Source organism: Marinobacter denitrificans (assembly GCF_008795955.1).
Lineage (GTDB): Bacteria > Pseudomonadota > Gammaproteobacteria > Pseudomonadales > Oleiphilaceae > Marinobacter > Marinobacter denitrificans.
In genome coordinates this window covers 1-57,525 of sequence record NZ_VMHN01000013.1, presented here as the reverse complement: position 1 = coordinate 57,525, position 57,525 = coordinate 1, and the positions used below count along the sequence as shown (strand labels likewise).

At 54.9% G+C, this 57,525-nt stretch carries 53 protein-coding genes and 5 pseudogenes (1 of these 58 only partly in view); 33 read left to right on the top strand and 25 right to left on the bottom strand.

What is annotated here, in order from left to right; all coding sequences use genetic code 11:
* The 6 genes from FO268_RS21665 to FO268_RS21640 all read left to right on the top strand — a co-directional run.
* Window positions 1–110, top strand: partial view of an isochorismatase family protein gene (locus FO268_RS21665; protein ID WP_150995290.1) — the 3' end only. The gene continues 592 nt to the left of window position 1, outside the view; 110 of the gene's 702 nt are visible here — the last part of the coding sequence; its start codon lies beyond the left edge, outside the window; its stop codon occupies window positions 108–110.
* A gap of 64 nt (window positions 111–174) precedes the next feature.
* The gene (locus FO268_RS21660) at window positions 175–930 is read left to right on the top strand and encodes an ABC transporter permease (protein ID WP_150995289.1); all 756 of its coding nucleotides are present in this window, start codon (window positions 175–177) and stop codon (window positions 928–930) included.
* Window positions 927–1,700, top strand: a complete 774-nt coding sequence (locus tag FO268_RS21655; protein ID WP_150995288.1) for an ABC transporter ATP-binding protein — start codon at window positions 927–929, stop codon at window positions 1,698–1,700. Before FO268_RS21660 ends, FO268_RS21655 begins: the two co-directional genes overlap by 4 nt.
* On the top strand, window positions 1,697–2,452 hold the full coding sequence (locus FO268_RS21650; RefSeq protein WP_150995287.1) for an ABC transporter permease: 756 nt from the start codon (window positions 1,697–1,699) through the stop codon (window positions 2,450–2,452). Before FO268_RS21655 ends, FO268_RS21650 begins: the two co-directional genes overlap by 4 nt.
* Window positions 2,449–4,518, top strand: coding sequence for a hydantoinase/oxoprolinase family protein (locus FO268_RS21645; protein WP_191967024.1), 2,070 nt, complete (start codon window positions 2,449–2,451; stop codon window positions 4,516–4,518). Before FO268_RS21650 ends, FO268_RS21645 begins: the two co-directional genes overlap by 4 nt.
* Window positions 4,515–6,179 (top strand): hydantoinase B/oxoprolinase family protein, encoded by a 1,665-nt coding sequence (locus FO268_RS21640; protein ID WP_150995285.1) that lies wholly within the window; start codon window positions 4,515–4,517, stop codon window positions 6,177–6,179. Before FO268_RS21645 ends, FO268_RS21640 begins: the two co-directional genes overlap by 4 nt.
* 58 nt (window positions 6,180–6,237) lie before the next feature.
* Here the strand turns inward: FO268_RS21640 and FO268_RS21635 are convergent, their stop codons facing one another.
* Window positions 6,238–7,362, bottom strand: coding sequence for an ornithine cyclodeaminase family protein (locus FO268_RS21635; protein ID WP_150995284.1), 1,125 nt, complete (start codon window positions 7,360–7,362; stop codon window positions 6,238–6,240).
* Window positions 7,363–7,510: 148 nt separating this feature from the next.
* Here FO268_RS21635 and FO268_RS21630 point away from each other — a divergent pair, with 148 nt between their 5' ends.
* Both FO268_RS21630 and FO268_RS21625 read left to right on the top strand, forming a co-directional pair.
* On the top strand, window positions 7,511–8,272 hold the full coding sequence (locus FO268_RS21630) for a sulfite exporter TauE/SafE family protein (protein ID WP_150995283.1): 762 nt from the start codon (window positions 7,511–7,513) through the stop codon (window positions 8,270–8,272).
* 258 nt (window positions 8,273–8,530) lie between these two features.
* On the top strand, window positions 8,531–9,412 hold the full coding sequence (locus FO268_RS21625) for a LysR substrate-binding domain-containing protein (RefSeq protein ID WP_150995282.1): 882 nt from the start codon (window positions 8,531–8,533) through the stop codon (window positions 9,410–9,412).
* A 194-nt stretch (window positions 9,413–9,606) separates the two neighbouring features.
* Here FO268_RS21625 and FO268_RS21620 read toward each other — a convergent pair whose 3' ends face one another.
* The 7 genes from FO268_RS21620 to FO268_RS21590 all read right to left on the bottom strand — a co-directional run bounded on the left by FO268_RS21620 (window position 9,607) and on the right by FO268_RS21590 (window position 17,076).
* The gene (locus FO268_RS21620) at window positions 9,607–10,560 is read right to left on the bottom strand and encodes a catechol 2,3-dioxygenase (protein ID WP_150995281.1); all 954 of its coding nucleotides are present in this window, start codon (window positions 10,558–10,560) and stop codon (window positions 9,607–9,609) included.
* A 44-nt stretch (window positions 10,561–10,604) separates the two neighbouring features.
* A complete protein-coding gene (locus FO268_RS21615; RefSeq protein WP_150995280.1) occupies window positions 10,605–10,943 on the bottom strand; it encodes a 2Fe-2S iron-sulfur cluster binding domain-containing protein in 339 nt (112 codons plus the stop codon).
* Window positions 10,940–11,977 (bottom strand): YeiH family protein, encoded by a 1,038-nt coding sequence (locus FO268_RS21610; protein ID WP_150995279.1) that lies wholly within the window; start codon window positions 11,975–11,977, stop codon window positions 10,940–10,942. The genes FO268_RS21615 and FO268_RS21610 overlap by 4 nt, the downstream gene beginning before the upstream one ends.
* Before the next feature lie 166 nt (window positions 11,978–12,143).
* On the bottom strand, window positions 12,144–12,665 hold the full coding sequence (locus FO268_RS21605; RefSeq protein WP_150995278.1) for an aromatic-ring-hydroxylating dioxygenase subunit beta: 522 nt from the start codon (window positions 12,663–12,665) through the stop codon (window positions 12,144–12,146).
* Window positions 12,655–13,968: an aromatic ring-hydroxylating oxygenase subunit alpha gene (locus tag FO268_RS21600; RefSeq protein ID WP_150995277.1), complete on the bottom strand. Its 1,314-nt coding sequence runs from the start codon at window positions 13,966–13,968 to the stop codon at window positions 12,655–12,657. The genes FO268_RS21605 and FO268_RS21600 overlap by 11 nt, the downstream gene beginning before the upstream one ends.
* A gap of 24 nt (window positions 13,969–13,992) precedes the next feature.
* On the bottom strand, window positions 13,993–15,954 hold the full coding sequence (locus tag FO268_RS21595; protein ID WP_150995276.1) for a TRAP transporter permease: 1,962 nt from the start codon (window positions 15,952–15,954) through the stop codon (window positions 13,993–13,995).
* Between the two features lie 72 nt (window positions 15,955–16,026).
* On the bottom strand, window positions 16,027–17,076 hold the full coding sequence (locus FO268_RS21590) for a TAXI family TRAP transporter solute-binding subunit (RefSeq protein WP_150995275.1): 1,050 nt from the start codon (window positions 17,074–17,076) through the stop codon (window positions 16,027–16,029).
* Between the two features lie 317 nt (window positions 17,077–17,393).
* On the opposite strand from FO268_RS21590, the gene FO268_RS21585 reads away from it, so the two are divergent.
* The gene (locus FO268_RS21585) at window positions 17,394–18,371 is read left to right on the top strand and encodes a substrate-binding domain-containing protein (RefSeq protein ID WP_150995274.1); all 978 of its coding nucleotides are present in this window, start codon (window positions 17,394–17,396) and stop codon (window positions 18,369–18,371) included.
* Between the two features lie 151 nt (window positions 18,372–18,522).
* Entirely contained in the window at window positions 18,523–19,503 is a 981-nt protein-coding gene (locus FO268_RS21580; RefSeq protein ID WP_191967023.1) for an NAD-dependent epimerase/dehydratase family protein, read from the top strand.
* A gap of 39 nt (window positions 19,504–19,542) precedes the next feature.
* On the opposite strand, the gene FO268_RS21575 is transcribed toward FO268_RS21580, so the two are convergent.
* The 9 genes from FO268_RS21575 to FO268_RS21535 are packed head-to-tail and all read right to left on the bottom strand — an operon-like array spanning window position 19,543 to window position 29,271.
* Complete coding sequence (locus tag FO268_RS21575; RefSeq protein WP_150995272.1) at window positions 19,543–20,925, bottom strand: MFS transporter; 1,383 nt, start codon at window positions 20,923–20,925, stop codon at window positions 19,543–19,545.
* Window positions 20,926–20,964: 39 nt separating this feature from the next.
* The gene (locus FO268_RS21570; RefSeq protein ID WP_150995271.1) at window positions 20,965–21,927 is read right to left on the bottom strand and encodes a ketopantoate reductase family protein; all 963 of its coding nucleotides are present in this window, start codon (window positions 21,925–21,927) and stop codon (window positions 20,965–20,967) included.
* Window positions 21,928–21,962: 35 nt separating this feature from the next.
* Window positions 21,963–22,586, bottom strand: a complete 624-nt coding sequence (locus FO268_RS21565; protein ID WP_150995270.1) for an isochorismatase family protein — start codon at window positions 22,584–22,586, stop codon at window positions 21,963–21,965.
* Window positions 22,587–22,618: 32 nt separating this feature from the next.
* Complete coding sequence (locus tag FO268_RS21560) at window positions 22,619–23,389, bottom strand: ABC transporter permease (RefSeq protein WP_150995269.1); 771 nt, start codon at window positions 23,387–23,389, stop codon at window positions 22,619–22,621.
* Window positions 23,371–24,156: an ABC transporter permease gene (locus tag FO268_RS21555; RefSeq protein ID WP_191967022.1), complete on the bottom strand. Its 786-nt coding sequence runs from the start codon at window positions 24,154–24,156 to the stop codon at window positions 23,371–23,373. The genes FO268_RS21560 and FO268_RS21555 overlap by 19 nt, the downstream gene beginning before the upstream one ends.
* Window positions 24,143–25,174 carry an ABC transporter substrate-binding protein gene (locus FO268_RS21550; protein WP_150995267.1) on the bottom strand — a complete coding sequence of 344 codons (1,032 nt, stop codon included), beginning with the start codon at window positions 25,172–25,174 and terminating at the stop codon, window positions 24,143–24,145. The genes FO268_RS21555 and FO268_RS21550 overlap by 14 nt, the downstream gene beginning before the upstream one ends.
* Window positions 25,164–25,958: an ABC transporter ATP-binding protein gene (locus tag FO268_RS21545; protein WP_199447422.1), complete on the bottom strand. Its 795-nt coding sequence runs from the start codon at window positions 25,956–25,958 to the stop codon at window positions 25,164–25,166. Before FO268_RS21545 ends, FO268_RS21550 begins: the two co-directional genes overlap by 11 nt.
* A 1-nt stretch (window position 25,959) precedes the next feature.
* Window positions 25,960–27,444, bottom strand: coding sequence for an aldehyde dehydrogenase family protein (locus FO268_RS21540; protein WP_150995265.1), 1,485 nt, complete (start codon window positions 27,442–27,444; stop codon window positions 25,960–25,962).
* 33 nt (window positions 27,445–27,477) lie between these two features.
* A complete protein-coding gene (locus FO268_RS21535) occupies window positions 27,478–29,271 on the bottom strand; it encodes a thiamine pyrophosphate-binding protein (protein ID WP_150995264.1) in 1,794 nt (597 codons plus the stop codon).
* Window positions 29,272–29,795: 524 nt separating this feature from the next.
* Between FO268_RS21535 and FO268_RS21530 the strand changes: the two genes are divergently transcribed.
* The 13 genes from FO268_RS21530 to FO268_RS21470 all read left to right on the top strand — a co-directional run bounded on the left by FO268_RS21530 (window position 29,796) and on the right by FO268_RS21470 (window position 45,064).
* Entirely contained in the window at window positions 29,796–30,572 is a 777-nt protein-coding gene (locus FO268_RS21530) for an SDR family NAD(P)-dependent oxidoreductase (RefSeq protein WP_150995263.1), read from the top strand.
* Window positions 30,573–30,603: 31 nt separating this feature from the next.
* On the top strand, window positions 30,604–32,055 hold the full coding sequence (locus FO268_RS21525; RefSeq protein WP_150995262.1) for an aldehyde dehydrogenase family protein: 1,452 nt from the start codon (window positions 30,604–30,606) through the stop codon (window positions 32,053–32,055).
* A 20-nt stretch (window positions 32,056–32,075) separates the two neighbouring features.
* A complete protein-coding gene (locus FO268_RS21520) occupies window positions 32,076–32,906 on the top strand; it encodes a TauD/TfdA dioxygenase family protein (protein ID WP_150995261.1) in 831 nt (276 codons plus the stop codon).
* A gap of 84 nt (window positions 32,907–32,990) precedes the next feature.
* A complete protein-coding gene (locus FO268_RS21515) occupies window positions 32,991–34,037 on the top strand; it encodes a TAXI family TRAP transporter solute-binding subunit (protein ID WP_150995260.1) in 1,047 nt (348 codons plus the stop codon).
* 128 nt (window positions 34,038–34,165) lie between these two features.
* Entirely contained in the window at window positions 34,166–36,166 is a 2,001-nt protein-coding gene (locus tag FO268_RS21510; RefSeq protein ID WP_150995259.1) for a TRAP transporter permease, read from the top strand.
* Window positions 36,159–37,688: a tripartite tricarboxylate transporter permease gene (locus FO268_RS21505; RefSeq protein WP_150995258.1), complete on the top strand. Its 1,530-nt coding sequence runs from the start codon at window positions 36,159–36,161 to the stop codon at window positions 37,686–37,688. The genes FO268_RS21510 and FO268_RS21505 overlap by 8 nt, the downstream gene beginning before the upstream one ends.
* The gene (locus FO268_RS21500; protein WP_150995257.1) at window positions 37,688–38,152 is read left to right on the top strand and encodes a tripartite tricarboxylate transporter TctB family protein; all 465 of its coding nucleotides are present in this window, start codon (window positions 37,688–37,690) and stop codon (window positions 38,150–38,152) included. The genes FO268_RS21505 and FO268_RS21500 overlap by 1 nt, the downstream gene beginning before the upstream one ends.
* Window positions 38,153–38,200: 48 nt before the next feature.
* Window positions 38,201–39,712 carry an ethanolamine ammonia-lyase reactivating factor EutA gene (locus FO268_RS21495; RefSeq protein ID WP_150995256.1) on the top strand — a complete coding sequence of 504 codons (1,512 nt, stop codon included), beginning with the start codon at window positions 38,201–38,203 and terminating at the stop codon, window positions 39,710–39,712.
* Between the two features lie 82 nt (window positions 39,713–39,794).
* Window positions 39,795–40,913: a cupin domain-containing protein gene (locus FO268_RS21490; RefSeq protein ID WP_150995255.1), complete on the top strand. Its 1,119-nt coding sequence runs from the start codon at window positions 39,795–39,797 to the stop codon at window positions 40,911–40,913.
* Between the two features lie 103 nt (window positions 40,914–41,016).
* The gene (locus tag FO268_RS21485; protein WP_191967020.1) at window positions 41,017–42,087 is read left to right on the top strand and encodes a Bug family tripartite tricarboxylate transporter substrate binding protein; all 1,071 of its coding nucleotides are present in this window, start codon (window positions 41,017–41,019) and stop codon (window positions 42,085–42,087) included.
* A 195-nt stretch (window positions 42,088–42,282) separates the two neighbouring features.
* The gene (locus FO268_RS21480; protein ID WP_150995253.1) at window positions 42,283–43,506 is read left to right on the top strand and encodes an MFS transporter; all 1,224 of its coding nucleotides are present in this window, start codon (window positions 42,283–42,285) and stop codon (window positions 43,504–43,506) included.
* Window positions 43,507–43,533: 27 nt separating this feature from the next.
* Window positions 43,534–44,238: an HAD family hydrolase gene (locus tag FO268_RS21475; protein WP_150995252.1), complete on the top strand. Its 705-nt coding sequence runs from the start codon at window positions 43,534–43,536 to the stop codon at window positions 44,236–44,238.
* A gap of 43 nt (window positions 44,239–44,281) precedes the next feature.
* Window positions 44,282–45,064 (top strand): IclR family transcriptional regulator, encoded by a 783-nt coding sequence (locus FO268_RS21470; protein ID WP_150995251.1) that lies wholly within the window; start codon window positions 44,282–44,284, stop codon window positions 45,062–45,064.
* 2 nt (window positions 45,065–45,066) lie between these two features.
* Here FO268_RS21470 and FO268_RS21465 read toward each other — a convergent pair whose 3' ends face one another.
* The 4 genes and pseudogenes from FO268_RS21465 to FO268_RS23135 form a co-directional block, all read right to left on the bottom strand.
* Window positions 45,067–45,636 (bottom strand): NUDIX hydrolase, encoded by a 570-nt coding sequence (locus FO268_RS21465; protein ID WP_150995250.1) that lies wholly within the window; start codon window positions 45,634–45,636, stop codon window positions 45,067–45,069.
* 259 nt (window positions 45,637–45,895) lie between these two features.
* Window positions 45,896–46,093: pseudogene (locus FO268_RS21460) on the bottom strand (type II toxin-antitoxin system RelE/ParE family toxin); the annotation flags it as partial.
* On the bottom strand, window positions 46,038–46,178 hold the full coding sequence (locus FO268_RS21455; protein WP_150995308.1) for a ribbon-helix-helix domain-containing protein: 141 nt from the start codon (window positions 46,176–46,178) through the stop codon (window positions 46,038–46,040). The gene FO268_RS21455 and the pseudogene FO268_RS21460, both read right to left, overlap by 56 nt.
* Window positions 46,179–46,324: 146 nt before the next feature.
* Entirely contained in the window at window positions 46,325–46,474 is a 150-nt protein-coding gene (locus FO268_RS23135; protein WP_202336735.1) for a hypothetical protein, read from the bottom strand.
* Window positions 46,475–46,572: 98 nt separating this feature from the next.
* Here FO268_RS23135 and FO268_RS23390 point away from each other — a divergent pair.
* From FO268_RS23390 to FO268_RS21435, 5 genes and pseudogenes are all read left to right on the top strand, one after another.
* Window positions 46,573–46,692, top strand: a pseudogene (locus tag FO268_RS23390) (hypothetical protein); the annotation flags it as partial.
* Window positions 46,693–46,813: 121 nt separating this feature from the next.
* A pseudogene (locus tag FO268_RS23385) lies at window positions 46,814–46,963 on the top strand (hypothetical protein); the annotation flags it as partial.
* 455 nt (window positions 46,964–47,418) lie between these two features.
* The gene (locus FO268_RS21445; RefSeq protein WP_023011591.1) at window positions 47,419–48,477 is read left to right on the top strand and encodes an HlyD family secretion protein; all 1,059 of its coding nucleotides are present in this window, start codon (window positions 47,419–47,421) and stop codon (window positions 48,475–48,477) included.
* Window positions 48,474–51,257, top strand: coding sequence for a ribosome-associated ATPase/putative transporter RbbA (gene rbbA, locus FO268_RS21440; protein WP_150995248.1), 2,784 nt, complete (start codon window positions 48,474–48,476; stop codon window positions 51,255–51,257). The genes FO268_RS21445 and rbbA overlap by 4 nt, the downstream gene beginning before the upstream one ends.
* A 3-nt stretch (window positions 51,258–51,260) precedes the next feature.
* On the top strand, window positions 51,261–52,382 hold the full coding sequence (locus tag FO268_RS21435; protein ID WP_150995247.1) for an ABC transporter permease: 1,122 nt from the start codon (window positions 51,261–51,263) through the stop codon (window positions 52,380–52,382).
* A 46-nt stretch (window positions 52,383–52,428) separates the two neighbouring features.
* Here the strand turns inward: FO268_RS21435 and FO268_RS21430 are convergent, their stop codons facing one another.
* The 3 genes and pseudogenes from FO268_RS21430 to FO268_RS23380 all read right to left on the bottom strand — a co-directional run.
* On the bottom strand, window positions 52,429–53,499 hold the full coding sequence (locus FO268_RS21430) for a phospholipase A (RefSeq protein WP_404802938.1): 1,071 nt from the start codon (window positions 53,497–53,499) through the stop codon (window positions 52,429–52,431).
* Window positions 53,500–53,730: 231 nt separating this feature from the next.
* Window positions 53,731–54,095 (bottom strand): annotated as a pseudogene (locus tag FO268_RS21425) (transposase); the annotation flags it as partial.
* A gap of 65 nt (window positions 54,096–54,160) precedes the next feature.
* Window positions 54,161–54,232, bottom strand: a pseudogene (locus FO268_RS23380) (hypothetical protein); the annotation flags it as partial.
* On the opposite strand from FO268_RS23380, the gene FO268_RS21415 reads away from it, so the two are divergent.
* The 3 genes from FO268_RS21415 (at window position 54,223) to FO268_RS21405 (ending at window position 55,220) form a co-directional block, all read left to right on the top strand.
* Window positions 54,223–54,567 carry a recombinase family protein gene (locus FO268_RS21415; RefSeq protein WP_449806600.1) on the top strand — a complete coding sequence of 115 codons (345 nt, stop codon included), beginning with the start codon at window positions 54,223–54,225 and terminating at the stop codon, window positions 54,565–54,567. The pseudogene FO268_RS23380 and the gene FO268_RS21415 sit on opposite strands and share 10 nt — an antisense overlap.
* An 82-nt stretch (window positions 54,568–54,649) precedes the next feature.
* Entirely contained in the window at window positions 54,650–54,943 is a 294-nt protein-coding gene (locus FO268_RS21410) for a type II toxin-antitoxin system RelB/DinJ family antitoxin (RefSeq protein ID WP_011784162.1), read from the top strand.
* On the top strand, window positions 54,936–55,220 hold the full coding sequence (locus tag FO268_RS21405) for a type II toxin-antitoxin system RelE/ParE family toxin (protein WP_064228030.1): 285 nt from the start codon (window positions 54,936–54,938) through the stop codon (window positions 55,218–55,220). Before FO268_RS21410 ends, FO268_RS21405 begins: the two co-directional genes overlap by 8 nt.
* 77 nt (window positions 55,221–55,297) lie before the next feature.
* Here the strand turns inward: FO268_RS21405 and FO268_RS21400 are convergent, their stop codons facing one another.
* Window positions 55,298–55,732, bottom strand: a complete 435-nt coding sequence (locus tag FO268_RS21400) for a universal stress protein (RefSeq protein WP_085595623.1) — start codon at window positions 55,730–55,732, stop codon at window positions 55,298–55,300.
* Window positions 55,733–55,881: 149 nt separating this feature from the next.
* On the opposite strand from FO268_RS21400, the gene slyA reads away from it, so the two are divergent.
* Window positions 55,882–56,355 (top strand): transcriptional regulator SlyA, encoded by a 474-nt coding sequence (gene slyA, locus FO268_RS21395; RefSeq protein WP_150995245.1) that lies wholly within the window; start codon window positions 55,882–55,884, stop codon window positions 56,353–56,355.
* Between the two features lie 10 nt (window positions 56,356–56,365).
* Window positions 56,366–57,525 (top strand): HlyD family secretion protein (locus FO268_RS21390; protein ID WP_225316956.1); only part of this gene is annotated, 1,160 nt, incomplete at its 3' end.

The following is a 57,525-nucleotide window of genomic DNA, read 5'->3' as shown; positions in this document are numbered from 1 at the left end:
ACAAAGTGAATCTTTTCGATTTGCATCATAAATATGCGGATGTGATGCATTTGGAGGAGGTGGTTGCTCATTTTCAGTCAAAAGAGGGTTGGTCCTGTGTTGAGATCTGATCCGGTTTATTAACGCCTGATGGAACCCGAGTCATATCAACAAGAATAAAACCAAGGTGCGTAAATGCGATTGTCCGTGTTACTTGGAGCCCAGACAGGCTTCTTCCTCCTGCTTGCCATAGTATGGGAGTCGATCAGTCGTCTGGAGCTTGCTGATCCACGACTGTTGCCCTCATTCCTGACTGTTCTGGGGGTGCTCGGCGACTTGCTTACGCAGCGCGATTTCCTGATGGATCTGGGTATTACAGGGCTTGAAGTGGGAGTGGCGTTTATTATTGCCGCCCCGCTGGGAGTTTCCATTGGATTTCTACTCGGTGAGAAACTCTTCCTGGGGCAGATTCTGAGCCCGATGTTCCACTTCATGCTGTCTGTTCCGCAATCCATTTTTCTTCCTATTTTTATGCTCTTACTTGGGATTGGCTTTCTGGAGAAAGTCGTTTTCGGAGTTACCCACGCCATTTTCGTCATTATTGTAACGACGACCGCTGCGGTTCGTACTGTGCCGCGGGATTACGTAACCGTTGCCCGCACGTTTGGCGCCACGCCCCGACAGATCTATTTGCGAGTTTACCTGCCAGCTATGTTACCGGTGGTGATGACAGGACTTCGGCTGGGAATGATCTTTAATATCATCGGTGTTCTGCTGGCGGAAATGGATGCAAGCCGAGCGGGTATTGGACGACGACTGTTTTCATGGGGCGAGGGGTTTCAATTGGATTTGTTATTGGCCGGCATTCTGCTGGTCTCCGCGCTCACCATAATAATCAATGAGGTTATGCGTTACTGCGAACATCGCGCCGCCAGAGGTCACGTAGCATGAGTAGTGAAGTCATCAGAGTCGAAAACCTGAGCAAAGTGTATTCCACTCGCGAGGGCGATTTCCATGCCCTGGATAAACTCAGCTTTGCTATCGAAGAAGGTGGCTTTGTCAGTATTGTTGGGCCAAGTGGTTGCGGGAAGTCCACCCTGCTTCAACTGCTGACCGGCCTGCTTGAACCGACGTCTGGACAGGTTTTGATCGACGGGATTGAGGTGCGCAAGCCGCTCCCGGAAAAAACCGGCGTCATGTTTCAGGATGCCACGTTATTGCCCTGGCTTACTGCTGAAGAAAACGTTGCTTTTCCTCTCTCTCTTTGTGGCACGGACAAGAAGGAGAGTCAGCGTAGGGCTCGTGACCTTCTGAAGCTTGTGGGCCTGGGAGATTTTATCAACCATCGACCAGCAGAGCTCTCGGGCGGTATGCGCCAGCGTGTTGCCATTGCCCGAGGGCTGGTTCGTGACCCCCGCATACTGCTGATGGATGAGCCATTTGCAGCGCTCGATGAGCAGACGCGCTTCAAAATGGGGGAAGAGCTGCTGTGGATTTGGCAGGAGACCCGCAAAACTATCCTGTTTATTACTCATGGCTTGACAGAGGCAATTTATCTTTCGGATACGGTATTGGTAATGGGAACAAAGCCGGGTCGTATTATTGAAGTGATACCAGTGGACCTGCCACGGCCACGGACATTTGAAATGATTAGCAGTGAGTTTTTCGGTAAGGCGCGCAACCGAATCTGGAAGCTGATTCAGGAGGAGGCCGAAGCGTGAGCAAACCATCACTCATACGTTATGCAATTCTGTTGGCGTTGATTGCGTTATGGTTTCTCGTCACTGCCATGGAGTGGGTTAAACCTATTCAACTGCCTCCCCCAGCGGGTTTATGGGCAGCCTGGCAAGCCGATGGTTCGCGGTTCCTGGATGCGTTTGCCCTGACCGCCGCTGAGATTGCGGTTGCCATCCTGATCGCATGGCCACTGGGGATTGGGGTTGGCGCTGTGTTTGGCAGCCTCAGGGCAGTATCCGCTGTCGCTTCAGCAATATTGGGATCTCTGTTTGCCGTGCCTGCCATCATCCTTTACCCACTTTTTATCGCATGGGTCGGTATGGGGCCTGAGTCCAAGGTTTTGTTCGGGGTTATTGCCGGCTTTTTTCCGATCGCACTTAATACACTATCCGGAGTGCGTCAGGTAGACGAGAGTTACGTCACCATGGCAAGGGCCATGGGCGCGAGCAGATTGCAGGTTTTTTATCGCGTGGTTTTACGTCTGGCCTTGCCATCGGTTATTTCTGGTCTGCGCATTGGTACAGCGTTGATCATGATCAGCGTGGTGGTAAGCGAGATGCTTGCCTCGTTTGGAGGGCTCGGTTACATGATTGCATACCATCGCACGATGTTTGATACGGGCCATGTCTATCTTGGCATTCTAATGGCGCTGTTGACGGTTTTGACCGTTAACTGGCTTCTGTCGATGCTGGAATCACACTTCAGTAAGTGGCAAGAAAGGGGGGCGGATCTGTGAAACGGTGGCTGGTGGGAATCGATACGGGGGGAACCTTTACGGATCTGGTAGCGTTCAGTCCCGATGAGCCAGCGTTGCGATTGGCGAAAGTGCCTTCGGTGCCGGAGGATCCCTCAACGGCAGTAATGGCAGCACTGGAAGACTTGTTCAGTCAGGGCGTGGAACCTGAGGCGATACAGGTACTGGTGCATGGCACGACAGTCGCTACCAACGCTTTGCTGGAAAACAAGGGAGTTCCCACGGGACTCCTGATTACCAAAGGATTCAGGGCCATCTATGAGGCTAGGGGCTGGACACGTCCGGATCCGGTAAGCCTGATTGATCCGTTCTATTCGAAAGCGCCATTACTGGCACCACAGCGACTCACGGCTGAAGTGGATGAGCGTATGGATTTTGACGGGAGCGTATACAAGCCCCTGGACGAGTCGCAGCTTCGCGAATCTGTAAGACACCTGAGGGATCAGGGTGTTGAAGCGATTGCTGTTTGCTACCTGTTCAGCTTCCTGAATCCCGAGAACGAGCTGCGTACCGCTGAAATCATTGCGGAAGAGGCACCTGGGGTGCGGGTTTCACTGTCCTCGGCCATATTACCCCTGATACGGGAGTACCCCCGTTTATCCACAACCGTGGTCGATGCCTACATTGGCCCGGTTGTTGAGCATTACCTGTTGAGTCTTGCCGGGCGTCTGAAAGAGCGGGGGGTGAAAACGCCCCAGGTTTACCTCATGCAATCCAATGGCGGTTTAATGAGGATTACCGTCGGAGCCCGATTCCCCAACCAGACGCTTCTCTCAGGACCAGCTGGTGGTGTAGTGGCGGGGTTGAGGCTGGCCGAGCGCGCAGGTACCGGCAACCTGGTGACTTTCGACGTGGGTGGAACCAGCACTGATATCTGTGTGATAGCAGGAGGATTGGCACAGCAAACCAGTGAAGGTGTGTTGGGTGGTCAGCATGTGGGCACGCCAATGTTGCAGGTACGCACGCTGGGCGCGGGGGGCGGAACACTGGCTTATGTCGGCAAGGATGGACTGCTGAAGGTGGGGCCGGCCAGTGCGGGTGCCGTCCCTGGCCCGGCGTGTTATGGCCGAGGCGGAGAACGGCCCACCATTACCGACGCGAATCTCGTGGTTGGTATATTGGGAGCAGGAAGCCTTCTGGATGGTCGTATGCAACTGGATCTCGGGGCGGCTACCCGGTCAATGGAGGAGATTGCCCAGTCACTGGATCTGACGCCTCAGGATACCGCGGCCGGTATTCTGCGTATCGTGAACAACCACATGGCCATCGATTTACGACTCGCATTGCAGGAGCGTGGCCAGGACCCCCGTCGGTTTTCATTGGTGCCGTTTGGTGGGGCGGGCCCTATGCATGCATGCTGGCTGGCCCGTGCAGTGGGTATTCCGCGGGTTATTGTTCCAGGTCACCCGGGCCTTAACAGCGCTTTGGGCCTGCTTCAGACCGAAGTCAAGCATACCTATGTAAGGTCTGCGCCGGGCATACTGGACGAGTTCGACGTCGGTAAAATGAACTCCCTGATGGAAGAGCTGGGTAAACAGGCCTACGCCGATGCCCGTGAAGAAGGTTTTCAGTCAGAAGAGGTGGAGCTGCGTTATCAACTGGATATTCGCTATCTGCATCAGGGCTACGAGCTGATCGTTGATTGCCCAAATGTGCCGGTTCGTCAGGAGCACAAAGCCGGGATAAAACAGGATTTCGATACCTTGCACGCCACTCTGTATGGACAGAGTGCGCCTGATGAACCGGCCGAAATAGTGACCTTCCGCTTGCAGGCCAGCATCAAAGTTCCACAACTAACGGAACAGGATATTGATAGGGGAGGTGACATTAAGCGAGCTTTTAAAGGGGAGCGGAAGGTGTTTGATATCGACAGCGGTGAGAATGTGACCGTCGCTGTTTATGATCGCAGTCTACTCGGTGCGGGGGACTCGATCGCGGGCCCCTGTGTCATCGAGCAATTTGATTCCACCACCTGGGTTCTGGAGGGGCAGAAACTGACTGTCGATGCCTCTGGAGCGCTGGTCATTGATACGGAGGTGATAAAATGAGCGCCGATCCGATTACAACCGAAGTGGTCATCAATCGCCTGCGGGAGACCGCAGCGACGATGGAACACGCGCTTTATCACAGTGGCTATTCGACCATTTTGCGTGAATCCCAGGACGGTACTGCAGGTATTACTGATGCTAATGGCCGGGTGATTGTTGTCAGTGGTGGACTGCAATATCACTCGCTCCCATACACAACCGCAGTAAAGAGTGTTCTGACACGATTCGGTGACAAGATTCGGCAAGGGGACTGCTACGTCCTGAATGATCCGTACCTGGCCGGTAACCCGCATGTTCCGGATATGATGGTTATCACGCCGGTGTTTGTTGACAGTGAGCTGATTGCGTTTGCGGTGAGTCTGGCTCACAAGGCGGATCTTGGTGGGCTGGTACCCGGTTCCTCAGGAGCGGCAGCCCGGGAAATCTATCACGATGGCCTGTTGCTGCCTCCGGTTCTCTATTCCAGTGAAGAGGGAGTGAACGAGGCAGTAGAGGACATTATACGCAATAACAGTCGAGTGCCAGAGGCTGTTGTCGGGGATCTGCGTGGTCAGGTCGGGTGTACCCGGCTGGGTGCAAAGCGTTTGGTGGATCTGTGTGGGGAATACGGTACGGCCACGCTTACCTGGGTTATGGCGACTCTGCTGGAAACCACGGCAGCGCGGCTGGCTACCGAGCTGAACGACTGGCCGGATGGCTCTGCAGAGGTCGAGGGGCTGCTGGATCATGACGGGGCAGATATCGATACACCCGTCCGTATTCATGTGAAAGCGACAAAAACCGGCGACCGGCTTACTCTCGATTTCAGTGGCTGCAGCCCGCAGACCCTGGGGCCGGTGAACTGCTGCACGCCAACCGCTCAGGCGGTTTGCCTGCTGGCAGCCATTGCGGTGAGTGATCCGACCATCCCCATTAACTCGGGGCTTGTGGATCAGGTTGATTTCATCATCCCGCCCGGCCTGGTGGTAAGCCCACAGCATCCGGCGACAGTGAATCATTATTTTCCCACGTCGCACCTTATCTACAGCGTCGTACTGGCCGCTCTCGGCCAGCTTAATCCTACCCGTGCTGTTGCACCTTCAGGCTTGGGAACCGGCGCTCTTGCCGTGGGCTACCCTTACTCGCGAATGGGTAAACGTGCAGTGCAATATGAGTTACTGGTGACGTCTCTTGGCGGTACCAGTCTTGAGGATGGTGCATCGGTGGTGCTACCTATCAATCACTTTACGCCCAGTACGCCGGTCGAGGTTCTGGAGACCGAGTATCCAGTGCGGGTATCCTGCTTTGATATCTGGTGTGACTCTGCCGGAGCGGGAGAGCAGCGTGGTGGTATCGGATTTATTCGGGAGTATGAGTTTCTCAGCGACTGTGCGGTAACCGTGCGGACGTCAAACCATACCTATGGTGCCTGGGGCTTGAAAGGGGGAAAACCACCCCTGCATTCGAGGGCTATTCTGGACCCGGGAACGCCCGGCGAAGAAGAGCTGGGCCCGCTGGTCACCTGCCATTTAATGGCGGGCCAGGTGTTGCGACTGCAACAGAGTGGCGGCGCGGGTTACGGTGACCCATGCCTGCGAGCGCCGGAGAAAGTGGCGCAGGACGTGGCTGACGGTTATGTTTCATCACGTGCGGCGCACGAGGAATATGGAAAGACATTGTAAGTCAGGAGTAGCAGGAAACCATTCATACAACTGAACGGTTTCCTGTGCCGCTTCGAATTCAGTCGCGAATGTCCTGCACGAACCATTCACTGGGTAACTCGCGCCCCAGCGATTTTTGTCGTGCTGCCTCATACACCAGGCCTCCTACGCTGGCAAACTGCAGTCCCTGATTACCTCCGTTGATGTAGAGAGTAATATCCTCAGGGGATTGTCGCCCGGCGCTTTTACCGCTAACAAGATCAGAGAAGTCGGGGCAGTCCCGGCGGAAAAGGGTATTCCGGGGACGGGCTTCCGGTAACCGGCGAAGTTCTTCTTCAGTGCCGGCAATGTAGGCAACCGGGCTATGGCCAACACCCGATCGTACTCGTACCGGATCTTCGCCTGCGGTGGGGGCGCCACCGGCAATGCCCTGGCGAATAACCACGTCTGCGTGAAGAAGCAGCTCTTCCGACAGCTCAAAAGGCCCGAGGTTGGTGACGTGCATGCCCGGCTCCAGCCACTCGGGTTCGATGGTCGGTACCATGCTGCTGGTACATGATGACACAATATCTACCCCCCGAACCGCTTCTCTTGCACTGTCTACAGGAATAACCTCAAGTTGCAGTTCCTGCTCCATCTCTCTGGCGTAAAGCTCACGGTTCTCCCTGCTGGGGCTATAGACTTTGACCCTGGTGATGGGGCGTACCGAGCAGAACGCCTGCAGGTAGGTGCGCGCCATACCACCGGAGCCCAGCATGCCAACGGTGGTGGAGTCTTCGCGGGAAAGGTGCTTGACTCCGATGCCGGCTCCGCCTCCCACGCGCATATGTTGCAGATGGCCGTCATTCATCATGGCCAGAGGTTCGCCGTTTCGGGTAGAGAACAGCATGATGAGCCCGCAGTAGGTGCCGGGTTCCACGCAGTATTTATCCTCGCGGGGCAGACCACTGCGCTTATCCTCGGTCCACTGAATGACATCCGACTTCATCCGAATCGCGAAATAGGGTCCGGGGGCATGAGTGGCGCCTTCCATCGTGCCCCAGCGCCAGTATCCGTCGTCTCGCTCACAAGGCACGTACATGTCAATCCTGGGGCGATGTATGGAGTGGCCTTTTGAAAGACCCTTGAACGCCTCCTCCTGAATGTTTATGCAATCCCTCATGTTCAACAAGTCATGAATATCATCGTTGTTCAGAAATAGCATGCTACTTCCCCTTTCGTTGCTGTTGGTTTTGTAATTGGTGGATTCGCAACAAACAATTGTGGCGGCCACACGGGAATCGTATAATCGCCAAAATCTTAATAAACAAGATAAGATATTAATATACGAGAATAAGTCTAATGGGGCAACAATGGAACTAGTCTTGATACCTGATTCTCTGACAACAGGCATTGTTGCATTTCTTTTCATCTGTTCAATCGTGACATCTATGGTCACCGCAAGTTTCGGGGTCGGGGGAGGGCTGTTGCTGCTTGTCCTGATGGCAATGTGGGTGCCACCGGCGGCGATTATTCCGGTCCATGGCATCATCCAGTTTGCTTCGAATGGAGGCAGGGTGGTGTTGACCTGGAGAAACATCAACTGGAAGGTCCTTGTGGCCTTTATACCAGGGGTTGTTGCCGGGTCATTGCTGGGTACCCTGTTGCTGGTGCAACTGCCCGCCTATATCTGGCAATTGACCATCGCGCTGTTTGTCCTTTATCTGTGCTGGGGCCCCGGCCTGCCGAAGGCTGTACTTGGCAGTGCTGGTGTCTTTATTGCCGGCACCGCAACCACCTTTATCGGCCTGTTTGTTGGCGCTACAGGGCCATTGGTGGCTGCGTTTATCAAGCAGATAAAAATGGATCGTTTCGGTATCGTCGCTACCCAGGCAGCCGCGATGGCTCTTCAGCACGCTCCGAAAGCCGTTGTGTTTGGTTTTGCCGGTTTCGTTTTTCAAGAGTGGCTGCTGTTCATAGCGGGTATGGCACTTTTTGGATTCGTCGGAACATGGCTAGGGCTGCACGTGCTCCGAACTATCTCCAATAAATATTTTCACCGCTTGTTCAATGTCGTACTGACGCTTCTGTCGGTGCGCCTGCTTTGGCAGGCGGGTTCATCAATGTTGAATTGAGCCGGGCTCCGGCGTAGACGTAATGTCTTGAACGTACCCAGAGGGCGTTGCTGGGGAGCAGCTATGTTGACAGGCTCGAGGATTGTCGTAATTGGTGGTTTCAATAAATAAAACCTACAATCAAATATTAAGAAATTCTTCAAGCTACAGGAAAAAGCTGGGAATTAAGGGGTAGATGTAAACTACTTCCCAGTCTGTGCCAGTCCTGCGCTAGCGAAGGTTTAAATGAGCTCGCTGGAGTAAGAGAAAGGTCAAAGCATGAACTGCGCTATTACACTCAAGCAACTGCATGTGTTCGTCGAGGTTGCACGGCATGGCAACATTACCGTAGCAGCAAAGGCGCTATCGCTAACCCAACCTGCGGTAAGTATGGCCTTAAGCCAATTGGAAGCCTTGCTGAACCATCAGTTATTCGAACGCGCTCGGAACCGGCTCACTCTTAATGAGAAGGGCCGTTACCTTTTACCCAAGGCGGTCGAAATACTTGAACGGGTTCACAGCGTAGAACGAAGCCTCAAGGCTGAGACCGGTACAATCACTGGCTCCTTGCGTGTTAGCGCCAGTCTGACTGTGGGCAACTATTTGATGCCAGGGATGGTGAGCCAGTTTCTTGAGAAGCACCCGAATGTCGATGTGAGCCTGCAAATAGAGAACACGCGCGCAGTGATAGAGGATGTGCTGGCCTTCAATATCGACGTTGGCTTCGTCGAGGATTATCAGCGGACACCTGATACGGATATGATCCAATGGCGCGAGGATAGGCTGGCGATTTTTGCGTCTCCGAATGACCCTCTCGCCAAGCAGGATATAGTTTGCGAGAACGACCTTCAGAGCCGACCCTGGATCCTTCGAGAACAAGGCTCGGGCACAAGACATGTGTTCGAAAACGCTATCGCAGGGCGATTGAAAGATCTACGTGTTATCTTGGAGTTAAATCAGGCAGAGGCGGTAAAACAGGCTGTAGAAAATGGTCTAGGTATCAGCTGCATGTCCATTCTTTCGATCCATAAGGAACTCATAGAAGGGCGTTTTGTCGAGCTGCACGCACCTTCCCTGGACCTGGGGCGACATCTCTATATTGTGCTTCACAAGAAAAAATACCGCAGCGACGCGCTCAAGGCCTTCCTTGAGTTCGTCTAGAAGTGCAGGCGTTCAAGTAGTCAAAGTTTTAAAAAAGTTTGCTGGATTTCGCCCATGAGACACAGGTACAAAGGCAATCGCCAGCAGCGCGCACGCCCAAAGGGTCCAAACTCACTGCATAGCTCGAAATACCTAAAACTCAAGTCGCCAGTTAAAACCCCAGCACCTGTTTTTTACCTCAGGTCTATTGGCCTTTACACGCCCTCTGTGTAGACGGTGGTGAAGGCCGGATTCAGCTCTCCAGTATGGAAGAAAATTGCTGAGCCGATTTCCTCCTCCGTCCAGGTGATCACCGGCATGTCGGGCTGCGAAAGATAGCCCAAACCCGCAAAGGTTTCGTTACGATTCCCGGATGGATCGAAAAAGTAGCTTGTTGCTCCACGAGTGATTCCGTGACGTTGAGGAGTTACGTCGATCTTGACTTTGTTTTTTCCCAATACATCAGCAGCTTTGAGCACGTCTGCCCATTCATCAAGGAAGAATGAGCAGTGGTGCAAGCCTAGCGTTGGCCCTCCGACGAAGGCAATATCGTGCGGAGTCGTGGTCCGGGCCAAGAACGCTGCTGCCTGGACAGTATGGTCTGGACCCGCCATAATCTGTTCGGTCAGGCGAAAACCTAACACCTCTGTAAAGAAACGCGTATTGTCAGCCACTTTATTGATTCCACTGGGCGGATCCAATTCGCAGATCAGCAGGCAGTGATCAAGCCAGTGGACGCCTGCGCCCTTGAGCCCATCTGGCCAAGGATCGGGGTTGTTCACGCCGACGGCTTTACCTACGAACTCTTTCTCGGCATATAGATACATCAGATGGCCACTAGGCATCCAAAACCGAAGAGCGCGGCCGCAAAACGGCAGAGTTCCGGGAGGGACCATCTCGACGTCCAAACCGTACTCAATGATACGGGACTTTAGCTCATCCAGGTCGCCATCCGATTCCACTTTATAGGCAACATGGTTCATGCCAGCTCGATCCGAGGCACTGAGCATGATCGAATATTTGTCCCATTCATCCCAGCCCTTGAGGTAGACGTTGCCTTTGTCATCTTCAGCCGATGGCATGAGTCCAAGGATTTCTTCGTAGTGCTTCCGTGCTGCTACCATATCCAATACGCGCAAGTTAATATGCCCGATACGCATTACACCCATGACTACTCTCCTCGTTTTCCGATAATGGCCTTTTGGGCCTGGTTCTAGATAAAGCCGTAGCGGTACACCACGCTCTTGCGCATCCGACCCACCACTTTCAATACCACATCGCTAATGGGATAGGTCCGGCACGCGAGCGCGTAGCCAATGGCTTCTTCTTCTTTGCTTACATGGGCGCGGGACATCGCGAGCGTAGTCACCTCACCCTGGAGGATGTGCACTTTGCATACTCCGCATCCGCCGCCATGGCACCCGGAGGGAATGCCTTGGCGGCCAAGGGCAACCATGGCGTTCAACAAGGTCCGATTCGCAGGGCACGAATAGCTCTCCCCCGTATCGACTAGGTGAACCCGGTAATTGCCTGTTGCGGTCGTCTCGGTCATAGCAACACCCAACTCACTATGGCGAAGCCTGCGATCGCCAAATACAGAAACATCGTCAGGGCTAGCAACATCGGCCTAAGAGTAGCTCCCCTCATGTTGATCCAGTTCGTCTCGGCCCCAACCGCGACCATCGCCATGGCCAAAAGGATTACGTCCACCGATGTAATTATCGAAACGAGATCCTGAGGGATCCAACCGGTACTGTTGATCAACACCGCCATCACAAAACCTACAGCAAACCAGGGAAAGTATACTGGTGCTGCTGTATTAGAGTTTTTATCCGCACGGTTGCGACTCTTCTGGCGTAACAACAGGGCCACCGAGGTAATAGCCAGCAATGCCAGGCCGAGAAACATGACCCGTGTCAACTTCACGACGACTGCAGTCGCTGCTGTCGCCGGGTCGATGGCATCTCCGATGGCCACGACCTGCGCGACTTCGTGCACTGTCGCACCGATGTAGACGCCTAAAGCTTGCGATGAGAACGGCAAGAATTCGTGCAACAGTGGAAAGATGACCATGCTCAACGAGCCGAAAATCACCACTGTAACGATGGCTACCGTAATTTTGTACGGCTGGGTGCGTATGAGGGGCGCCGTGGCAAGCACTGCGGCTGCACCGCAGATAGAGCTCCCGACCGTGGTCAGAAGCACCAGATCTCGGTCCATCCGAAGCATGCGTCCCACGAGCAACCCCACCACCAGCGTCGAACCAGCCATGAATAAGCTGACTGTCAGGCCGCCGACCCCGACCTGTAGCACGTCATGCACCGTGATGCGAAAACCATACAGAGCGATGCCCAGCCGTAGCAGGGTAGTTTGCGCAAACCGGAAGCCGGTACGCCAGGGCGGCGCAGTCCGTGGATGTAGGGTATTCCCATACACCACCCCGATTAGTAGTGCTATCGTAAGCGGCCCCAGGCTTGCTAACGGCGAAAGATCCGTGCTGGTTGCCAGAATCGATGTCGCGGCTATTAGCAGTAGAAATCCGAAGCTCAGCCAGAACGGTCGTGGATAGTCCAGGGTTGAAATCATAGTTTCCTCTAGAATCTGCTTCTAAAGCAGAATCGGTCCATGCGCTAATCGGCTCGTTCAGATCTTCGCGGAATCAGCCCGTTCTAACGGGGCGGGCGCTGTCTACCCGTGACTGGACAACTGCCGTGCTTCGGCTAAGCCCTGCCCCGTGTGTGAACATCCACTCTTAGAAAGGCACCACAAGCGGATGAAACGCGCTGTCACAGTTGATCAGGTTGACTCGTTTGCAGTAGATGCTCAGCGCGTTGTTTCGGTCCCGGAGTTGGTATTCACAGCGTCCGCCATATATATATTGTTTCTGCTGAAAGAAAACGATTGCGCAGAGAACGGCTCTCGCGCGCAGGTCGTAGCCGGCGCCCGGCTCCGCCGACTCAATCTCCAGGTTGCTAAGCATCCGCACCGAACGAGTCTGAGGGTCATCTACGTGAATGCGCTCGTGGCGCAGCCGTGCGATGCGGGTCTGCATCAACTCTTTATCATCATAGAAAATAGAGAGTTGATTCAGCGGGCTCTGCTGGTCGATCTGGGCCGGCACCCAGTAGGTCGCGTCATCGTCGAACAGCTCAATCCATTCTTCGAACCGTCGCTCATCCAATAAACGACTCTCGTGATAAACGAATTTTTGGATTCGCTCATGATCGAGGTTCTCGACGACCGGCTGGTTGGCTGTGTAGGTACTAGCTTGCATGGCTGTTACTCCTTGGCTGCGGCTGGGTCATATAATCGGCCCAGGCTTTGTACTGATTGCGCATTTCGAGCTCGCTGGTTCCCATTCCTTTTTGCCCCTCATCAGTCGGCACGTCCTTGCCGAAATAGCGCGCTAACATCACCCATTCTGCCCCCTGAGTTTTAAGCCCGGATTGAATGCGGCGGAACGCCTCCAGATCATCGGTTTGTATCAGCGAGGCAGGTGCATGGGTGATGTTGAGGTACCGAATGATCTGCTGGTTGTATTCTTGCGGGGCACCCTTGAGCAGGATCGGATAGACGTTAACCTCCGTACGGTCCACTGAGATGGGCCTGATGACTCGAATATGCTGTGCCATTGATTGAATGCATAAGTTCGGATAGAAGATCGCGTTATGCCAGGGAACGTCCAATACCTCCTTGGCCCGTTCCGGGCCATGACGTCCCTCTAACGCCTTAAGATAGGCTTCGAAGACCGGTCCAGAGCCACTGCCGGAGTCAGGGAGTTTTCCGCAATATCCGTGGCCGTTGTCGAACGCACGTATACCCGTCTCATCCCAGAAGGAGATTGGGTTTCCGTCCTCGTCGGTTAACTGCGCACCTGTATTACTGCCCTGGCGCTGAAATTGTCGACCGTCTTCCTTCGTGGTCGATGCGTGAGAGAAAGGTGGATGGTAGAGATCGTTGATATTTTCGACCTGAGCTTTCCAGTTACCATCAAACACATATCGATGGACACCACCGCTCACTTGCACCTCGCCGTCAGGCGCAAGGTTGAGGATGTCATCGATTGTCCGCAACATTGGTCCCAGGTATGTCTTTAGGTCGGGCCCACTATCACTGAGACTGGCAAAAATAAAGCCCCCGTAATTGGCCACGCGCGGCAGCGGTACCATTCCAAATTGCGGGTCGGTTTTGTCAAAGTCTTCCCCGTAGCCGGCTTCAAGGGGGACCGCCGCAAGTTTTCCACTGGTTTTAAAGCTCCAACCATGATAACAGCAGCGGAAGAGGCGCACATTGCCGCATGGCTGATTACAGACGACCGCGCCCCGGTGGCCGCACCGGTTATAGAGCACATGAACCTCGCCATCTGCTCGATCTCGCACCATCACCACCGGTTGGCGTGCTAAGTCTATAGTGATGAAGTCACCTTTTTCAGGCACCTGCGACTCATGGCCTACGTATAGCCACGCTCGGCCGAAAATGCGCTCCATCTCCAGTTCAAAAATTTCCGGATCCTGGTAGAGCCTGCGGTGTACTCGGTCGGGCTTGACGAGCCCTTGTAATTCAGTAGTGCTCAACATCGTCTCTTCCTCGATCAGTTAAGTTCAACGTTTTGCCGGAACGGCGGACCCGGCCCGACGGCTTACACATATCTCCGGCAGGAATTTCTCCGGCAGGAATTCCTGGCCCAGCAGCACTAAAGCCAGCGCTGCGGCGGGCAGAGTTACCCATAGTTCAGGAGAAAAGATGCCCACGGCCGCAACCATTAAAGAAAGCCGGTATACAAGGCCGAGTCTCCGATCAGTGAATCCGATCGTCGCCGTGGTTACGGCCGCGACCAAAACCATGCCCAATACGAAGTCGAGCAAGATGCCGGCCCACGGTGCCGCGAGCACTACCCCTGGATGGAAAATGAGATAGAAAGGCAGCACGAAGCCGACGATAGCTAATCGGCTGGCGTGTACCGCCACCGCCATCGGTCGGGCGTCGGCAATGGCACCGGCAGCGAAACACGCCACCGCCACCGGCGGGGTTATGGCCGACATGCATGAGAAGTAGAGCAAAAATAGATGGCTCTCCAACAGCGGTAGCTCGAAGGCGCCCGTTAGCAGGGGCGCCAGCAGGGCGACGCCCATGACGTACACTGCCGGCGTTGGCATTCCCATGCCAAGCAGTACCAGCACAATTGCTGCCAGAATCAGAGTCGGGATCAACAGTCCGCCACTAAGGCCCATCAAAAGCAGTGTGAACTTGCCCTCTAAGCCGGTGAGAGCGATAGTTCCCATGACGATCCCGGCGGCAGCCACCGCAGCAGTCAGACTGCTCATACGCAACACTGTCTCAGTGCAGGCATCAACAAAGCGCTTGGGGCCAATGTGGCTAGGACCAAACCAGCTTGTTATTAAGGTGCATCCAGTGGCGACAGCGGCTACGTATATTGGCGAGTAACCGGCCAGAAGGAAGTAGATGAGCACTGCCAGCGGAATCAGGCTGTGCCAGTTCCGCCTCAAAGCACGGCTCAGAGAGATGAGGTGCTCGGCGTCGAGCACACCTTCACCCTCGCGTTTTGCCTCAAGGTGCACCGCCAGGAACAAACTCCCGTAATAGAGGATTCCCACCATAAGCGCAGACACGAGTATGTCGCGATAGGGTATACCCGTGTATTCCACCATAAGGAAGGCGACGGCGCCCATCACCGGCGGCAGAAAGGCACCACCGCTGGAGGCAGCGGCTTCCGTAGCTGCGGCACGTACACTGGTCGATCCGGCCCGTTTCATCAGGGGTATAGTTACCGGGCCGGTGGTCGAAACGTCGGCGACAGGGCTTCCGGAGAGAGACCCATACAGGCCGCTGGACACAACACAAGCTTTTGAAGGACCGCCAATCATCCTGCCGGTAAGGGCTGCCGACACCTCAAACAGAAGCTGTCCTCCCCCAGAAAAATGAAAGAACGTTCCGAACAAGACGAAGAGAAAAGCGTAACCCGCTGCCACCTGCAACGGCGCGCCAAAGATGCCGTTAGTGGTGACCGTTTGCATGGTCACGAAGTAGTCCAGCGGAATGGCAGCGTGATGAAGCAGTCCGGACAACAGCGGGCCCAACGGCACAAATAGCAGGAGCACAGCCAGTACACTGGTTAATCCGATGCCAATAGCGCGGCGGCAAGCTTCGAATGTCAGCATGGTCAGGGCGATGCCTGCAGCCAGTTCCATAGGCGGGATGGGTGTAAGGCCTTCAAAAAAGTTAATATAGAACTCTCGGTTATAGATAAAATAGGCGCACACAACCACTGACAGCCCTGCAAGCACGTAGTCCAGCCAGATCTGGCGTTGTACGCGACCATTCAGCGTTATCGAAAGAAAAGTTACCGGGAGCATAACGCCCAGAAAAATCGCCCCCTGCACATGAACATCGATGCGGCCCAACAGGGCAAACCAGAGCATATAACCGGTTAGTAGTACTGACGCGGCCTGGATCAGAAGCTTTTGCGCGCCGCGTATTTCTAGGCGATTCCCTTCCCCCACCAGGTCCAGGAGCCGCGAGAACTTTTGGAGGCGAGAGGCCATAGCAATCTCCGGTTTGAATTGTTGCTAAAGGTTAAGGTGGTTGATGCTAACCACCTTAACCGACAGGCACTGTTAGCGCGTTTTGCCCTGTTCCAACAAATCGAGTTCGCGATAGAAGCGCTCGGCGCCGGGATGTAGCGGCACATCAAGATTGACGATCTTGACTGCTTCTTCAGCAGAAAATGCCTTTAAGGATGGGTGCACCTGCTGGACGCGCTTCTTGTTGTCAACCAGTGCCTTGATGAACTTATAAACCACCGCATCGGGCACATGGGGGCCGGCTAGCAAGGCGCTCCATTGAGTTATGGTCGGCTGACTGGTATCCATCAACTCGGGGTAATTGGACTGGTCTATGGTTATGACTTCATAGCCCCACTTGTCGGCAACGCTCTCCAGCGCATCCTGGTCTGCCTCGACCCAGACGAGATCTTGGGAGCGAACAATCTCATTAACACGAGCATCGGGAACGAAACGCACATTCATAAACATGTCCGCCTTGCGATCTTGAAGTTGTTCAAGTCCGGTACCGCTCGCCACCCAACTGACCTGGCCACCCCAGGACTGAAGATCCTCGATTGAAAATCCATGCGCCTCAAAGATATCTTTTGCGACGTCGACGACTTGGAGGTTTCCTTGACGATTGATAGCGATAGTCAGCGGTGGTTTTTTCTTAGCAATGTCTGCGAAGCTGTACACCCCGTACTCATCAGCAACGTCCTTGTTAAGCACGAAATGGAAGGTCTGCGTGTTGAACAACTGCATAACTGACCGCAAATCACCCTTTAGAGACCGCGGATAAGGCGGATTGCCTTCGATCGCATATTGGATCTCAGGCGCACCTGCTGCCAAGCTGAGGTCTGCTTTTCCGTCAGCGATAAACACGAGGCCTCCCGCCGGAGAAGAAGGCCTAAAGGTCACGGAGGCCTCAGGATATTCATCCCGAAGAATGCCGTTAAAGGTTTCGTAGACTACCTTGTAATATCCTTGGACTCCGGCACCGGTGACGGTGAGGGAAAACTTATCGTCTTCTTCTTGGGCCATTGCCCATTGGCTCATGCTGAAGATTGATAGGGCGAGGATTGCGCCGCGTAGAAAAAGCTGCTTTGTTATATTATTACCCATCAGGAAGTTCTCCTATCGCGTTAGCGCTTGCTAATGCGTTTATTGTATTTATCATTGGATGGAATATATCTATTCCTTAAACTTAACCTAGCACTGCTTCTCCATAGACTCTATTCAGTACTTCTGATGCTGGGTATCAATCTTGCTTATGCCTAACCCCCATCCATCTCAGTAATTGGCTTAGCTTAATGGTGCCCGGGCGACTATATTGAAGAGCATCGAAGAGCGAAGTCACTGCTTGAGGCGGGTATTTACCTGCCAACCATACTGTCACCATGATGATTAACGATTCAGCCAGCTCCGGAGGTTTGCAGCCCATGACACTACGACTTTCCCTCGCTATCGACAGGTACGACCGGTTTTTCCCGTTTTTTGATGAAACGGTACAGACGCCGGATTCGGTCTCTCTAGACGTATATCAAGTTGGACAGACGGTACCGCTGCGTGATGGAGAGTTTCGTCATGAACGTATGATCTACGATGAAGAGTTCGACGTCTGCGAATTCTCTTTTTCCAGTTTTATCATGGCGAAGAAGCGGGGCCTGCCAATCGTCGGTATCCCTGTGTTTCCACGGCGCCTGTTCAGCGTCGGGCTGTGGTACGTGCGCCGGGATTCGGCTCTTCGCAGCCTTTCCGATCTACGAGGAAAGCGCGTGGGTCTGAACTCCTTTCAGACAACCCTATCGGTTCTTGCCAAGGGAGATTTGAAGTTCGAGTACGGCGTGCCCTGGGAGTCGATGGAATGGCACGTGTTGACAAAAGAAAAGATCGAGTTCGAGCCCAAGAAAGGCACTGTCATTCGCCAGCTGAAAGAGGGATCCGATCTTGGGAAGCTGCTGGAGAAAGGGGAGATTGACGCGTTCATCCATCCCCATCCACCAAAGTCAATAACGTCTGGTCAGGTACCTGTGCGGCGATTGGCTGAGGATGCAGCCGAGCTGGAGCTCTCCTATTATCACAAACACGGCTACTGCCCGATAATGCATGTTATTGCTATTCGCCAGACGCTGGCGGAACGACACCCGTGGGTGTGCGATGTACTGATGAATGCTTTCCACAGCGCTCAGACGATATCGGATAACTACTATAATGACCCGAATTGGTCAAAATTGTTTTGGGGGCGCCGCTATTGGGAGACCGAGCGCGACGCCCTCCAAGGGGATCCGTGGCCGATTGGGCTCGCTGCCAATCGTTCGAATATTGAGCGGTTTTTGACCTATTCCCAGGACCAGGGGCTTATTTCTGCGCCTATATCAGTGGACGCTCTGTTTGCAGAGTCGACGCTTTACACCTGATCTTTGATCAGCGCGCCAATTCCGCTGATTTGGCTCAAGCAGTGCTGGTCGGAATTGGTAAGATTTATTCGTAAATCAACAGCCAGGTTGGGAGTTGGTGGATGACAGGAATGGTCATCCGAAACATAGATTTTCATTGATGGGAGGCAACATGACAACGCTGGTAACTGGGGGCCTGGGCGTCATCGGCTCAATGGTGGCGCGGGAAATGGTAGCAGCGGGAGAGAGGCCGGTTCTTTTCGACCTCCCTGCGGCCTCGCCCCGCCTTCTTTCAGACTTGCTGACGAGCGTGGATATCGTTCGTGGTGATTTGCTGGATCAAAGTAACCTGGAGGATGTTATCCGGCAGAAAAAAGTGGACCGGATCATCCACACGGCGGCTTACATCGATCCTGAGCTAGGCCGGGATGTGGTACGCAGCATCCAGGTGAACATACTGGCAGCTATGAATATCTTTGAGCTCGCGCGGGCACATAAACAGATTACGCGCGTCGTCTGGTGTAGTTCGCGGGCGGTATACTCCGAGATGGACGAAGCCGCGAGTCATCCTCATTACCAACCGATTACGGAGGATTACCCACAGGTACGCTCCACGGACCCAAAGAAACTGTACGATTCCACGAAGCTGTTTTGTGAACACTTGATGATGAAGTATGTGGAAGACTTGGGTCTGGATATCATTGCATTGCGATTTGGCAGCACCTTCAGTCCGGGTAAAACTGACCACCATGGGCCGTTGGCGGTGGTGAGTCAGATCGTGGAGAAACCGCTGCGAGGTGAGCCGGTGCATATTCCACGAGGAGGGCAGCAAAAGAACGATTTTATTTACAATCGTGATACAGCCCATGCCCTGATTCTGGCTTCACAAGTAGAGAATGTACAACACCGTATTTTTCACATTGGCTCTGGTGAAGGCCGTTCGTTGCGCGATTTCGCTGAAAGTGTGACGAAGGTTATTCCAGAGGCGCGGATTCAGATCGGCGATGGCCTCGACTACCTCAATTTGGGTCGGCAAATGTACGCTATTTTCGACATCACCCGTGCGAAGGAAGAATTGGGATTCCAGCCACGGTATACGACCGATACTGCCGTCGAGGACTATATCGCCCTGGTGCGCACACTAAATTTATGAAACCTGTTTTATTGCGATAGAGCTCAGGATACGAGGCTATTACCGGGGTGCATTACTGGCCTGGGTCATTAGTCGAAGGCCACTGAGGCCAGCAGCAATGGCCGCAAACCCTGCTGCAACTATAAATGGAACCCCGTTTCCGGTTGTGGTGTCGATATTGAAAATGAGCGCGACGGTTACTGCACCCAAGGTCTGGCCCAGCAGGCGTGCCGTTCCCAACATACCGCTGGCGCCCCCGGTCCGGTTCTCGGGGGCCGTATTGATAAGGACGCGATTGTTGGGCGACTGGAAAAGCGCGAAACCGAGTCCGCAGATCCCCATGCGCCAGGCAATATCGATGTCGCCAGGGTCCGTAGGTAATAATGCCAGCAGACTTAGCCCTAGAGTTAGCAACAGCAGGCCTATGCTGCCAAGCACTCCTGCCGGATAACGGTCGGCTAAATGTCCGACGAAAGGCGCTGCAACCATCAACATGAAGGGCCACGCGGTAATAAGTAGCCCGGTTTCTACGGGCGTCCTGTGCAGAACATCCTGTAGATAGAATGGAAAGGATACGAAGACCACCATTGATGCGGCGAAAGCACACACAGATGTCCCTACGGAGAGTGCAAACACCGGAATCCGCAACAGATCCACTGGCAGTAAAGGTGCTGGCAAAGACAACTGCCTACGTATAAGGACATAGCCCAGTAAACCGGTGAACGCAAGTTTCAGCAGGACCAAGCTCGGATTCTCGTTGCTGCCCAGGCCGTCGAGTCCGGTAATAAGGAAGCCGAAGGTGAGGGCGCTCAGGAGGGCGCTGATAGTATCGAACCGATGAGGTGAGCGTGGTGTGTTTGGAAGTGTCTTGATGCCAATCACTAACGCAACAAGTCCCAATGGCACGTTCAATGCGAACAGCCAGGGCCAGTCCGCAACCAGGAGAATAGCGCCGGCTATTGTGGGGCCTGACGCGGCGGCTCCGCCTGTGACCAGGGCATTCATGGCAATGCCGCGACCGAGGCGGTGGCGGGGCTGAGTAAAACGGACCAATGCCGCAACGACACTCATGATACCGGCGCCACCAAAACCCTGCACCACGCGTGCGGCGATTAGAAGCGACAGTGAATCAGCGATTGCGCAGACGAAAGTGGCGAGGGTGAATACCACCAGGCCTATATTGAAGACCCGTCGATAGCCAATAATTTCGCCCAATGAGGCGAATGGTAGCAGGCCCATCATCACTGCCAACTGATAAGAGTTCACTATCCACACCGAGCTTGCCGGAGTTGCTCCCAGATCGCGGGCTATAATGGGTAGGGCGACGCTTACGGTGGTGCTTTCCAGAACGGCAATGGCCACTGCCAGGCCAAGGGTGAATGTCGCCCAGTGGCGTTGAGGTAAAGGAAGCCCATCGGGATATTTTTTTTGATCGGCTTGCAAGATCCCCGTGTCCTTATTCAGAGTTGGCAGTCGGATTCGTCAATGTTGACCTTGGCCGGGGATCTGGCTCAGAAGAGCATAGACCAAACGGGTATAGGGTGCATCGATCCCCATTTGCTGGTGGCGAGCCACCACTGCGCCGCAGATGGCGTCAAGTTCGAGGGTCCGGCCCTGTTCATGGTCAACCAGCATGGATGTCTTGATCGCATCAAAACTGCGGATCAGGTAGTACATATCGTCTATATCCTGACGGGTAAGCAGTACTTCGTCTGCGCTTGCCGCTACTGCAACTTCCTGCATCAGACTGTAAACAATCGGGGCAAAGGGGGGCTCCCGGCTCAGGCTGCGGGTATCCAGGCCTGTCAGTGCAGACAGGGGATTGACACCATTATTGATGGCGAGCTTAAGCCACAACTCCCTCTGAATATTATTGCTGAGTCTGATGGGAATGCCTGACTGCTCAAAGGCTGTGGATACCTTAGACGGTACCAAATCTGGTGAGCCTTTGGGCCAGGGGCCGATTATCAGTTCTCCCGGTCCCTTTGCGTCGACAGAACCATCGGACATCAGGTGGGCACCGATTTTTACCGCTAATCCCCCGAACACAGAATCTTTGGGAAGTGCATCGGCCAGGGTACGTTCATTATCCATGCCATTCTGCAAAGAGATGATCGGGCAAACGGCGTTACAGTGGGCGAACCATACGGCAATGGCACCGGCGAGTTCTTTCGTCGCAGAGGACTTTGTGCAAAGAGCAAGAGCATGAAACTGCCTGGGGGTATAGTGTTCAAACAGTTGACTCAGGTCACAGGCGGTCTGACAAGGTACTTTATTAAATTGCTTATTGTGGGATACTCGGAGGCCTGACTCAAGCAGCTGGCCGAGGCGCTTGCCACGGGCCACCACCACGCAGCGATGTCCTGCATTTATCAGTTTCGCCGCGTAAAAGCTGCCAATACCTCCTGCCCCGACAATTCCGATCTGCTTGTCGTATCGCGCCATAAAACCGGATCTCTCAGTCCCTTAGTGCTCGTTGGTCAAGTGTTGAGTGGCTTTTCCAAATGCGCGAGCACTTCCCTGAGCGGCAATACATCGGCGTATTTTGCTTGCAAATCACTCAGTGATTGTCGGTGAGCCTCTGGCCAGCGGTCTGCCACGGCGTCCTCTACGACGATGGGCCGAAACCCGTACTGAATTGCATCTACCGCAGTCGCTCTGATACAGCCACTGGTAGAGCATCCAGCCAGAATCAGTGTGTCGCATCCTGTGGCGAGTAACCTGCTTACCAGGTCGGTACCAAAGAAACAGGACGCGTATTTTTTGATCAGCAAGCCATCCCTGGGGTCACGGTGTAATTGCGGTGAGATATCAACACCGTTGCTGTCGGCTTTTAAATCTTCAAGGCCCCCGATTTTGGTGACCCAGATACCCGCATCCTGCATTGTGTCCGAATCGTAGCTTACGGTTGTAAAAATAACGGGGATTTTTGACTTGTGGGCGCTATCCAGTAAGGTGTTGGCTGCTTCCAGAGTGGCTGGCATAGAAGAGCCCAGAGGTCTTCCTTCTTCAGTGAATGCGCGGGTCAGATCAACTATCAGAAGGGCAGGGTGTTTGCCAAAACCCATTCTGCGCCCCCACGTGGCTTCGCTGGAATCGCTCATGCTGTTTTCCTCTGGTTCAATATTTCAAATGCTCACGCCCGATCAAAGCGCTGGCTTATATAGCTCATCACAGCGTTGATACTCAGGGCCGTGAGAAAAATGATAATCAGAATCGAATACATGCTGGCAATATGGAAAGTGTTGTAATACTCAATCGCAAGGAAGCCCAGACCAGCATTGGATAATTTGATTTCGCCAAGCAGTATGGCAATGATTGTAACGCCCAATCCAAGTCGCATCCCCCTGATAATCGGCCCTACCAGTGAAGGAAGATAAATCTTTATAAGCATTTGCCAGCGTGTGAGGTTTAGTGCTTTACCTACGTTGACCAGCACCGGGCGCACGTTGAGGGTTCCCGACATTGTGCTCAGGGCAATTGGGAAAAATCCTCCCAATGCTCCAAGAGCAACCTTTGACTCCGGACCAATACCAAAAATTAACATGACCACTGGCAGGAAGATAATTTTAGGGGTTGTTGCCAACGATGAAAGAAATGGGTCCGCGACGGACGACACGAACGGTCGACTACCGAGCGCAATACCGGTTACGACACCAACGAGGGTAGCAATCGTAAAACCACCGAACAGCTCCATCAATGTAACGCCAAAGTGGTGGTATAGTTCCGGGCTGCTCAATTCATTCCAGAATGCGCTGGCCACCTCGAGAATGGTGGGTACGACCCCTTCATAGAGTATGCCTGATCGTGCAATAAGTTCCCAAAGGATGACCACTACCGCGGGGGTTAGTACCTGAAGGGTGAGGACTTGCCTGCGTAATCCTGAATTCATACTGGTCTGAGCCATCGTTCTACCTTTTTAAGCACTGTCAGAAAGAGCAGACTTATGAGAATGATAAAGAAGATTGCAGCGTACATTCCCGGAATGTCGTAGCGGAAAAACATGGTTGATACGACCCGACCAAGTCCACCGAAATCGATCAGGAATTCAATCCCGATTATATTGACGAGTGAATAGATCAACCCCAGCCTGATGCCGGTGAAGGCATCGGGGACGGCGGCGGGAACCTGTATTAAGGTAAATGTCTGCCTTGCCGTCAGGTTGAACGCTGCTCCCACTTTCAGCAGTGTGGGGGAGACCTTGTGAAGCGCTTCACAAGTGTACAAAGCGACCGGGATTGATCCGGTGATCACGCCCATGGTGATTGTTGTGCCATAATTCCGCCCGATGATTACCAGAAACAGCGGGTACAGAAGTACCAGGGGGGCGGCAAACATCGCAGCGAGCCAGCCCCGGTAAGCCCGGCCCAGTACCTCATAGCGAAACAGTGTCCAGCCCAAAGGCAAGCCGATGAGCATCGCCAGAAAAGTGGCTGACAGCGCCTGTGCCAGAGTAATCAGAAAAGCAGCGCCGAGATTGTCCTTTGTGAAAAGCCGCTCTAGTGACATCAGCATTTCTGAAGGTGCTGCAACAATGGAGGGGTCCGCGATTCCCGAGGCAACCAGCACCTCGAGAATCAGGCCCAGAAACAGCAGAACCAGAAGGCTTGCTGTCCTTGGCCCCCAAAGGGCAAACGCCAGACGCTGCTTTTGATGGGGCTCAGCGTGGGTCATACACATAATCCAGCAACTCGTCAATCTGCTCCTGGCTCAGAGGCTCCCGGAGGGCGTCGTGTTCGATGGCTTCCTGTATGGTCTTATCCAATCCTTTCACAGGTACAGACAGCAACGCCTCCTTGGGATAGAACGCGGCAGCATCTTTCGCAATTTCCAGGTCAATGTTGTTAAATGCGGCAAAGCGCTCAATCGCTTTATCCTTATTGTCATACATCCAGTCCACAGTTTTCATATACGCACGCATAAAACGTTTGGCAACGTCACGACGCTCAGTGAGGAAGGTTGTATTGGAAATGTTGGCCCGTACAGTCTGTTCAGCCAGTTCCGGCAGGTCGCCTCCCTTTGCAATAATTCTCAGGTCACCCGCGGCGATCAGATCGAGATTGAAAGGAGGTACTGACCAGCCAGCATCGAGTTGACCGGACATCACTTGGGTGCGATTGTCTGAAATACCGCCTGCAGAAACAGTTTCTGCGTCTACCCCGGCTTTCGCCAAGAGGTTCAGCAAAACCAGGTGGGAGGATGCACCGGGGCGGGAATAGCCCACAGTTGCGCCTTCCGCATCGGCGAGGCTCTTCAGGTCACTGTCACTTTTTGCATACCAGAACAGATCGCCGGCACCTGTCATTTCCGCCCCGATGATCCGCACCGGAGCGCCGCGCTGATAAGCTCCGAGAATACCGAGCATGCCGTTAACAAAGCCCATGTCAACGCTTCGGGTTGTGACCGCCTGAAGTGTTTCAGCGCCACCTTTGGTCCAGGTCATATCAACAGAAAGGTTCTCTTCGGCAAAGATGCCTTCTTCAACGCCCTGGTGCACCACCAGCGTGTCCCACAGTCCTCTTTGGCCGATAGCGACAGAAACTTTGTCCATTTCCTGGGCAACAGCGCTTAGTGACAGCATGGTAGCTACCACAGGGATGAGCACATATTTACACAGCTTGCGTTTCATCAGATTGTTCTCCTTAATGCTTTTGTTTTTGTTACAAAGTATTCCGGTGGCTTCACGCTTCACCGGCGGCTTTCATTCCTCTGTCCGCCTCCATGCGCAGATCTTCCCAGATTCGCCCAACGTAGCCGGCAAATTTGTCAGTAGAAATAAGTTCTGAATCTCGCGGTCGCGGTAGTTCAATGTCGATAGTTCGCATGATGGTGCCTGGGCGGTAAGACATGACCGCCACTCTGTCACTAAGTTGTACAGCCTCAGTAATATTGTGAGTAATGAGCATTGTGGTCTGCTTTAGTGCATCGCAGATCTTAAGTAGCTTGTCCCCAAGCAACAGCCGCGTTTGCTCATCCAGTGCCCCGAAAGGTTCGTCCATTAACAGAATACGTGGTTCCGAGGCCAGGGTGCGTGCAATGGCAGTGCGTTGGCGCATGCCTCCAGACAGTTGGTGGGGGAAATGGTGCTCAAATCCGGTTAAACCAACCAGTTCCACAAAGTGGCGAGCTTTTTCCAGTCGCTCTTTTTTCTCCATCCCAGCAACTTCGAGGGAGAAAGCGACATTGTCGAGCACCGTGCGCCAGGGAAAAGTGGATTCTTCCTGAAACACCATGCCAATGTCCTTATGGGGACCGGAGACAGATACGCCATTTACAATAACCTCTCCGGAATCCGGCGGTATCATGCCGCCGATTATGTTAAAGAGAGTAGATTTCCCACAACCGCTGGGGCCAATGATTGAAAGAAACTCACCTTGCTTAACCCCAAGATTGGCGGGTGCCAGTGCCTGGATCCGATCCCCGTTATCGGACTCAAACGTTTTCGAGACATTCCTTACTTCAAGAGTAGCTGTCATGTCAGGGCTCCAGGGTGACGTTGACATTTTTTGCCTGGGTGAATGTGAAAAGCTCTTCAAGGCACTCTTCACGCCCGAGTCCGGATTGTTTCGTGCCACCAAAAGGAGCACCGGGTATGTGAGCACTGGAGCCGTTTATCCACACGTACCCAACGTTGAGCATGTTGGCTGCTCTGTGAGCACTCGCAAGGTCTCTGGTCCATACTGATGCAGTCAGGCCGAACTCCAGCTCATTGACCATATCGAGAACGGTCTGTTCGTCCGACCAGCGGATAACAGAAAGTACAGGCCCGAATATTTCCTCGCGAGCTATACGCATATCCCGAGTTACGTCGGCGAACACGGTTGGTCGAACGAAGTAGCCATTGGCCAGCTCTGGCTCCTCGGGCCGGGTGCCCCCGCTTACCAAACGCGCACCCTCGGATTTGCCAATATTTATGTACTCCATGACCTTGTCAAACTGAGCTTTACTGGACAGGCAGCCCATTTCTGTTTCCACTTTGTCGGGGAGCCCCGGTTTGATCGCATTGGTTTGTTCGATAATCCGTTCAAGAACGTCTTCGTAAATGCTGTCGTGGAGGAAGAGACGACTGGTGGATCCACAGGATTGGCCGGCGGTCCAACCAAAGTTCATACCGTGGACTGCGCTGGTCGCTGCCTTGTTCGGATCGGCATCGGGAAACACCACCATGGCGTTCTTGCCACCGAGTTCCATCAGTGTGCTTTTCAGGGTATTGGCGGCGGCACGACAGACGGCTTTGCCGGTTGGAATACTTCCCACCAGGCTGATATTGTCCACGTGCTCGTGTTCAGAGAGTGAGGCTCCCGCTTCAATCTGACCGTTGACGATGTTGAGAACCCCGGCGGGTAGTAAACCATCAAACAACTCAGCCAGTCTCAACGCCGACAATGGCGTGTGTTCACTTGGTTTGATGATCACGCTGTTGCCTGCAATCAAAGGCGCTGCGATTTTTGCACAGACAAACATCGCGGGGTGATTGAATGGAACAATGCGTGCTACCACCCCCAGCGGCTGGCGCACGACATAATTCAGTTGGCCCTCGGCCGTTGGAATGGTTTCGCCTTTAAGCTCCGTGGCCAGCCCGGCAAAGTAATCCAGCAGATGAGCACCTACCTGCATATCCCCAACCATTGCGGAACGAGGATTGCCGCAGTCCAAGGCGTCAAGTAACGCAAGTTCTTCCGCGTGGTCACGAACCTTCTGTGCCATCTTCCGTACGGCAGCCGCACGCTGGGTGGGCGCTAAGGCGCGCCACGCCGGTTGTGCGACGCGGGCTGCTTTCACGGCGAGGTTTATATCTTCGGCGGTTGCTTCGTCCACGTCACCAAGGCTACTGCCATCGGCCGGGTTGGTCACCGGGATCCGGCGGCCAAGGGACGCTTTGTGCCAGGCACCGCCGTAGTATAGGCCGCGATTTCGCGGCAGTACCAATTCATGTGTGATTGTTTTGTCTTGGTTGGTCATTTTGGGTGGCTCCCTTTAATTATTAGTAGTTGTTCAGTTGCCGTCGTCTGAATGGGAATCACTATTGAAATCAACTACGCCGCTCATGTAGCCCGCCTTGACGACAACATCGAGAAGCGCTGGCTGGCCGTTTTCAACGGTGGTAATGGCTTTTTCCAGAGCAGTTTTAAAGGAACGTTCATCGAGGATGGGGCCTTCAGCCTGAAAACCTTGGGCCCTGGCGATGGAGGCCAGGTCGATTGCCGGGTCATCTAGTCGCTGGCCGACCCACTTGTTCTCAACGTCACGGTTCCTGTTGATAGCGACGGCTTCCTGGTGGGCGACGTCGTTATAGTAGCCGCGGTTATTTGCAACAATAATCAGCACGGGAATTCCGTAACGTGCGGCAGTCCATAGGGCGTTGGCACCCATCATAAGGTCACCGTCGCCCAGAACCGCTACTGGCAATCGTGATGAGCCTTTGAGGCCCAGTGCGCTGCCAATCACCATTCCCGGTCCTGAGCCGATACCGGCACCGCCGTCATAACCGAGATAATCCAGTGGGTGCTTAAAGGTATTGGTGGCGGAGGGCCAGCCAAGGGGCAGGCGCAGATAACTGACTTCCCGATCGTTGAGTGTCGACGTCAGTGTGGTTGCCAGTGCCAGCAGATCGAAAGCACCAGTTTGTTGTGGCATTGCCGGCCGCTTGTGAGCATTTTGCACTTTGATCGTTGCGGTTGATTCGATTCGTTCAAGCAGGCCATCCACCGCACTCTCTGGCGTGCCGTCGAGAGTCAGATCCACCGGAGCCATACGCTGATGATTCATCGCCCAGCCATTCATGGCGTAATCGTCCAGCGAGGCGTGGATAATCTTTGCCGAAGGCTTGCCATCGGGCCAAACCGTATACAACGTTCCGCCAAGATCCAGCCAGTCGAGGCTGATAATCAGATCAGCCCCGGATAATAGCTGGATGGCCGCGTTATCGAGCCGGAATGCCGGTGGTAAAGGGTGGAGGAGGTGATCCGTTGGGAAGGCAGCTGCGATTTTGAGGTCGGTCATCACGGTAGCGCCAAGTTTTTCAGCTAACTCTATCCGCTTACCCCAGTCCGTGGAACTCCGGGAAACCCTGCCTGCAAGAATCACGGGATTCCTGGCCTTACGAATCATGTTCGCCGCTGTATCCAATTCTTTTGCTGAGGGCACTGGTGGTTCGCCTGGCATGAAGCGTGTCGGATCGGGCGTTGATAACGGCTTATCAAGTGCCTTTTCCTGCAAACTTACATCAAGGCAGATATATACCGGTCCCCGCGGCTGCCGGATGGTCGCTTGCCACGCTCTCAGAATGGACTCCATAGCGGCTTCAACCGACGCGGGCTGATTATCCCACTTGATGAAAGGACGGATGAGGGCAGCCTGATCTTGTGAGGTGTGTATCCAGTCAATCCAGGGGCGTCTCAGGTTTGCATCAACCGGTCCGTTAGCGCCAAGGATCAGCATGGGTGCGCGGTCACACCACGCATTGTATATGGCCATACTGCCATGCATCAGGCCGACATTGCTGTGAAGGGCGACTGCCATGGGTCGTCCGGTTACCTTGGCGTAGCCGTGAGCCATGGCAACGGCATGCTCTTCATGAAGACACACCAGCATTTCCGGAGCTGTATCCTCAAGAACGTTAACCAGGCTGTCGTGGAGGCCTCGGTAGCTGGCCCCGGGATTGAGCGCAATGAAGTCGATTGGTAACGACCTGAGTGTCCAGGCCACGGCATCGCTGCCCCATTCCAGCTTTTCAGATGACGGTGGCAGGGGGCGAGAGGGTGTATTTCCCGTGTTTTCGGCAACCATTTTCTGTTCCTGATTTTTGTGTTTTTATCATTAAGCGAGAGATAATTTCACTATGGTATAGTCGAAAGGTACCGTCAGGTGTTGTGTACGTCAAGCCTCGAAGTGAGGTGTGTCCTTGCGCAAGGCACGGTGAAATTTGGGTATTCCTCGGGGGCCCTATGTAGCTATAGAATAAAGTGCTTGTAATACTTATTCACGAAAAGTAATAAGTCTTTAGTAAAGTGAGATATGTATAGTTATTTAATAGAGTAAATACAGAAGATGTGCCGCCATAAACCATATGAAAATAATACAAAATAATAATTGTTCATACGTCTCCCGCCTCTGAGCTATTTATTGTTTCCGATTTCCAATTAATGGTTGACACCTGAAGCCGTTTGTATAATTTTAGACTCAGGTTTCACAAAACAAAATAGTATCTCAATAATAAAGAACATGGTTGGTAGCTTTAATGGCTCTGAGGAGTCAGGCGGGCATTGACCAGCAGATTACGCACAATAAAGACAATCATAGGGGGTGGCTCAATGGGCTCTAATAAGCTTTTTGATCTTGAAGGACGCACAGTGATCATCACTGGTGGGGGGCGTGGGATTGGCAAGGTTTATGCCAAATCGTGCGTGGACGCTGGTATGAAGGTTGTTATCGCGGATATTCATGGGGAGGAAGCGGAGACGACTGCCGCGGAATTGCGGGACTCCGGCGGTGACGCCATTGCTGTCACTACCGATATTTCCAATGAAGAAAGTGTCGCGGCCATGGCCAAGAAAACCATGGAGGCCTTTGGTCGAATTGATGGTGTTGTGAATAACGCATCTTTGATGAGTTCTCTGCCTCGCCGTTCCTGGCTTGAAATTCCCACGGAAGAGTGGGACCGAGTGATGGCTGTTGATCTCCGCGGTTTGTTGACGGTTTGTCGCGCGGTTTATCCACACATGAAGGCTCAAAAGTGCGGCAAGATCATCAACGTCTCATCCAGCCGTGTTCTTGAGGGTACGCCTAACCGGCTTCATTACACCTCAGCGAAGGCGGGTGTTATCGGCTTTTCCAGGGCCTTGGCCCGTGAAGTCGGGGATGACGGCATAAATGTCAATGTTGTTATGCCAGGACTGACGCTAAGCGATACCCAACTGGCATCCTCAAGCACCAGCTACCTGAGTGACGAATACAATCAGCAGCGCGCTCTGAAGCGGCCCCAGACACCTGAGGATCTGGTTGGAACGGTCCTTTTCCTGCTCTCCCCCGCCAGCGACTTCATAACCGGCCAGACGATTAACGTCGATGGCGGGAAGTCCATGCATTGAGTATGAAAAAGCTGAATCGGAGCACAAGAAAATGACAGATGTCCAAACGACCTTGATGTTGATTGATGGTGAGCTGGTTGAAGCCGCCAGTGGAAAAACGCTGGATTCGCTGAATCCTGCTACAGAAGAAGTGATCGGTCGGATTCCGGCCGGTGACAAGGTAGATGTAGACCGCGCTGTGGTGGCGGCTACTCGAGCCCAACTTGAATGGGCGAACACCGAAATATCCCACAGGGCAGAGCGGCTTCGCGCAGTGGCAGCCAGGGTTGCCGAGCGAGCAGAGGAAATTCTGAAACTGGAAGTTCTTGATACGGGCAACACCATCACCAAAATGCGCGGTGACGTGGGAATGGGTATCAAGGTCCTGGAATATTACGCGGGCCTTGGGCTTGAGCTTAAAGGCAGTACGATTCCTGCCAGCCAGAGTAATCTGCACTTTTCTCTGCGGGAACCATACGGCGTTGTCGGACGAATCATACCATTCAATCACCCCATTATGTTCGCACTTTCCAGGATGGCTGCTCCTCTGATGGCAGGTAACGCAATTATCATCAAGCCACCCGAGTCGAGTTCCCTTTCCGCTGGCATTCTGGCAGAAATTTGCCGGGATGAACTGCCGCCTGGACTGGTCAATATTATCACCGGTTTAGGAACGGTGGCGGGTGATGCAATTGTTCGCCACCCGGAGGTCAAGCGCCTCGCGTTCATTGGTTCTGTTCCAACTGGTCTGGCCATTCAGAAGGCGGCCGCCGAAGTATCTGTAAAGCATGTCAGCCTCGAATTGGGTGGCAAAAACCCAATGCTCATTTTCCCTGATATCGATCCCGAAGTTGCGGCGACAGCGGCGGTATCAGCAATGAATTTCGCCTGGCAGGGACAATCCTGTGGCTCTTGCAGTCGGTTACTCGTTCACGAATCCCTCTATGACGAGGTTCTTAAGCGCATTGTTGAAAAAACAGAGCGGTTGGTGATTGGTGATCCGCTGGATCCTGACTCTCAAATGGGGCCTATGAATTCCCGAATGCAGTTGGACAAGGTTGAACATTATGTGCGTACCGCTCATGAGGATGGTGCGCGACTGATGAGTGGTGGAGAGCGCCCGCCAGGCGCTCAGTTTGAACGCGGCTACTGGCACCAGCCTACAATATTTGCCGATGTGACTCCGGAGATGCGAATAGGGCACGAAGAAATTTTCGGGCCTGTGCTGTCCGTTTTCCGCTGGAAGGATGAAGACGAGGCAATACGCATTGCCAACAGCACGGAGTACGGGCTTACCGCTGCCATCTGGACGAACGATCTCAATGCAGCGACGCGGTGCATCCGCCGGATCAAGGCTGGTTATGTGTGGGTGAATGGATTTTCGGCACATCACCTTGGAACACCGTTTGGTGGCATGGGTAACAGTGGTCTTGGACGGGAGGAGGGCATTGAAGAGCTACTTTCCTATACAGAGACCAAAACCGTCCATCTGGCATTGAATTAATTCAGGCAGGAGTTGTTTGTATGAGTATTGAAATAGTGCCTTGCTCCCCGGCCCTTGGGGCCGAGATTCGTGGTGTTGATGTCAGCAAAGTCACGGATGCGGAATTTGCCACGATTATTGAGGCGTGGCACCGGTATCAGGTGATTCTGCTTCGCAATCAGAACCTGCCTGAAGAAGATCAGCAAGTGGCGTTCGCCCGCCGGTTCGGCGAGCTGGCGGAAGTTCACGTGCCCGAGTACCAGGGTAATCACCCGGCGGTGATGTACATCGGTAACCTGAAAGAAGAAGGCAAGAGCGAAGGCGCCTTGCCACTCGGTGAAATGGAATTTCATATCGATCAGTGCTACCAGCAACGTCCGGCCAAAGGCACCATGCTTTACGCCATCGAGATTCCCTCGAAAGGCGGAGAAACGGTGTTTGCCAATGGCTACATGGCCTACGAGCGGTTGCCAGAGTCCGTCAAGTCCAGGATCGAGGGTCTTAGGGCAATCAATGTTTATGATCGTGGTGGCTATGTCACGGACCGGAAGAACATGGTCAGTATAGAGGACGGCATTTCGCAGGCCCATCCGATTGCACGGACACACCCGGCCACCGGCCGCAAGAGTTTGTTCGTCAATAAACTGATGACCCATTCAATAGAAGGTCTTGACTCTGATGAAAGTGAAACCCTTCTCAATGTGATGTTTGAAAGCATTTCCCAGCCAGATATTTCCTATGTCCACGAGTGGCAGGTGGGAGACCTGTTGCTTTGGGACAACCGGTGCACATTGCACGCCCGCCGGGATTTTGATCCGGCGGAGCGTCGCTGGCTGCGGCGAGTGACAATTCTTGGGGGAGTGCCTGAGTAAGTGCCTGAAGAGCGGTTTCTCTTTCCGTTAATAAAGAGAGTGCAGTGTCGTCCTAACTCGGACAAAAACAATAAGGAGTAACACATGACTTTTGAAAAGAAACTGAAAGTAGCTGGCCTTGGTGTACTGCTCTCGTGTGGTGTATTGGCAACAGCGGGATCAGGAGCGGCCTTGGCGCAGGAAAAATTCCAGGATAACGATCCGATCAGTTATACCGCTACAGGAGGAAGTGCACGAGGTTACTCGCGTGTTGTTTTCGAAGCCTTAAACGGGATTGTAAGGGATGAATACCCTGGTTCTGCTGCTGAATTCAGGCCGGGGTCTCCTGCAGGCAGTCTTCTTGAAATCACACGTGGCAATGCTGATTTTGCTGGCGCTAGTGGCGCAGTGGAAGTTCAGTATGCTCTGGAAGGGACAGCTCCATTCCGAGAGCCACTGGAAGGCCAGATTTTTCATGTAATGACCACTCATAACGAATTGACCGTTCATTATCTGATGACTGAAGAGTGGTCCGAAGAGCATGGTATTGAATCGATGGCCGATATTGCCGAGAAAAAGCCGCCAATGACGATTGCGGTGAATACCGAGGCCAACCTCCAGTCAACTGTCGCGATGTACGAACACATCTTTAACGAATATGGGTTCTCCATGGACGACGTTAAAGATTGGGGAGGTTCCGTTATACGTGGCAATTCAGGTATTGGAATGGATGCGTTGGCCGATGGCCGCGCGGATGTCTTTATCAATGGCCGGTTCATGCCCGACTCACGATTAGAAGAAATCCACAACAACCGCCCTTTGAAATGGATCGATATTGACCGCGACAAAATGGAGGCCGCGGCCGAGAAGTGGGACTATGACCTTTATATTGCACCAGCTGGCATCAGTCCCTTCATTGAGGAAGACAGCCCTACGCAAAAAATGTGGAACTCGATACAGGCCGGAGAGCATGTATCCGAAGAGACTGTCTACAAATTCCTGACGGCCATTAGTAAGAATATTGATCGGGTCCGGTCCATTCACTCTTCGCTGCGTAACTTTGGGCTTGAGATGATGGTGTGGAATCCGATGAACCTCCCTCTGCACCCAGGGGCTGAACGTTTCTATCGTGAGAAAGGGCTTATCGAATAAAACCCTGACCGGAAAGCAGTGTTGAAGTGCCAGAAAGCGGAACCCTCGACACACAGAGTACGTCGGCGGTTCCGCTTAGATTCATAGGGCCGTTTTTGCTGGCGGAGTTTCGGTAATTAGGGGGGGGTATGTCTGTTAAAAGCAGTCTTATACACGGGCTGAAGCGATTTTTCTGGCTTACCGGAGAAGGCAACCGTTTTGTGCCTACCGGTTGGCTAGGCAGACTTGTCGCGCTGCTCGCTGTGATCGGGACAGCGGTGGTTATATACATGGCGCTGTTCAGCAGCCAGTCTGAGTTGTTGCACGTCAGTTTGTTTTTAGTGTTTATGTTTCCTATTGCATTTCTCACAACAACAATCTCAAAAAGTGTTGAAAGAATTACCTGGTTTGATGCCGTGTTGGGGGCTCTCGGTTCTATACTGGCAGCCGGCCTTGCCTATTACGAACCCCGATACCACACTTGGATGCAAAGCTTTGATCAACTGACTACTTACGAAATCTGGGGTGGACTTGGGCTCGTGGCCCTATCGCTGGAAATGGTTCGGCGAGCGACAGGTTGGCCGCTTCTCCTCATTTCGTTTGCATTTTTAGCTTACGTGGTTTGGGGTGGTGGTATTTCCGGTAGCTTCTCCCACGGTGGCGTGGACCTGACTTATTTTCTCGAAATGCAGGCCATCACAATGGATGGGCTGATTGGTGTTCCGCTTTATGTGGCGGCAACCTATGCGTTTCTTTTTGTGCTCTTTGGTGCTTTCTTTCAACTGTCTGGTGGCGGCCAGCTTTTCTTTGATATCGCCGCTTGCAGTACCGGAGGAATGGTTGGTGGTCCGGCAAAAGCCTGCGTGGTTTCCAGTGCTTTGTATGGTTCAGTGTCTGGAAGCCCCACCGCCGACGTGGCAACGACAGGGCCGATCACCATTCCGTTGATGGAACGTTTTGGGATCAGTAAAAAGCAGGCCGCTGCAACAGAGGCAGCAGCCTCTTCCGGCGGTGCATTACTGCCACCCGTGATGGGCGCGGTGGCGTTTCTGATGGCGGACATGACGGGCATCCTTTACCGGGATATTCTGATTGCCGGCTTGCTGTCAGCCTGCCTGTATTATATGGGCGTTTTTAGTCTCGTTCATTTTGAGTGCCGACGCCTTGGTATCAAGCCCATGCCTGCCGAAGAACGCGTTACTTTAATCGTAGCATTGCGTCGTGGCTGGCCAAGTCTGATTCCAATCTTCGTATTGACGTATTTCCTGCTAAGTGGCTTTTCGCCTGCCTACGTGGCCGCAGGGGCGAGCCTGGTAACGTTGGTGACCAGTTGGATTGCCATTCGACATGCGATAGGCCCCAGAAAACTGGTTTCCGGTTGCGTGGAAACCTGCTTCAGAGTGGTACCTCTGACAGCCGCCGTTGCTGTTGCAGGTATCATCATAGGCTGTATTGAAATGACGGGGCTTTCCAGCAAAGCCGCTGCCCTGCTTTATGCCATGGCCGGCGGGCTTTTGGTGCCGTCTCTAATTGTATCTGCCGTAGTGTTGATCATCCTGGGGATGGGCATGCCCACAGTTGCGGTTTACGTTATGGGTGCGGCGTTGCTTGCCCCTATTCTGATCGGAGAGTTTGGGTTGCCAGTGCTGGGCACTCATATGTTTCTTCTCTACTTTTCCTGCATGTCGGCAATTACGCCTCCCGTTGCGGTGGCATGTTTCACCGCGGCTTCCATAGCTAACGCTAACCCGTTCTCCGTCGCGCCTTATGCATCGAAACTGGCTGTCGCTGGCTATGTTGTACCGTTTTTCTTCATCTTCAATCCAGCCCTTCTTATGGAGGGCGGCCCACTGGCGATCATCGGCGCGTTGATGGCAGCGGCAGCCATGGTACTTTGCTTCGGCGTTGCGATTCACGGATGGATTCTCACCGCACCTCTTAACTGGTTTGGCAGGCTTCTGTTTGCAGCGTTTGGAGTTTTGCTCATCGTTCCGAATCTGACGGTGCAGGCAGTCACATTTGTTTTCGCTGCCTTGGTATGGGGGGTGTACCTGAAATGGGCCAGGGCCAGAGAGTCTGAAGTAAGGGCATCTTCAATTAGTCGTCCAGGTGTGGCTGGAATTGCTGGAGTAGAGGCAAAGAATGACTGACCTATTAAATGGTTTAATGAATTTCGCACGGTGGGATGTATTACTCGTCCTGCTTGCAGCGGTGCCGGTAGGCCTTCTGTTTGGTGTTTTGCCGGGTTTGGGCGGGCTTGTGGCATTGTCGGTACTTTTACCTTTGGTCTATGGCATGGAGCCGATTGTCGGTTTGGCTTTTTTGCTAGCGAGCTATGCCGTGGTGTCGACCGGTGGTTCGGTAACTGCAATTTTGCTGGGTATCCCCGGTTCCCCCAGTAATGCGGCAACTATTATTGACGGTTATGCTCTCAGTCGGCGCGGGCGTGCTGGTTACGCCCTTGGGGCGGCTTTGTCGAGCTCTGCTCTGGGTGGTGTTATTGGGGCTGTGGTGCTGTTTGCGCTACTCCCCATTGTTCGTCCGGTTGTGATGTCCTTCGGGTCGCCAGAGACGTTTTTCCTGGCGTTGCTGGGCATAAGTTATCTGGCAATGCTGGGTGGTGGGTCTCCCATTAAAGGGCTCGCCGCAGGCGCACTTGGGCTGTTCTTGGGCACTTTCGGTTATCAGAGCACAACCGGTGTTCCTCGATTCTGGATGGATATCGATTACCTGCTTGATGGCTTTCGCCTGATCCCGCTGGCACTGGGTATGTTTGCCATACCGGAAATTATTGACCTGATGTCTGGTCAGAGTATCGCGGCGAAGCGACCTGATGGCCGCCCGATGGAGATTACCCACAAGCAAGTTTGGCTCGGCGCCAGGGCGTCTGTCGTTCGCAAGTGGGTGTTGATCCGTTCCTCAGTCCTGGGTGTGTTCCTCGGTCTTATACCTGGTGTAGGTAGTGAAACGGCACCGTTTGTGACCTACGGTGCTGCCAAGCAGGCTTCCAAACGTCCCTACCAGTTTGGCAAAGGCTCGATTGAAGGGGTTATCGGACCGGAAGGTTCCAACAATGCGAAAGACGGGGGCGCACTGGTGCCAACTCTCGCCTTTGGTGTTCCCGGCAGCAGTGCGATGGTTTTGCTGATTGGTGGGTTCCTTCTGCTTGGCCTGCAACCTGGTCCGAAATTTCTTCAAGACCATATGGACATGGCCTACGGGCTTGCGTTTGTGCTTGTTGGTGCGAATCTTATTGGCTCCCTGGTATTGCTGTTATTGGCGAAACACCTGGCAAAAATCACACTTTTGCCCGGCCATATGCTGGCACCGATACTTTTGACTCTGGTTGTTGTGGGTGCTTATTCTACCAATAACAATTTTACTGACGTTCTGTTCGTTTTCATCTTTGGTGCGGTAGGCATTGGCATGAAAGCCTACGGGTTTTCCAGACCGGCGCTTTTGCTCGGTTTTGTTCTGGCGCCGTTGCTGGAAACCTACCTTTATATATCTCTCAATACCTACGGCAACTGGTTTTTCCTAAGGCCAATATGTCTGGTTCTGGCACTGTTTATAGTGGGTGGCGCTGTAATGGCGGGAATAAAAAGTCATAAAGAACACAAGGAGTTAAAAGCAGAAAAAGCACTTAAACAACAAGAGGGGAGTAACTCCTGATGACGTGTAGGCAAGGTAATTTTTTCAGTGCAGCCGTTTTGTTGTTGTTCACATCAACGATGTTGTTACTGGCCATTTTTAATTGGGAGTACTCGGCCAAAGTTCTCCAATTCCCGTTGATGTCCGGATCATTGTTGGTCCTTTGTGCAGTATGGCTGGCGATCAGGTCTTTTACGGCGACTGAACAAGAACTGATTGATGAGAGTGAGGTGTTTTCCGAGGGTAACAGGCGCTGTTCATTGCTTAAGCGGGCATTATGGCTGAGCGTTATCTTTCCTTTGGGTTATGTGTTCGGATTTATTGCCGGCCTCCTTGCGTTCAGCTTCGCCTATACCGGTTATCATGGTCTGCCCTGGTGGCAAAGACTGCTTACCGGATTTGTGATATTTGCCGTGGTTTACATTGGCTTTTATAAGTTGCTGGGGGTGCCCCTGCCCATCGAACCTATGTGGATGCGTGATTAAGATTAAATAGTGTGTCAATCATGAGTTTTTATAAAAGGAGAGTATTTGATGCTGCAGTTGCATGGTGATCATCAGCATGGGCACAGCCACATGCATGAGGAAGATAAAGCCGAACTTGCCAACTTTATCTGGCGGCAGGAAACCGTGGAACTCAACACGGTCGGCATCGATATTGGCAGCTCCACCTCTCACTTGCTGTTTGCAACGGTTCGCCTGCAGCGTCGGTCACAGGGGCTCTCCAGCCGCTTTGTCGTAACCCACCGCGAGGTGGTTTGGCGCTCGCCCATCATGCTCACGCCCTTTCTGAGTGATGGCAACATTGATGCGGACAAGTTGGAAGCGTTCATCCGGAACTCCTATGAAAGCGCCGGCATCGCGCGAAGCGATATTGACAGCGGCGCGGTCATCCTGACCGGAGAGGCGATTAAGCGACATAACGCGCGGGCAATCGATGAGCTGTTTGCCGAGGAGGCCGGAAAGTTCGTCTGTGCGACAGCAGGCCACAAGCTTGAATGTACTCTGGCAGCCCACGGTTCAGGTGCTGCCAAATTATCAAAGGACCGGAATGAGTGTGTTCTTCACGTCGACATTGGTGGCGGCACCACCAAGCTTTCACTGATAAACAAGGGTGAAGTGCTGGGCGTCTGTGCATTCGCCGTCGGCGGCAGGCTGCTAGCACAGGATGATGAGGGTGCCTGGACGCGGGTGGATGATTCTGTGCGCCTGGTTGCCGAGGAACTGGGTATTGCCACCGATCCGGAGTCGATGGCTAACGAGAGCAACCGAAAGAAAATTGTAACCCGGCTGGCGGAGGTTGCTGTCGATTTTATCTCGGGAAAGTCCCTCGACCGTCTGGGAATGTCGTTGCAACTGACCGAAACCTTGCCGCGGCCTATGCAGCCAACAGCGCTTACTTTCTCCGGGGGTGTGTCGGAATACATTCTCGGGCGCGAAACCAAAGAGTATGGCGACATAGCCAAGATGCTTTCCACTGAGTTGTGCAGGATATTGCCTGAGAGGCTCAATCTTCCAATGCTCGACCCCGGTCACGGTATTCGCGCAACGGTCATTGGTGCTTCCCAGTTCACGGTTCAGGTCAGTGGAAAAACCATTTTCCTCGCTGGTGATTCCGTATTGCCGGTGCACAACGTTCCGGTGGTGAGTGTTGACCTCGAGTTTAAAGGGGAAATTGATTCGACGTCAGTGGCTGAAACCATCCGCGCGGGAATGAAGAAGATGGACCTGAATCATGACAACCAGATGGCATTGGCTTTCACGTGGAAAGGTGATCCCGAGTATTCGCGACTTGCTGCGGTGAGCGAGGGTATTCTCCGGGCAGTTGCGCCGGGAGGCAAGCGGGGGGCCCCTTTATTGTTGATGATCGACGGTGACGTTGCCCGAACACTTGGGCACCTGCTCAAGCATGAGTTCGGGTTGGAGAGCAGTCTTGTGTCGGTGGACGGTGTCAAGTTGCAAGAACTGGATTTTGTTGATGTCGGCGAGTTCCTCGACCCTCCGGGAGTGGTGCCCGTTGTCATCAAGTCGTTGTTGTTTTCATGAGGCAGATGCCTCGGTGAATCAGGGCTGACACCCCTTTAAGAGTGTTTGAACTTAAAAAGTAAATTAATCAGAGGTAAATAGTATGAGTGATAAAGATATCCCCAGATATGGCGTCGACTTCTACATGGACTGGGTCGAGCGTGAAGGGCTGCCGGTAACAGAGGCATTTGGTATTGATCTGTTTGAACTGGAGACCAAGCCATGGGCCAGAGCCGGTGACCATGTAAAGGGTGCAGCGGCGCATCTCAAGGGCCGCTGTGATTTCAGCAATATGTTTCTCTACGAGATTGCACCAGGAAAATCAACCGCACCTCAGAAGCATTTGTATGAAGATGTGTTCTACGTGCTGGAGGGGCGTGGAAGTACCCAGCTCGAATTTGCCGATGGCTCTACGCAGTCCTTTGAATGGGGCCCCAAGAGCCTGTTTGCGATTCCGCTGAATGCCCGCTATCGCCTCTTTAATGGTAGTGGCAAAGACCGTGCTCTGCTGGTAACCACGACGGATATGCCGTTGGTGATGAACGCATTCCACAATGAAGAGTTCGTGTTTAACAATGACTTCGACTTCAGTGAGCGAACCGGTAAAGAGAAGTACTACTCTGGCGAAGGTGACCTGATTACCGTGCGACAGGGTAATCACATGTGGGAGACCAATTTCGTACCGGACCTGGCCAGCATTGAGCTCAAGTCCTGGGGTGACCGCGGTGCAGGCGGCAGCAACATCATGTTTGTGCTTGCCGATGGCACCATGCACGCCCACATCTCCGAGATGCCAGTGGGAACCTACAAAAAAGGTCACCGTCATGGCCCAGGCTACCACGTCATGTGTGTAACGGGGCAGGGCTACTCGATGCTGTGGTTCGAAGGTGAAGAAGACTTCACCCGTATCGACTGGAAACACGGTGTGGTGTTCCCGCCTGCAGATCGCCAGTTCCACCAGCATTTCAACACCAGTCAGGATCCAGCCCGCTATTTGGCAACAGGTGTTGGTGGTCTGCGGTATCCGTTCACTACCGACCGCAGGAAGTCACTGCTGGGCATGAAGCCTGGTGAGAGGGGCGCAGTATCCACCAGCATGAAGGAAGGCGGCGATCAGGTGGAATACGAAGATCAGGATCCACGTATTCATCAGATCTGGCTTGAAGAAATGAAGAAGAACGGCGTTACGCCGAAGATGGACAAATTCAATGTCGCTCAATAGGTAAAACCTGCATTCCAGCCAGTAACTGGTTGAAATGGGGAGTTGCAGCGCGTCGCGTCAAGTCGGGCGCGCTGCACTTACCACTGAAAGTAAGGGGAAGGCAATGTTTCGCAACAAAAATAAAATCGGAAAACTCGCTTCAACAGTGATGGCGTCTGCCGTAACGACGGCCATATTTCTTGGATTTGGAAATCTCGCCCAGGCAGAAGGTGCGGCGGACTACTATGAAGGTAAAACCGTCAAAATCGTCGTTGGGTTTAATCCTGGCGGTGGTTACGACGAGTACGCCCGTATGATTGCTCCGGAGCTGGAAAAGCGCATAGGGGCGACGGTCATAGTGGAAAACCAACCCGGTGGTGGCGGCCTTCTTGCCCTTAACCGGCTTGCACAAAGTGGCGATGATAAGACCATGATGCTTGCAAGCTCGGAATCGGCAGCGTTGGCACAACTTACGGACCGACCGGGTACGCGCTTTGACCTGAGCAAGGTAACCTGGCTTGGTCGGGCTGTTGTAGACACCCGCATGGCGATGTGGAGCGCAGAAAATCCAGAGCGCACTTTTGAAGAAGCCTTGGCAACTATGAAATCCGAGGGAAGTCGTTGGGGAGCGACGGGGCTGACGGATTCTGTGTCTGATGCTACCGCTGCTATGGCTGAGGCATTGAACCTTACGTCCGATGAACTTTCAATTGTGCTTGGCTACGATGGCACCAGCGCCATTGCCCTTGCCGTTGTGCGGGGTGAGGCAGATGGTGTTGTTGTAAGTTCGACGTCCGCGATCAACTATGTTGGCGATGACTCGCTGGTGCCTTTGGCCGCCCTGGATCGGGAGCGTGACGCACTTTTCCCGGACACTCCGACTATTTTTGAAGTTGGTAATCTGGATGAAGAAGGCGAGCGTTGGATGGACTTTCGCTCCAACATCACCACGCTTGGCCGTGCTTTGGTTATGCATGAGGACGTAGACCCTGAAAAGGCTGATTTCCTGGCCGGTCACCTCGAGGATATTCTCACCGATGACAAGTTTATCCAGAAAGCTAAGGATATGAATCGCCCCATCAATTTTCTTTCAGCTGCTGATCTGAATAAGCTGATTCAGAATATTTTTGCTGATCTTTCTGATAAAAGAAAGGCAGAGATCAAACATGTTCTTACCGAGAAGTTCATTCGCTAGTGGACGTATGAATAGTCTGCTCTGAATGAATTGTTGTCGTTGTTGCTCTGCATCGTTGCCATGCGCCCCGGATTTTCCGATAAGGGCGCTTTTTTCTTCCGGCTCAGGCTTATTGATCAGGGGATACCCGAAGTAAAGCAGGGAATGTTTTCGTATGAAGTGATCATTCTTACAAAGATATAAATAGGTATCTTAATGGAATCGAAAACTAGTGCCAGTACAGGTGCAAATGAAGTCAGCATGTTGGCGATCTACGCAGCTGCTTTTTTCTCACTGAGTATAACCCTGATGAAGGGGTTAGCCATTCCCCTCTGGTGTATTTCCCTGGGTGTGCCACCGGCCTATATGGGTGTCATTCTCAGTGCTCGCTCTTTTGTGCCATTGTTCCTTTCCATTCATGGTGGTTCCTTGATGGACCAACTCGGTGTTCGCCGAACACTCCTTGTACTGGCTATTCTCAATGGGCTTTTACCATGGCTTTATCCCGTTTTTCCTTTTGTTATTGCCGTGCTCATTCTGGAGCTGTTTGGCGGTCTGGTCAGCTCAATGGCCTGGATCGGTGCACAAACAGCGTTGGCCAGAGTTGCTCAAGGAGACCCGAAGCGTGCCGGGCGCTTCAGCTTCGCCACTAACATGGGCAACCTTGCCGGGCCTGTGCTGGTGGGATTCGCGTGGAAGCTCGGTGGCCCGATCGCCGGTTTTGGCATTATCTCATTGTGGGGTTTTCTTCTGTTCGCTGCCGTATACTTCCTTCCGGTTGGTGACCGCCCCAAAGAACCCATAACATCCTGGAAAAACCTGATGCCTAAGTGGTCGGTCTACAGGCAGGCTTTTGTGATGCTGAAAGAGCCGGGCGTGGATCTGGTGGTGTTTGCTACTTTTCTAAGAATATCGGCTTATAGCATTCAGGCCTCCTTTTACGCGGTGGCGTTGGTTCACCTTGGCCAGGATGAATTCAATATTGGAATTTTGATGGGTGTTGCGGGACTCAGTTCCGGCCTTGCTACCCTGCTCGGTGCACCCGCTTCCCGATTGTTTGGTTCTCAGGTTGTTGTGTTGATTGGGGGCATATCCACCGCAATTATTTTTATTTCCATGACACCTTATCTGTCGGGATTCAGCATATTCTTTATCGCAGCTCTGATATTCGGCCTTGGCATGGGGATTTCTCTGCCATTACTTCTCTCTGTTTTATCGAATGCCATTCCAAGAGAGCAGCAAGGCCTGAGCGTTGGCCTAAGGTCGACTGCAAACCGACTTGCAGGTGTGGTTGTGCCAATTGGACTGGGTGTTGTGATTGAGTTATTGGGAATTTCACACGGCTTCCTGGTGATCGGCATAGTGCTTCTGCTGGTATTGATCATTGGAAGTGTCATTCTGCTGCGACGAGCAAAGCGCCTTTCGGGAGTCGGTGCATGATGGTAGATTTCTTAAGGTTGAGTGAGCATGGTTGGTAAGCTCCAATTGAATGGCATTGGTTTGGGTAATCGTGAAAAGACCGGGGTTGCACTCTTTGATCTCGACGGTACTTTGGTAGATAGTGCTCCTGACATATGCTCCAGTGTAAATGAAGTCATGGGTCATTATGGCTTACCCTTCGTTACAGAAGAGTACGTTCGAAACTGGGTAGGTTTGGGAACCAGGCCTCTGCTTAGGAGGGTATTCGAGGAATTCATTGGTTTCCGTCAGGGTATTGATTCAAAAGATGATTTCATCAGTGCCTATAATCTGTTTTTATCGTCATACAGTGAAACCAATGGGAAGTATGCGTCTTTATATCCGGATGTGCGTAGTATTCTGGTGAGGCTCACAGGCTGGCATGTTAGAATTGGTGTCGTTACTAATCGGCCGGTTGCGTTCACGGGCTCAATCATTTCTCAGTTTGGCCTGGATGGTCTGGTCGACGTAGTTGTTTGCGCTGATCAGTTTGGCAGTTATAAGCCTGAACCGGATATGTTGCTACATGCGTTACGCGCATTAGGTGGTGCCAAGGAGTCCAGTATCATGGTTGGGGATTCCCTCTCGGACGTAATGGCGGCAAAAAACGCTGGGATGTTATCCATTTACGCCCGATACGGCTATCGGTCTAACGTTGATGAATGCGAACTCCACGCGGATTGTTCGATTGATTCTCTTTTGGAATTAGTCTAGCCTCCGTAGCCATCACAGTACTGCACTTTTGGGAAGAGACAATTTGGCGACTCCAGTAAATAACTCGGTCATAAAAGCTTTTCAGATATTAAACGCTTTTTCCTACGCCGGCGAGAAGCTTACGCTGTCTCAGGTAGCGAGAAAGCTGGACATCAACATTGCCACCGCTCATCGGTTTCTGACAACGTTACAGCAGGTAGGGGCCGTCGTAAAAATGCCAGATGGTTATTTCGAGCTGGGGCTTTTGTTGTTTACTCTTGGAGGGCGTGTTTCGGTGGTTGACGCGATGAACAGTATTGTTCAACCTCACGTAGACGAACTGGCCGATCAGTTTGGCGAAACTATCCACGCTGCAATTCTGGACAATGATGAAGTCTGCTATGTGGCGAAAGGTGAGGGTGTAAGGAGCCTCACGATCAGAACTCGAATGGGCGTACGACTACCGGCTTATTGCACGGGAGTAGGCAAAGTGCTGTTATCCAGTTTGCCAGACGATAGACGCAAACAATACGCCAAGGCCTGTTCTTTTAAAAAGTATACCGATTCTACAATCGGGACTTCTAAACAGCTTCTAAAAGAACTGGATCAAATCCGGACTCAGGGCTACTCTGTGGACAGCCAAGAGTTTGAGCGTGGCCTGTGCTGTGTTGCAGTTGCCATTCCCTTGCCGGCCAGCGAGGAATATCACCTGCAAGCCGCCATTTCAATGTCTGCCCCCTCTGTGAGGCTCGGCGAGGAAAAGATAAAAGAAGTGGCAGGTATTCTGCGGAGTCATGCAGAAACCATTGCAAACAAACTTGCTGCTCGAGATACCAGGGAATCATAGACTTAATTTGAGTCCTGATCTACAAGTTGCTGTAGCTGCATCATGATTTTCGCCGTAAGCCCCCATATTTCGCAAGAGTTACATGTGATCGAAACAGTGTTAACCTCTCTACCGTAGTATGACTTGGAAATATGCCTGTAATTTCTTGCTTCGAGGAAGGTGCTTAGGGGTAACTCCACGACTTCTTCAACCTCATGTGTCTGTAAAATCCATTCGGTGGGTCGCCTGACTATTGCTACTATTGGGGTTACCTCTATGTGTTGACTGGTGACATAGCTCTCAAGTACCCCGATAACCTGAACATTCTCCTTCGGTAGTCCTATTTCCTCATTGGCCTCTCGCAATGCTGCATCAGTGTGTGAGCCGTGATCAATACATTCAAGTACACCGCCTGGTAAACAGATCTCGCTAGCATGATTGTTCATGCTCGAGGCTCTTCGATTGAAAATTACTTGTTCGCCAGATGGAGTCTGAACTATCCCTATCAGAACTGCAGCCTGCGTATATTTCGGGTTTGGTTGATGAACTCTGTCTCTGCTTAGCAGGGAGCTTATTCTACGAGCTGTGGACATACGGGTATCCCTATGTGTCAGCGTAGTTGTCGCCTGATGATTTTAAAGGACAACCATACTCCATTACTCCCCGGAGCGTAAGGAAGCCATTCTCCAGAAGATGGCACCACCTCATAGTGCCATTTTGCCATCGAACTCAGCCCACCCTGTTAGTGGAGTAGGGGTGACCGCAGAATTCGCAAAAAATCGTACGCTAAGGTGTGTTAGGCATTCGAGCATAGGAATCCGCGATGCCTGCACCATCTCCGTTAACCCCGTATTAGCGGTCCTCGTGTGTGTGCCACAAGCGCAGCAGGTAGATTATTTCGCCAACAATCTCGTAACGCATCTCGTAATGCCCGACCAGAATCCGCCGCACATCACGAGGCTCGAACTCTTCCAGGCGCTCGCCGATGCGCGGGTTAGTCAGTAGCGTGGTTGGCGCGTCCGTGAGTTGCTGCACCGTCCGTGCGGCGGCAAAAGACCTGTTTTATGATCCACTTCTTGGAACGTTCCAGGCGGGCGGCAATGTCATCGACTCGCTCAGCCAAATCGACCCGCAGATGAGTAGTAACTGAACGGGTTTTGGTGGGGGGGCTGACATGGCAGGTTCCTCCCTACTCTCGTTTGAAATTAACGTCTCCGGAGCCGGTGATAGAGTGATCCCGCGTTGCCGGGTTACTTCGCACCACAATGTCTCCAGAACCCGTTACATGGGCGCTACTACACTGACTGCCGTGGTAATATGGGCGTCGATATCACCAGAACCAGCCACGAACAGATTTCCGCCGGTTCGAGCCATGAGCTCGCTGGCATCCACGTCACCTGACCTGGACACCTTGGCGTTCAGGATATCCACTTGGCCAAACGAGAAAATATCCCCAGAGCCCGGCTCACTGGGACGAGATTCTGCGGCTGGCCGCGTAGATCAATCAGGGCACTGTCACTGCCTCGCTGATGCTGCGCAAGCTCGGCGTTATCCTCGCCAGAACAGCCTGGTCGTGGCCCTGCGCGAGTTGGGCAGAATCGAACGCACGCTGTTCATCCTGGACAGACTGGTTGCAAAGTGTGGAGTTGCGCAGCGCCGTACATGCCAGGTTGAACAAGGGCGAGGCGCGCAACGCCCTGGCCAGGGCGGGTATTCTTCAACCATCTCGGCAAGGTCAGGGATCGGAGCTGCGAGCAACAACGCTACCGGGCCAGCGGCTTCAACCTGGTGACGGTCGCCATCGTTCTGTGGAACATCGTGTACCTGGAGCGTGCCACCCAGGCGCAGGGCGAGGTCGGCACACCGTTTGGGGGGGGACTTGCTGCAATACCTCTCGCCACTGGGGTGGGAGCACATTAACCTGCCCAACGATTCCGTTTGGCGACAAAGCCGCAAGCTGGAAGGCGGCAAGTTCAGTCCGCTACGGCGACTCGGAAAACCTTAGCGTACGATTTTTTCCGAACTCTGCGGGTTCCCCTTTTACACCTATCTCGCTTACTCCAAGCAGCAACCCAAGTGAATTGGCTGAGATCGTTGGAGCCGGATTTTTCCAACTCTGGGTGGACCTAAAACGGGGTCGGGGTCAGAACGGGGGTGTCACTATTCAACCCACGGTATATTGCGCAGGGGGTCATCCTGGAGATCTCGCCCGGAGACTTGTCGACAAAAATGATGTGGGTCAGCCTAATTGCTGTGATTCGTGCGTAAGGTATAGCTTAAGATGTGGGTCTACAAAGATCTCGCTCAGCCTGAATTCAATGGTCAAGAATGAGTGAGCCAACTGGCGTGGAGCAATCCAAGACGTGAAAAAATTCATGAAAGCAGGTATTCGAGGCGTCGCCGCTGCGATTGTCATTGGGCTGGGTGTTTGGGCTTGGTGGCATTTTCAACCGCAGGACTTGCCCGACGGATTCGCCGCCGGAAACGGCCGGATCGAGGCGGTCGAGATCGATATCGCGGCCAGGACCGCAGGCCGGATCCGGGAGATCCTGGTCAACGAGGGCGACTTCGTCCGCGCCGGCCAGGTCTTGGCGAAAATGGACACGGCCGTTCTGGAGGCGCAGCTCCGGGAGGCCGAGGCGCAGTTGCAACGGGCGCTCATCGGCATCGAGACCGCGCAAAGCCTGGTGACCCAGCGTGAGGCCGAGAAGCAGGCCGCCGAAGCGCTCATAGCCCAGAGGAAGGCCGAGCTCGACGCCGCGCAAAAACGGCTTGCCCGCACCCGGGAGCTCGCCTCAAAAAATGCCGCCTCCGAGGCGCAGCTCGATGACGACCGTGCCGCGGCTGCGGCGGCGAAGGCTGCGGTCGGCGCCGCGGAGGCGCAGGCGGCGGCCGCGCAAGCCGCCATAGGGCGGGCCAGGTCGGATGTCATTGCTTCGGAGGCCTCGGTGGAAGCGGCGCGGGCCACCCTCCAGCGTATTCAGGCGGATATCGACGACAGCGTGCTGAAATCGCCGCGTGACGGGCGTGTCCAGTACCGTGTCGCTCAGCCCGGTGAGGTTCTCTCCCCGGGCGGCGTGGTGCTGAACATGGTCGATCTCACCGATGTGTACATGACCTTCTTCCTGCCGACAGAACAGGCCGGGCGGATCGCGCTCGGGGCCGAGGCGCGGCTCGTGCTCGACGCCGCCCCGCAATACGTGGTCCCGACCGAAATCTCCTTCGTGGCGGACGTCGCGCAGTTCACACCCAAGACGGTGGAGACGCAAGAAGAGCGCCAGAAGCTGATGTTCCGCATCAAGGCGCGGATCGCCCCGGACCTGCTCAGAGAGCACCTCCTCCAGGTCAAGACCGGCCTGCCGGGCATGGCCTATGTGCGGCTCGACCCGCGGGTGGATTGGCCGCCTGAACTGCAGACGAGACTGCCGCAATGAGCCGGGAGGCAGATACACTGATCGAGGATGACGGGGGGGCTGACGTGCCGGTTGCCCGCCTGCGCGATGTATCCCTGCGCTACGGCAAGGCGCGTGCGCTCGACGAGGTCACGATCGACATCCCGGCAAACTGCATGGCCGGGTTGATCGGCCCGGACGGGGTCGGCAAGTCCAGTCTGTTGGCGCTGATCTCAGGCGCCCGCGCGGTCCAGACAGGACGAGTCGAGGTGCTCTGCGGCGATATGGCCGATGCGCGCCATCGCCGCAGAGTCGGCCCGCGTATCGCCTACATGCCACAGGGCCTGGGACGGAACCTCTATCCGACACTCACGGTGTTCGAGAACCTCGACTTCTTCGGGCGCCTATTTGGGCATGACGGCGGCGAACGGGCGCGCCGCATCGAGGTGCTGACCGGGGCCACCGGGCTCAAGCCGTTTCTCGATCGGGCGGCGGGCAAACTATCCGGTGGGATGAAGCAGAAGCTCGGCCTCTGCTGCGCGCTGATCCACGATCCGGACCTGCTCATCCTCGACGAGCCGACCACCGGTGTCGATCCGCTCTCGCGCAGACAGTTCTGGGATCTGATCGCCGGCATCCGTCGTTCCCGGCCCGGCATGAGCGTGCTGGTTGCCACCGCCTATATGGATGAGGCGGCACGCTTCGACTGGCTGGCAGCGATGGACGGTGGGGCGGTGCTGGCCAGCGACACGCCCGAAGGCCTGCTGCACAGCACGGGAGCGGATTCGCTGGAGGCGGCCTTCATCCGGCTGCTGCCGGAAGACAAGCGCCGCAATTATCGGCCGGTCGAGATTCCGCCGCGGTCGGCAGACGATGGCGACCCCGCGATCGAGGCCCGGGATCTGACCATGCGCTTTGGCGAATTCATCGCGGTCGATCATGTGAACCTGCGTGTCCCCCGGGGTGAGATCTTCGGTTTTCTCGGCTCCAACGGCTGCGGCAAGACCACGACCATGAAGATGCTGACCGGCCTCCTTCCGCCGAGCGAAGGCCGGGCCTGGCTGTTCGGACACGAGGTGGACCCGCACGACCTCGCGACCCGCCGCCGAGTCGGCTTCATGTCGCAGTTCTTCTCGCTCTACACCGAGCTGACGGTGCGGCAGAACCTGGAGCTGCATGCCCGGCTGTTCCAGGTGCCCGCTGCCGAGATTTCAGGGCGGGTGGACGAAATGGTTGAACGCTTCGATTTGACCGCCGTGGTGGACAGTCTGCCGGGCCAGCTGCCCCTCGGCCACCGGCAACGCCTGTCGCTGGCGGTCGCCATGATCCACAAGCCCGAGATGCTGATCCTCGACGAGCCCACCTCGGGCGTCGACCCGGTGGCGCGCGACGCCTTCTGGCGCCAGCTGGTCGAGCTGTCGCGCCGCGACGGCGTGACCATCTTCATCTCCACCCACTTCATGAACGAGGCCGAGCGCTGCGACCGCATCTCGCTGATGCATGCGGGCCGGGTGCTGGTCACCGACACGCCGGCGAATATCGTACAGCAGCGGGGCGCAGAGACCCTGGAAGAGGCATTCGTCGCGCATCTGGAGGAGGCGTCGGGGGAGGGCGAAGCCGACGCGGGGCAAACAGCGTCACTCGATACGGTTGACGCGTCGGCAGGCCATGTCGAACCCCGGGGCTGGCGGCGCATGTTCGATCCCCGGCGCATGATCAGCCACGCCCGGCGCGAAGGGTTGGAACTGCGCCGCGATCCCATCCGGCTGACGCTGGCGCTGCTCGGCAGCGTCATCCTGATGTTCGTGATGGGCTATGGCATCAACCTCGATGTCGAGGATCTCACCTTCGCGGTGCTGGATCGCGACCAGACCACCGTCAGCCGCGACTATACGCTCAACCTCGCCGGCTCCCGATATTTCGTCGAGCGGCCGCCGATCACCGGTTATGCCGATCTCGACCGGCGAATGCGCGAAGGCGACATCAGTCTGGCGATCGAGATCCCGCCGGGCTTCGCGCGCGACATCGCCCGGGGCCGGCGGGTCGAGATCGGCGCCTGGATCGACGGCGCCATGCCGACACGGGGGGAGAGTGTCCGCGGCTATGCGCAGGGGATTCATGCCCACTGGCTGGCGACGAAGGCGCGCGAGGCCGGCCACAGCGAGGCTTTGGCGGGGCTTGTCAATATCGAGACCCGGTTTCGCTATAACCCGGACGTCAAGAGCCTGGTGGCGATGGTGCCGGCAGTGATCCCGCTGCTGCTCATGCTGATCCCGGCCATGCTCGCGGCGCTCAGCGTGGTGCGCGAGAAGGAGCTCGGCTCGATCACCAACTTCTACGTCACGCCGACCACGCGGCTCGAATTCCTGCTAGGCAAGCAGTTGCCATATGTATTGCTGTCCTTCCTGAGCTTCCTGCTGCTCACGCTGCTCGCGGTGACCGTCTTCGGCGTGCCGCTGAAGGGCAGCTTCCTGACGTTGGCGGCAGGCGCACTGCTCTATGTCGGTGCGGCCACGGCTGTAGGTCTGCTGATCTCCACCTTCATGCGCAGCCAGATCGCGGCGATCTTCGGCACGGCGGTGCTCACCATCCTGCCGGCGGCGAACTTCTCCGGCATGATCGACCCGGTCTCGTCCCTGGAAGGGGTGGGCCGAGTGATCGGCGAGATCTACCCGACCACGCATTTCCTGACGATCGCGCGCGGCACCTTCTCGAAGGCCCTCAACTTCTCCGACCTGCATGCCGCCTTTCTCCCGCTGGCGCTGGCGGTGCCGGTCCTGATCGGTCTGTCCGCGGCGCTGCTCAAGAAGCAGGAGCGATAGTCCATGCGCCCGGCCAATATTCTCCATCTCGGTGTCAAGGAGCTGCGCAGCCTCGTCCGCGACCCGATCATGCTGGTGCTGATCGTCTACGCCTTCACCCTGTCGGTCTACACGGCGGCCACGGCCATGCCGGAGACTCTCAACAAGGCGCCGATCGCGGTGGTGAACGAGGATCGCTCGCCGCTGTCATGGCGCATCGTCAGCGCCTTTTACCCACCGTACTTTGTTCTCCCCGAGGTGATCGACCAGGCCGAGATGGATGCCCGCATGGATGCCGGCCTCGACACCTTCGCCCTCGACATCCCACCCAACTTCCAGCGCGATCTGCTGGCGGGGCGGCGGCCGACGGTCCAGCTCAACGTCGATGCCACGCGCATGAGCCAGGCTTTCACCGGCAGCGGCTATATCCAGACCATCGTGAGCGATGAGGTGCGCGCCTTCGCGCAGCGTTATCGCGAGGTTCCGGAGTTGCCGGTCGATCTGGCGCTGCGGATGCGCTTCAATCCCCAGCTCAACAAGTCGTGGTTCGGCGCGATCATGCAGGTCATCAACAACGTGACCATGCTCTCCATCGTCCTCACCGGCGCGGCGCTGATCCGTGAGCGCGAGCACGGCACGGTCGAGCATCTGCTGGTCATGCCCGTCACGCCTTTCGAGATCATGAGCAGCAAGGTATGGGCAATGGGGTTCGTCGTCCTTGCCGCCACCGCCTTCGCGCTCACTGCTGTCGTGCAGGGCTGGCTGTCCGTGCCGATCGAAGGCTCGCTCGCGCTGTTCCTGGTCGGGGCGGCGCTGCATCTGTTCGCGACCACCTCGATGGGCATCTTCCTGGGCACCGTCGCCCGCTCCATGCCGCAGTTCGGCCTGCTGCTCATGCTGGTGCTGTTGCCGCTGCAGATGCTCTCCGGGGGCTCGACGCCGCGCGAGAGCATGCCGGAGGCCGTCCAGTACATCATGCTCGCCGCGCCCAACACCCACTTTGTAATGCTGGCCCAGGCCATTCTCTATCGTGGCGCGGGCCTTGCCACCGTGTGGCCGCAATTCCTGGCCATCGCTGTTATCGGGAGTACCCTTTTTGGCTTGGCCCTGACCCGCTTCCGGCGAACACTCAGCGCCATGGCCTGACGGACCTGATGCATGGCAGCGTGGAGTTGCGCCGGGCACACTCCGACTAGAGCCAGTTATTCAGCATAATCCCCACGCCAAACCGCTCGATACGCTCGTTATAATCAATCAGACTCTCCCCATACCCGTTGTAGTACTGGAAAAAGCCCTTCAGCGTATCCCCCATCGGGAAACTGTACCCGAACTCCACCGACGTCCGATTGGTAGAACGCATATTGTTCAAAAGCTTCAGCGAGAACGTGCGGTCCTCTGTCAGCTTGTAAACCGCGTGGTAACTACCATGTCCGAGATACTTCTCGATATCCGAGTTGTCGTCATCGCTGCCACTCTCCGGCAGCCGGAACCAGGGGTTAACCATAAACAGCCAGCGGTCATAGCTGTAAGCGGCGGTGCCCATGATCCGGTTCCAGCTGCGCGACCGAGGTTCTGATTGACCGTTAGACTGGTGATTGAAGCCCAGAGACACCGCACTCAGAGTGCCAGGCCCAAGATCCCAATCCAGTCGGTGCCGGAAGAAAATTTCCGGCTCATAATTGGTCTCCCGGAACGGTGACGAGTCCTTGGTGTTGTATACCTGCCAATAGGATTGCTGGGTATAGCCAAACCAGAAGGTGGTTCGATCATCAAAAATGCCAGTCAGCAGCGGAATCTTGAAACTGATCTGGTATTTCGCCTCTTCCTCTTCCAGGCCGAAGTCATAGCCGGCGGTGCCCAGTCTCGGGCTGACGGGCCTTGGGTTAGGGTCGTCGACATAGGTGATCGGCAGGATGTAGTTGGGGCGGTGGGTCACAAAACTGCCGGTGAATGAAAAAATTGCCTTCTCGGCGGTCAGGTAACTATCCACCAGTGCTGCCACCAGACCGGTGTCCGGGTCGTCCCCAAGAGCATCGTTGACGATCTGTTCACGCCGGGCATCAGCCACCGGAATAGCGGCTTCCTCATGCGCCTGCTGCAACGTATCGTCGTCTGCCGTTTTTCTGGCAGCAATGGGATCATTCTGGGCGTCATAGCAGGCAAGTCGCTGGATGCCGTCCCGGATCAACGCACAGCTAACGGTTTCTTTCTGTTCATCCGGTGCAGCCTGAGCTGCCACCGTGGGGCTGGTCGTCGCGAACATCAGCTTAAGCGCCCAGGCTGCTGAAAAACCGTAAGGATATCTTTTCATCGCGTCTTCTCAATTGGCAGCGATCAGGCTGATCCAGGTGTTGGCAATACTGCAAATCCAGACCCCCAGCAGGCTCAATGCCAGCAGAAGAAAAATCAGCTTGTGCCGGATGTTAGCTTAACCGCTGGCTGACGCAACCCAGCGCAGGTACATAACGTCTGTTTCTTCGCCGTGAAGCAGGCTGCGAGCCTGGTGCATTTCCGGATCGCGTTTTCTGGCCCGGTTTTTCGTGGACGGCGATGCGGCAATCAGCGTCGCGTCCACCACGGTGCCCTCGCGTAGCATCAGCCCCTGCCCAGCCAGATGAGCCTTGATCGCCTCAAACAGCTTGCCGGTGAGCCCTTCGCGCTCCAGCAGTCGGCGAAATTTGAGCAAGGTGGTCGCATCCGGTGCTGACTCCCGGCCAAGGTCAATGCCAACGAAGCGCCGGATCGCCTGATTGTCGTAAATCGCATCCTCGATGCCTTGGTCCGAGAAGCCAAAGCACTATTGGGGCCACTAACATACAGCCGCAACATCCGTCCCAGGCCCATGGGTGGGCGCCCCCGGCCCACCGCCTTTGGGGTAAAACGCTTCCAGTTACGCTTCCAGCGCATCCCACGGAGGCCTGCACGGTCCCCAGTTTGAGCGAACCGGCAATGTGCATCATGTCATCCCAGTGCTGTTCGATCTTGTATTGACGCAACTGCGGGCCAGCTCATCAAAGAGTTCGACAACATGGGTGTGGCTATCCGGTTCCTCGACGATGGGATCAGCACCGAGGGGATCATGGGCAAGATGGTAGTCACCATCCTGTCGGCCGTGGCCCAGGCCGAGCGTCAGCGCATACCGGAACGCACCAACGAGGGCCGCCTGGAGGCCAAGGCCAAAGGGGTCAAGTTTGGCCGTAAACCCACGGTGGACAACGATAAAGTCCGTGCCCTGCATAGCCAGGGAGTGGGGGCTACGGAGATCGCCAGGAGGTTAAAGATAGGCCGGTCAACAGTCTATAAAATACTGGCATCTGACCAAACGCAGTGATTTTGCTAATGTCCACAGCAGCTTGACTGTATCGCATTTGAGATACACAATAGAGTTACGTATGACAATCGGAGAATTCATCATGGCTCACACTTCAATGCTGCACGTTCGTGTGGACGACGAGCTGAAGGCTGATGCAGCGGAAAAGCTCGCCAGCTTCGGCTTGACGGTATCAGATGCCGTCCGCATCCTTCTAACCCGCGTAACCAAAGAGGGCGGATTGCCCGTTGGGTTAACGGCTGATCCGGAAGCCCATGACGCCTGGTTCCGCGATAAAGTGAAAGAGGCCCTGGCTGATGCCCGACCTACCGTTCCTCATCAACAGGTAATGGATGAGGCACAAGCGTTGATCGACAGAAAGCGTCGCCGTGCCTGAACTGGAATGGCTGGAACTGGCTCGTACCGATCTGCTAGGGATTGTCGATTACATCTCTGATGACAATCCCGATGCAGCACAGCGCGTAAAAGATGATATCGAGATGAAAGCTGAAAAGCTGCCGGAGTTCCCCAAAATAGGCCGCCCTGGTCGGGTTGAAGGGACCCGGGAACTCGTCGCCTGGTCGAACTATATCCTCGTGTACCAGGAGGATGCCTTGACGGTACGAATATTGCGCGTGTTACATGCTGCGCAGCAGTGGCCGCCAACCGATTAACACCTGAATCAAGGGCTTTCTCCTCGGCCTAGCCGGCGAAGACCTTGATGAAGACCCTGCGACATATTCCTTGACAACTACCGGTCCGCAACGGCTACCAGCAGGCTGCATGGCGCGTGGGCGAGCAGCGAAGCGCCGACGGAGCCGTGCCACCACCGGGCCAGCGCGCTCTGTTCGCGGTGACCGACCACGACCAGATCCGCGCCGACCTCGTGCGCCATTCGGCCGATCTCCTCGGCGGGGTTGCCCGCGGCGAGGCGCGTGTCGACGGAAAGTCCCGCCCGCCGCAGCGCTTCCGCGCCCTCCGTCAGCACGCGGCGCACTTCCTGATATTCTCGCTCCGGCAGGTCTGAGGGGGCCGCCGCTTCAGCGAGCGCGACACCCAGTTCATGGGCGACGACGGCGAGGAGATAGACACGAGCCTGGCAAAGCGAAGCCAGCTCGGCCCCCTGATCCAGCGCCTCACGGCCTTGCCGGCTGCCGTCATAGGCTAGGAGGATCGTCCGGTACATCGTGGTGCTCCTTTCTGTGATCGGGATGGAACGCCTTTTCCCGGTCCTCTGCTCTAGACAGTGCAGCCTTCGGGGCCTACATCCCTCGCAATTTGATACATAGCTATCTATTGATTATAGTACAGCTACATAATGATGCAGGCAATGAGATGACGAAGCCCCTCGACGATCAGGAACAATTCGGCCTTCGCCTCGGGCTGGTCGCCCGGCTGTGGCGCGCCGAAATCGACCGGCGGCTGGCCACCTTTGGCCTCACCGAGTCCCGCTGGTTGACCCTGTTACATCTCTCTCGCCTGCCCCAGGCGGCAACCCAGCGTGAATTGGCCGAGGCGGTCGGAGTGCGGGGGCCGACCCTGGTACGCACGCTGGACCGGCTTGAAGCCGAGGGGCTGATCGAACGCCGGACAGAAGCTAGCGACCGCCGCACCAAATCGGTTCACCTGCGCGCGGAGGCCGCCCCTGTTCTGGAACGCATCGAAGCAACCGCAGCGGCGGTGCGCGCGCAAATCTTCTCCGACCTCTCCCAAGCCGAGGTAACGACTTGCCTGAAGGTCTTGGAGCAGATCGCCGGCAAGCTGGGCGGCACGCCAAGGGCGATGCGGCTTGCGGACGAAGACCGATGAGGGGTAGGCCGTGGACCAGCATGTGACCCGTCTCGAACGCCAGGGCGACGATCCGGAAACCGACCTGCGCACAGTCCCCGACAAGGAGACGGAGGCTGGGTCAGAGGCGGTTTCACCTCCTGCCCGCACCCGGCCATGGCGACGGTATGGCGCGATTCTGGCGGCGCTGATCGTTCTCGGAGGAGGTGGCTGGTGGTCGTATCAGCAGTTCACGCATGTCTTTGTGACGGACGCCCGTGTCGCCGCCGACATTGTTGCCATGAGCAGCCGGGTTCCCGGTTGGGTGACGGCGCTCGAAGTGACCGAGGGGGATGCCGCGCAGAGGGGCAGGGTTTTGATCCGGATCGACGACCGGGAAAGCCGCCTCCGCGTCGAGGAGCTTGCCGCGCAACTCGCCGGGATTGCCCGCCGCCGCGAGGAAATCGAAGCGCGCATCGCTCTCACCGACCGTCAGACGCAAAGTCGTATTACCGCCAAACAGGCAGCGGTGAGGGCGGCGGAGGCCGCGTTGGCAGGAGCGACGGCGCAACGCGATCTGGCCAGTCAGGACAATGACCGGGCGGAGAAGCTGGCGCCGAGCGGCGCCATCAACCGTGCGCGCCTGGACCAGACGCGGGCGGCGCTGGAGACGGCAAAACAACAGGCGTTGAGCGCCCAGGCGGACTTGGAAAATGCCCGCGCCGCCCTTGTCGAGGCTGAAGCCGCGCGCGGGGAACTCACGGTGCTCCGCACCCAGCTCGCCGAACTCGGCCCGGAGGAACAGCGTCTGCGTGCACAAAAGGCCCGGGCGGCGCTCGACCTCGAAGACCGCACCCTCGTCATGCCATTCGACGGCGTTGTGGACCGGGTCTTCGTGGACAAGGGCGAATATGTCACCCCCGGCCAGCGCTTGCTGATGGTGCATGACCCGCAGCGGGTGCGCGTCGAGGCGAACGTCAAAGAGACCGACATCCGCTTCTTCCGGCCGGGAAAGACCGTGACGATCACTGTCGATGCCCTGCCGGGGCGGCGCTTTGAGGGCAGGGTCACGCGCGTCGGGCAGTCCGCCACCAGCGAGTTCGCCCTGCTGCCCAACCCCAACCCGAGCGGCAATTTCACCAAGATCACCCAGCGCCTGCCAGTGCGCATCGCGGTGCAGCAGGACGGCGGCGAACTCAAGCCGGGTATGAT

Coding starts and splice junctions, on each gene's coding strand:
- FO268_RS21465 (WP_150995250.1), bottom strand. CDS start 45,636: ATGTCCACAGCTCGTAGAATAAGCTCCCTGCTAAGCAGAGACAGAGTT.
- FO268_RS21410 (WP_011784162.1), top strand. CDS start 54,650: ATGGCTCACACTTCAATGCTGCACGTTCGTGTGGACGACGAGCTGAAG.
- FO268_RS21570 (WP_150995271.1), bottom strand. CDS start 21,927: ATGGCGCGATACGACAAGCAGATCGGAATTGTCGGGGCAGGAGGTATT.
- FO268_RS21535 (WP_150995264.1), bottom strand. CDS start 29,271: ATGGTTGCCGAAAACACGGGAAATACACCCTCTCGCCCCCTGCCACCG.
- FO268_RS21445 (WP_023011591.1), top strand. CDS start 47,419: ATGAAAGCAGGTATTCGAGGCGTCGCCGCTGCGATTGTCATTGGGCTG.
- FO268_RS21520 (WP_150995261.1), top strand. CDS start 32,076: ATGAGTATTGAAATAGTGCCTTGCTCCCCGGCCCTTGGGGCCGAGATT.
- FO268_RS21495 (WP_150995256.1), top strand. CDS start 38,201: ATGCTGCAGTTGCATGGTGATCATCAGCATGGGCACAGCCACATGCAT.
- FO268_RS21545 (WP_199447422.1), bottom strand. CDS start 25,958: ATGACAGCTACTCTTGAAGTAAGGAATGTCTCGAAAACGTTTGAGTCC.
- FO268_RS21630 (WP_150995283.1), top strand. CDS start 7,511: ATGGAACTAGTCTTGATACCTGATTCTCTGACAACAGGCATTGTTGCA.
- FO268_RS21555 (WP_191967022.1), bottom strand. CDS start 24,156: ATGACCCACGCTGAGCCCCATCAAAAGCAGCGTCTGGCGTTTGCCCTT.
- FO268_RS21560 (WP_150995269.1), bottom strand. CDS start 23,389: ATGGCTCAGACCAGTATGAATTCAGGATTACGCAGGCAAGTCCTCACC.
- FO268_RS21635 (WP_150995284.1), bottom strand. CDS start 7,362: ATGCTATTTCTGAACAACGATGATATTCATGACTTGTTGAACATGAGG.
- FO268_RS21565 (WP_150995270.1), bottom strand. CDS start 22,586: ATGAGCGATTCCAGCGAAGCCACGTGGGGGCGCAGAATGGGTTTTGGC.
- FO268_RS21640 (WP_150995285.1), top strand. CDS start 4,515: ATGAGCGCCGATCCGATTACAACCGAAGTGGTCATCAATCGCCTGCGG.
- FO268_RS21590 (WP_150995275.1), bottom strand. CDS start 17,076: ATGGGTAATAATATAACAAAGCAGCTTTTTCTACGCGGCGCAATCCTC.
- FO268_RS21610 (WP_150995279.1), bottom strand. CDS start 11,977: ATGATTTCAACCCTGGACTATCCACGACCGTTCTGGCTGAGCTTCGGA.
- FO268_RS21540 (WP_150995265.1), bottom strand. CDS start 27,444: ATGACCAACCAAGACAAAACAATCACACATGAATTGGTACTGCCGCGA.
- FO268_RS21600 (WP_150995277.1), bottom strand. CDS start 13,968: ATGTTGAGCACTACTGAATTACAAGGGCTCGTCAAGCCCGACCGAGTA.
- FO268_RS21400 (WP_085595623.1), bottom strand. CDS start 55,732: ATGTACCGGACGATCCTCCTAGCCTATGACGGCAGCCGGCAAGGCCGT.
- FO268_RS21655 (WP_150995288.1), top strand. CDS start 927: ATGAGTAGTGAAGTCATCAGAGTCGAAAACCTGAGCAAAGTGTATTCC.
- FO268_RS21580 (WP_191967023.1), top strand. CDS start 18,523: ATGACAACGCTGGTAACTGGGGGCCTGGGCGTCATCGGCTCAATGGTG.
- FO268_RS21490 (WP_150995255.1), top strand. CDS start 39,795: ATGAGTGATAAAGATATCCCCAGATATGGCGTCGACTTCTACATGGAC.
- FO268_RS21525 (WP_150995262.1), top strand. CDS start 30,604: ATGACAGATGTCCAAACGACCTTGATGTTGATTGATGGTGAGCTGGTT.
- FO268_RS21660 (WP_150995289.1), top strand. CDS start 175: ATGCGATTGTCCGTGTTACTTGGAGCCCAGACAGGCTTCTTCCTCCTG.
- FO268_RS21585 (WP_150995274.1), top strand. CDS start 17,394: ATGACACTACGACTTTCCCTCGCTATCGACAGGTACGACCGGTTTTTC.
- FO268_RS21515 (WP_150995260.1), top strand. CDS start 32,991: ATGACTTTTGAAAAGAAACTGAAAGTAGCTGGCCTTGGTGTACTGCTC.
- FO268_RS21505 (WP_150995258.1), top strand. CDS start 36,159: ATGACTGACCTATTAAATGGTTTAATGAATTTCGCACGGTGGGATGTA.
- FO268_RS21435 (WP_150995247.1), top strand. CDS start 51,261: ATGCGCCCGGCCAATATTCTCCATCTCGGTGTCAAGGAGCTGCGCAGC.
- FO268_RS21485 (WP_191967020.1), top strand. CDS start 41,017: ATGTTTCGCAACAAAAATAAAATCGGAAAACTCGCTTCAACAGTGATG.
- FO268_RS21625 (WP_150995282.1), top strand. CDS start 8,531: ATGAACTGCGCTATTACACTCAAGCAACTGCATGTGTTCGTCGAGGTT.
- rbbA (WP_150995248.1), top strand. CDS start 48,474: ATGAGCCGGGAGGCAGATACACTGATCGAGGATGACGGGGGGGCTGAC.
- FO268_RS21430 (WP_404802938.1), bottom strand. CDS start 53,499: ATGTTCGCGACGACCAGCCCCACGGTGGCAGCTCAGGCTGCACCGGAT.
- FO268_RS21595 (WP_150995276.1), bottom strand. CDS start 15,954: ATGGCCTCTCGCCTCCAAAAGTTCTCGCGGCTCCTGGACCTGGTGGGG.
- FO268_RS21605 (WP_150995278.1), bottom strand. CDS start 12,665: ATGCAAGCTAGTACCTACACAGCCAACCAGCCGGTCGTCGAGAACCTC.
- FO268_RS21500 (WP_150995257.1), top strand. CDS start 37,688: ATGACGTGTAGGCAAGGTAATTTTTTCAGTGCAGCCGTTTTGTTGTTG.
- FO268_RS21510 (WP_150995259.1), top strand. CDS start 34,166: ATGTCTGTTAAAAGCAGTCTTATACACGGGCTGAAGCGATTTTTCTGG.
- FO268_RS21620 (WP_150995281.1), bottom strand. CDS start 10,560: ATGGGTGTAATGCGTATCGGGCATATTAACTTGCGCGTATTGGATATG.
- FO268_RS21615 (WP_150995280.1), bottom strand. CDS start 10,943: ATGACCGAGACGACCGCAACAGGCAATTACCGGGTTCACCTAGTCGAT.
- FO268_RS21475 (WP_150995252.1), top strand. CDS start 43,534: ATGGTTGGTAAGCTCCAATTGAATGGCATTGGTTTGGGTAATCGTGAA.
- FO268_RS21530 (WP_150995263.1), top strand. CDS start 29,796: ATGGGCTCTAATAAGCTTTTTGATCTTGAAGGACGCACAGTGATCATC.
- FO268_RS21480 (WP_150995253.1), top strand. CDS start 42,283: ATGGAATCGAAAACTAGTGCCAGTACAGGTGCAAATGAAGTCAGCATG.
- slyA (WP_150995245.1), top strand. CDS start 55,882: ATGACGAAGCCCCTCGACGATCAGGAACAATTCGGCCTTCGCCTCGGG.